This is a genomic window from Paenibacillus andongensis (genome assembly GCF_025369935.1).
Lineage (GTDB): Bacteria > Bacillota > Bacilli > Paenibacillales > NBRC-103111 > Paenibacillus_E > Paenibacillus_E andongensis.
This window is the reverse complement of the sequence record NZ_CP104467.1, coordinates 707,501-765,171: the sequence shown is the minus strand read 5'-3', so window position 1 is coordinate 765,171 and position 57,671 is coordinate 707,501. Positions and strand designations below refer to the sequence as shown.

Sequence of the window (57,671 nt, the reverse complement as noted above, 5' to 3'; positions counted from 1 at the left end):
GCTGTCTCGTGCTCGTGAATCTCCACGGCGCGCTGCGCGATGATCGGCCCGGAGTCGAGTCCGCCGTCCACGAAGTGAACGGTCACGCCGGTTTGCTTCACGCCGTACTCGACGGCCTGCTCGATCGCACGCACGCCGGGAAACGACGGCAGCAACGATGGATGAATATTGATCATGCGCCCAAAATACGGCTCAACGAGCACATTCGTAATGATCCGCATGTAACCGGCCATCACGATCAGATCGACCTGACGATTTTGCAGCTCCTTCAAAATAAGAGCCTCATAGGCCTCGCGATTATCATAATCCCGTGGGCGGAACGTGAAAACAGGCACCTTTGCCTCCATAGCACGCTCCACCACATACGCCCCAGGGCGGTCACAGACAAGAAGCTCGATGCTGACATCAAGCTTCCCCTTCTGTACCTGATCTACGATGGCCTGAAAATTCGAGCCGCTGCCCGAAGCAAAAATCGCAATTCGGTAAGGCTGCATTAAACCTCAGCTCCTTGGAACGTCACGACACGCTCGCCTTCAGTAACAACGCCTAAGCGGTAAGCTTTCTCACCTTGTGCTTCTGCTGCGGCAATAGCTTTCTCCGCATCATCCGCGTCAACGATAACAACCATCCCGATGCCCATGTTGAACGTGCGGAACATATCGTTGTTCGAAATGCCGCCCTCACGCTGCATCAACGAGAAGATCGGCAGAATCGGCCACGATCCATATTGAATCTCGACGTTCACGCCATCAGGCAGAACGCGCGGAATATTTTCGATGAAGCCGCCGCCTGTAATATGTGCCATCCCTTTGATTGCAACGTCTTCAAGCATCGCCAGAACCGGCTTCACATAAAGCTTCGTCGGCTCCAAAAGTACGTTACCAAGCTTATCGCCCAGCTCATCCACATGACCTTGAAGCGTATAACCGCCATCTTCCAGCAAAAGCTTGCGCACAAGAGAGAACCCGTTACTGTGCACACCGCTCGATGCCAGGCCTAGAACCACGTCTCCAGGACGAATAGTTGTACCATCGATGATCTTTTTCTTGTCGACGATTCCAACCGTAAAGCCGGCAATGTCATACTCCCCTGACGCATACATGCCCGGCATTTCCGCCGTTTCGCCACCGATCAGTGAGCAGCCAGACTGCGCACAACCGTCAGCGATCCCTTTAACAATAGCTTCAATTTTCTCTGGAACTACTTTGTCACAAGCGAGATAGTCGAGGAAAAAAAGCGGCTCCGCTCCTTGAACGATTATATCATTCACGCACATCGCGACAGCATCAATCCCAATCGTATCATGCTTATCCATTGCAAAAGCGATCTTCAGCTTCGTGCCCACGCCGTCCGTCCCAGACACAAGCACAGGCTCCTCGTACTTGTCTTTGTTCAAGCTGAACAGCCCGCCGAAGCCGCCGAGGTCAGTTAACACTTCAGGACGGAATGTCCGTTTGACGTGCTTTTTCATCCGTTCTACTGCTTCGTTTCCCGCCGCGATATCCACTCCAGCCTTTTTGTAAGCATCCGACACGTAGCAATCACTCCTTAGTTTGTCTATGTATCGGGAGGTCCTAAGACCATCCCGTTATTTCTAATCGCAAGCACAACCAACCTTAGTAACATCCACAATTTCCGTTGGATAGGTATTATCGAAGCAAGCCGTACAGTAGCCGCTCTCCGACCCTGCCGACCCTTGACCGATTGAATCTAACAGCCCTTCTTTGGTCAGAAAATGCAGGGAATCCGCGTTGATCGCTTTACGAATCTCTTCGATCGAATTCATCGCAGCAATCAGCTCTTTCCGATCCGGTGTATCAATCCCGTAGTAGCATGGGTTCATAAAAGGCGGCGAAGAGATACGCACATGCACTTCTGTTGCGCCGGCTTCCCTAAGCAAATTCACAATCCTTAAAGACGTTGTCCCGCGCACGATGGAGTCATCAATCATGACTACACGCTTGCCTTCGACGACTTTGCGAACGGCGCTCAGCTTCATTTTAACCCCTTGCTCACGAAGCTCTTGGCTTGGAATGATGAACGTCCGGCCTGTGTAGCGGTTCTTGATCAGACCCAGCTCATAAGGGATACCCGTTTGTTCCGCAAAACCAATCGCAGCCGAAATACTCGAATCCGGCACGCCCGTTACCACATCCGCATCGACGAAAGCTTCCATCGCCAGTCTTTTACCCATCCGCTTACGTGCGGAGTGAATGTTCACCGTATCGATGTCGCTGTCCGGACGAGCAAAGTAGATATATTCCATGGCACAAATCGCGCGTCGACCGCTTTCCGTGAACCGCTCTGAGCGGAAGCCGTCACGGTCAATCACAATGATTTCCCCCGGCTGTACATCACGGAAATAAGTAGCTCCCACCGCATCGAAGGCGCAGGACTCGGAGGCGAACAAGTACGCCTCTCCCAGACGGCCGATCATGAAGGGACGAAGTCCGTTCGGATCTAGCGCAGCAATCAATTTATCTTTGGTAGTGATCAGGAAGGCAAAGCCGCCGATGACTTGATTCATCGCATCTTTAACCGCATCGACGATATCATCGTGCTCCGAACGAGCAATCAGATGCGCCATCACTTCGGTGTCGCTTGTCGTTTGGAAAATCGAACCCTTGCGCTCAAGCTCCCTTTTTATAATGTTCGCATTATCAAGGTTACCATTCGTCGCAATCGCAAGATCGCCCTCACGGTATTTGAAAACAAGCGGTTGTGCATTCGCTAGCTTGCTTTCGCCCGCTGTAGAATAGCGGACGTGCGCGACAGCTGTCGCCCCTGAGAGAGGCTCCAAATTTTCATTGGTGAACACCTCTTTGGCAAGCCCCATACCACGGTAGTAGTTAAACTTACCGTCATCCACTGTACAGATGCCGGCACTTTCCTGTCCACGATGCTGCAGCGCATGCAAGCCGTAGTAGCACAGAGAGGAAGCGTCGGGATGACCGTACACCCCGAACACTCCGCACTCTTCATTCAGCTTATCGAACAATCCGCCTTGGCCGCCGACACCTTCGTTGAAATACTCTCCTGTCCAAAGCTCGTGCTGCCCGTCGCCCACTTGGACAACAGGAGCAGCAGGAAGCTTTAGGGCCTCTGATTGTTTCACGCCATTAGACATGGAATCGCATCCTTCCAGACTTTCGCCAGCTCGCTTACCGGAGACTGGAGACGCTGTTCGTTGTTGATTTTAACCGTCAAATCATCAGTACCTGTAACTGTTCCAATTTCTTGATATGGTACGCCTTGTGAAGCAATCCAGTGCTTCAAAGCGTCCGCTTTATCAGGGGAAGCACTCAGCAAAATACGGGATTGTGTTTCACTGAATAGCGTGAAGTCAGGACGTAGGTCAGACGCCACATTAACAGCTGCGCCCAATTTACCGCCGATACAGCTTTCAGCCAAAGCAACGGCCAAGCCGCCTTCGGATAAGTCATGCGCAGAAGCGACAAGACCTTCTTGAATGGCTTTTAGTACAGCATTTTGCAAACGTTTCTCCGTAGCCAAATCCAATTCTGGAGGACGGCCTTCGGTAACACCGTGAATCACATATTGGAATTCGCTGCCGCCGAGCTCCGCTTTCGTCTCGCCGAGCAGGATGATGATGTCGCCTTCTTTTTTGAAGCTTTGCGTCGTGATGTGGTCGATGTCATGAACAAGACCAACCATCCCGATAACCGGAGTTGGGTAGATCGCACCTTTGGCGTTCTCGTTGTAAAGCGAGACGTTACCGCCAATAACCGGCGTATCCAAGAAGCGGCAAGCTTCTGCCATACCGTCAGTGGATTTCTCCAGCTGCCAGAAGATCTCAGGCTTGTCTGGACTACCGAAGTTCAGGTTGTCCGTAACTGCGAGCGGCTCAGCGCCGGAGCAAACAACGTTACGCGCTGCTTCTGATACTGCAATCCGTCCGCCAACTTCCGGATCCAGGAACACGTAGCGTCCGTTGCAGTCGGTTGTCATCGCGAGGCCCTTGCGGGTACCGCGAATGGTCACAACCGCTGCGTCCGAACCCGGACGCACTGCAGTATCCGTACGAACCATGTGGTCATACTGGTTGTACACCCACTCTTTGCTCGCTACCGTCGGAGACGCGAGGACAGCCTTAAGCGCATCCGTCAATTTCGTTACCTCAGGGTAACGAGTCGTGTCGATCGATGCGCTAGCTTCGTAATAAGCCGGCACTTGGCTCGGCTTATTGTACACCGGGCACTCGTCGACGAGTGCGCCGACAGGCATGTTCCCCACGACTTCACCGTGGTGGATCAGCTTCAGGTAACCGTCATCGGTTACCTTGCCAACTTTGGCGCAGTGGAGACCCCAGCGCTCAAAAATGCCCTTAGCTTGCGCCTCATGCTTCGGCTCAACAACGAAGAGCATACGCTCTTGAGACTCAGACAGCATCATTTCATACGCTGTCATGCCTTCTTCGCGCTGCGGAACTTCATCGAGGTAAAGCTCCATGCCGTTGCCCGCTTTACTAGCCATCTCTGCGCTGGAGCAAGTCAGCCCCGCAGCACCCATATCTTGAATTCCGAGCACGATGCCGGAATTAATTAACTCTAAGCACGCTTCCAGCACGAGCTTCTCCATGAACGGATCGCCCACTTGTACCGCTGGGCGCTTCGCTTCGGACTCCGCCGTCAGCTCCTCGGATGCGAACGTCGCACCGTGGATACCGTCGCGGCCCGTTGCCGGACCGACATAGAATACTGGGTTGCCTACACCTTTGGCAACACCGCGTTGAATCATGTTGTGGTCGATAAGACCCACACACATCGCATTAACGAGCGGGTTCCCCTCGTAGCTCTCGTCGAACATGACTTCGCCGCCGACTGTCGGAATCCCGATACAGTTGCCGTATCCTGCGATTCCGGAGACAACGTGCTCGAACAAGTACTTCACGCGGTCATTTTCCAGCTTACCGAAACGCAAGGAATTCAGAAGCGCTACCGGGCGTGCGCCCATGGAGAAAATATCACGAATAATACCGCCCACACCTGTCGCCGCGCCTTGATAAGGCTCGATCGCTGAAGGATGGTTATGACTTTCAATTTTGAAAACAACCGCTTGGTTGTCTCCGATATCTACAATCCCTGCGCCTTCGCCAGGTCCCATCAGAACACGAGGTCCAGTCACTGGGAATTTACGAAGTACAGGTTTGGAATTTTTGTATGAACAGTGCTCGGACCACATAACGCTGAATACACCGATCTCGACATAGTTCGGATTGCGTCCAAGGAAGCCGCAAATTTTGGCAAACTCTTCGTCCGTTACGCCCATTTGCTTGTAAATTTTCTGCTCCGCGATTTGCTCGGCTGTTGGTTCATTAACGGATAGCTGCTGCGTCATGTTTCTCCCTCCAAGCGCTTAGAATTGATGTGAACATTTTCTTACCATCTGCGGAGCCAAGAATCTCATGAACGGCACGCTCCGGATGAGGCATCATACCCACGACATTACCTGCTTTATTGCTGATTCCAGCGATATCATCCAGTGATCCGTTCGGGTTGTTGCCCGCTTCATAACGGAATACGATTTGATTGTTTTCTTGTAATTCCTTGAGTGTAGCTTCATCACAATAGTAATTGCCTTCACCGTGAGCGATCGGGATTTCAATCAGTTCGCCCTCCGCGTAATCACGCGTGAAAGCCGTATTGTTGTTCTCCACTCTGAGAAGCGTTTGGTGGCAGCGGAATTTCATCCCGTTGTTGCGCAGCAAAGCGCCTGGCAGCAATCTTGCTTCTGTTAACACTTGGAATCCGTTACAAATACCTAGAATGTACTTGCCTTCTTCCGCAGCCTTAACCACAGCTTTCATCACGTTCGTAAATTGTGCAATCGCTCCGCAACGCAGGTAATCTCCATAAGAGAATCCACCCGGCACGAGGATGCAGTCGTATTTGGACAAGTCGCCATCTGTATGCCAAACATACTCAACCGGTTGACCAATGGTATCTTCGATTGCTTTGTACATATCGATGTCGCAGTTCGATCCCGGAAATACAAGAACCGCAAAATTCATGACGTTTTCCTCCTCTAACTTAACTTTGATATGTTACGCCAACTCGTAGCGGTAATCTTCGATAACCGTGTTTGCAAGCAGCTTCTCGCACATTGCTTTTACACGTGCTTCCGCTTCTGCTTTATCCGTAGTATCCAGTTCTAACTCCAAATATTTCCCGATGCGAACCTTGCCAACTTCGTCAAAACCCATGGAATGAAGCGCTCCTTGCACCGCAGTTCCTTGAACATCCAGTACGTTCTGCTTAATCGTTACATAGACCGTTGCTTTCATTTCTAATCTCTCCTTAGAGTTAATTTAATCCACCAAACGGTGTAAAATTTCTTTATAACGGTTCGAAGTTTCTTCCACAACGGAAGCTGGAAGCTCATCCGGCTCACTATTTTTATCCCAACCCGATCCCGCTAAATAAGTGCGAACGGGCTCTTTGTCCATCGAATCAATCTCGATATCCAGGGCGTATTTATCTTGGGACCAGTAACGCGAGGAATCCGGTGTGAAAATTTCATCAATAATAATAAGTTCACCCGCATAAAAACCGAATTCAAACTTCGTATCTGCTAAAATAATGCCCTTTTGCTCACAAATCGAATGAGCCAACGTGTAAAGCATAATGCTTCGTTCTTGCAGCTCATAAGTCAGCTTCTCGCCGACTAATTCAATCATTTGTTCCACGGAAATGTCTTCGTCATGACCGACATCATTTTTAGCCGCAGGTGTGAAAATAGGATCTTGCAAGCGCTCGTTTTTGCGCAGGCCTTCAGGCAGTTTGCGACCGTTTATCTCGCCGGTTTTCTCGTACTGTCTCCAGCCGTTGCCTGTGATGTACCCGCGAACCACGCATTCGATAGAGATGCGCTCTGCTTTTTTCGCTACAATAATACGTTCCTTTAGAAGCTCTCTATCATCCGCACTCGGAATAATCGCGTGGAGCTTTTCCACGTCCGTGTGCACAATGTGATTGCTCATGTAACCGCTCGTAATGCCGAACCAGTACTTACTTAGCGCGTTCAGAACGTACCCCTTATCAGGAACACCAGGCTTCAAGATGTAATCAAAAGCCGAAATCCGATCCGTCACCACGATAAGGAAATTTTCGCCCAGATCATACAGTTCACGTACTTTACCCTTATGAACCAGGGGAGCGTTAATCATTTCAGCGGCTGAATCCACGATATTGCTTGCCACGAACCACACATCCTTTCCTGCTAAAAATGTCGTTTTCTATTTCAAACCTAAGCGGTTAAAGATCGTATCAACATGTTTCAAATGCCAGCTTGGATCGAAGCAATCTGCGATCTCTTCTGGGCTTAACACTTCTGTAATCACGGAAGTATTCTCGACGATTTCGCGGAACGAACGCTGTTCTTCCCATGCTTGCATCGCTCTTGGCTGAACTGTATCGTACGCTTGCTCACGAGCAAAGCCTTTGTCGATCAGCTTCGTCATCACGCGGCCAGAGAAAGGAACGTCATAGGTGCTGCGCATGTTGCGTTTCATATTTTCAGGAAACACCGTCAAATTCTTGATGATGTTGCCTAGACGGTTCAGCATGTAGTTCAGCAGCTGCGTCGCATCAGGTAGGATAATACGCTCAACGGAGGAGTGCGAAATGTCGCGCTCATGCCAAAGCGTCACGTTCTCATAAGCAGAAACCATGTGCCCGCGAATGACACGGGACAGACCGGAAATGCTCTCGCAACCAATCGGGTTACGCTTATGCGGCATAGCGGAGGAACCTTTTTGACCTTTTGCAAAAGGCTCTTCAACCTCACGGAACTCACTCTTCTGAAGCGCGCGAATTTCAGTAGCGAATTTATCTAGGGACGTAGCAACTAGCGCCAGCGTCGCCATGTATTCAGCGTGACGGTCACGCTGCAAGGTTTGTGTAGAGATCGGAGCTGCTTTTGTACCCAGCTTGCCGCATACATACTCTTCAACAAAAGGATCGATGTTCGCGTAGGTGCCTACTGCACCTGAGATTTTACCGAATTGTACGCCATCAGCGGCAAAGCGGAAACGCTCCAGGTTACGCTTCATTTCCTCGTACCAAAGGGCCATTTTCAAACCAAACGTCGTCGGCTCTGCATGCACACCATGCGTTCTTCCCATCATGGCCGTATCTTTATGTTCGATCGCTTTATTGCGAAGGATTTCGATGAAATTCTGAATGTCTTTGTCCAAAATCTCGTTAGCCTGTCTCAGCAAGTAGCCCAGTGCCGTATCGACAACGTCAGTTGAAGTTAAACCGTAGTGAACCCATTTGCGCTCAGGTCCCAGCGTTTCGGAAACCGCTCTAGTGAAGGCAATTACGTCATGGCGCGTCTCTTGCTCGATTTCATAAATGCGGTCAATGTTAAAGCTTGCTTTCTCGCGCAGTACTTTCACATCTTCTTTAGGAATAACTCCGAGCTCTGACCATGCTTCGCAAGAAAGAATCTCAACTTCCAACCATGCTTGAAACTTATTTTCTTCAGTCCAAATGCGTGCCATTTCCGGGCGTGTATAACGTTCGATCATTTTGCCGTTCCTCCAATGAGTTTCTTTTACTTACTTTCCCAAATGCTTGTCTGTTCTATCCAAGTCAGTGCTTTCGCTACGTCGCTTGTCAGGAGATTGATGTGTCCCATCTTGCGTTTTTCTTTCGCTTCTTTCTTGCCATATAGATGAACCTTCGCGCTAACGCCTAATTCACTGTGTTCTAGGAAATCTGGTTGGTCGATCTGTTCTTGCAGCGGTTCGATATGCTCACCAAGTAAATTAACCATCACAACCGGTGACAGCAGCTCAGTAGAACCAAGCGGCAGGTTGCAAATCGCGCGAACATGCTGCTCGAACTGTGAAGTCCGGCAGGCTTCCATCGTGTAATGACCTGAATTGTGCGGGCGTGGCGCAAGCTCATTGACGTAAAGCTGTCCATCCTTCGTCAGGAATAACTCCACTGCGATCAAACCAATCACGCCGAGCGATTCTGCGATGCGTACAGCAAGCTCTTCAGCTTCCTTTTGCACCTGAGCAGGGATTCGCGCCGGAACGATCGATTGATGCAGGATGTTATGTACATGTATATTTTCAGCAGCGGGAAAAGCCTTTACCTCGCCGCGTGGACTTCTTGCCGCAATCACGGATAATTCTTTGTCAAAATGGATGAATTGTTCGAGAACCAGCTCGGTTTTAGCACGGCTGAGCGTTTCGTACGCTTCTTCAACCTCGTCCAGTGATCGAAGCACCCACTGGCCTTTGCCATCATAGCCGCCGGTTGCTGTTTTGAGCACGCACGGTGTGCCGAAGCGTTCAGCCGCTTCACGCAACTCAGCTGCGCTGGTGATTTCCGCATATGGAGCTACAGGTACGCCCGCTGCTTCAATTGCTCTCTTTTCACGAAGACGATGCTGAGTCGTGTATAAAAGCTCACTTCCTTGTGGAACATAGGACTCATTCATTAATATGTTGGTCACATGCGCATCGACGTTCTCGAATTCGTACGTGATGACGTCCGACAGGGCTGCGAGTTTTCTCGCCGCTTCAACATCGTCAAAGTCCGCCTGAATTTGCTCATCCGCGACTTGACCACAAGGCGCATCATCCGTCGGGTCGAGTGTCACGAAGCGATACCCCATGTTGCGTCCGGCCAAGGCCAGCATACGGCCTAGCTGCCCACCGCCCAAAATGCCGATGGTGCCGCCTGGCTTAATGACCTTACCGCTTAAGTTTGAGGCTTCGCTCATAACAGGTCACTGCTTTCAATCACGGTCTGAGCAATGCGCTCGCGACGTGCTCTGACTTTCGCTTGCAGCTCCGGCTCGAATGCGCCCAGAATTTGTGCTGCCAAGAGGCCTGCATTCGTTGCACCCGCATGTCCGATTGCCACCGTCGCGACGGGAATGCCGCCAGGCATTTGCACGATCGAAAGCAAGGAATCCAGTCCGTTCAGCGTGGACGTTTTGACTGGAACACCAATAACCGGAAGTTCCGTTTTGGCTGCTACCATCCCTGGTAGGTGCGCCGCTCCGCCCGCTCCGGCAATAATGACTTGAATGCCGCGGCCTGCCGCCGAGGCAGCATATTCGAACATAAGGTCCGGCGTTCTATGCGCAGAAACCACCTTTTTCTCATAAGGAACTCCCAGCTCTTCCAACATGTCGCATGCGTGCTTCATCGTTTCCCAATCCGACTGGCTTCCCATAATGACACCTACACGTGCAGTCATCATAAACCTACTTTCATATTGTAATAAAACTTTCATTTATAGTAATGCCCTTAAACCCAAAAAACGCCCAGAGCTAGAATACATGATTCTATCCGCTGGACAGCAAAAGAACCGAATGCAAAAAGACCATCGTCTTCCTATGGTTTCCCTCATTCGCTTCCTCGTAGTCCAAAAATTCATGGTTTTTGGGTAGAAACTTTCAGGCCTTATCCCTGATTTTATACGAGTTGATTCGACATTTTCAATTAGTGCGGCCTCATTTCCCGCTTCCCTAGTTTACTACCAACTAACGTGCGATGTCAATTTCAAAAAACGAACAATTTTTACTCAATTCTTTCAAAAAGTTCGCTTTTTGGCTACATTTTAAATCTTTCATGCGCTTCGTAACGAAAAATACGTCTTTCACTCTTCTTTATCTCATAATAGCCATATACCAAAGACGTTTATGAGACTATATTTTTTTCGACATGGACATTTCGTCAGCTTTAGATCTGATCATAAAGAAAAGAGCATGAGACAGGAGGTATCTCTGTCGTCATACTCTTACTTTTGTTACATATTGCTTTCTTACCTTATGCACTAAGACTAGCCTTAATTTCAATTGCCTCAACGGGTTCCTTGAATTCTTTTTCCATTTTGGCGATAACTACTGTAGCCACACCGTTACCAATTAGGTTCGTTATCGCACGAGCGGTACTCATGAACCTATCAATGCCAAGGAGAAGTGCGATCCCTTCCACAGGAACACTTGGGAATGCTGCTAAAGTCGCTGCAAGTGTAATAAATCCTGCACCTGTTACCCCTGCTGCTCCCTTAGATGTTAACATTAGAACCCCAAGAAGTGCGATCTCTTGACCTAGAGATAAGTCAACCCCGTATGCTTGTGCAATAAACAGTGCAGCGAATGCGAGGTAGATATTCGTACCATCTAAGTTAAATGAATAACCTGTTGGAATGACAAGACCCACAACCGATTTGGAGCATCCATAGGCCTCAAGTTTCTCCACCATTTTAGGTAAAGCAGACTCAGAAGAAGAAGTTCCAAACACTAGGAAAATTTCATCTTTGATGTAGCTGATAAATTTGAAAACGTTAAAGTTGTAGATCTTGGCAATAACACCTAAAATAACGACTATAAACACTGCCATAGCAAGTAGCGTAAGAGCGAACAACTTTCCAAGGGAAACCAAGGAACCGACTCCAAACTTACCGATGGTGTAGGCTATAGCTCCAAATGCTGCAATCGCAGAGTAATACATAATGATATTAACGATTTTAAAGAATACTTCAGAAACTTTCTCAAAGAAATCAAGAACAACCTTTCCTCTTTCACCCATCCCCGATAGAGAGGCACCAAATAAAATAGCTAGTATAAGAATAGGAAGCAAATCCCCTTTAGCTAATGCACCTACAAAACTGTCAGGAATAATTCCGAGGATATAATTCAAGAATCCATGACTGCCCTCAGCCGCCGCTTTTGTATATTGAGAGATATCTCCTTTAGCCAAATGAGCATTTACGCCAGTACCGGGATGAAACACGTTGGCAAAAAGGATTCCAATCGCAAGAGCGATTGTAGAAACAACTTCAAAATACAGTAAAGTCTTCCCACCTATTCTTCCAACCTTCTTCATATCACCCATTCCAGCAATTCCATTGACAATCGTTAAGAAAATAATAGGAGCAATAACCATTTTAATGGCTTTTACGAAGATGTCCGCCAAAACCTTCATGTTTCCTGCCTGTGCAGGGAAAAATACCCCAAACAAGACACCCAAGATCATGGCAACAATAACTTGCAATGTGAGACTCTTGAAATTAATCTTCATGATTCGCACCCCTTATATTTTTGTTATTTTTGTTTTCGACCGCATTCCTGAGCACAATCGCTAAATTAGGCTTGGACTTTCTCTTTACGTCTTCTGGCGACCCCGTCTTCATAAGCCGCTTCTATCACCGCATCTCTCACTCGTTCAGCGACCGATTGATTAAACACACTTGGAATAATGTAATATTCATTCAACTCATCCTCTTGAACAACCGATGCAATCGCCTTGGCTGCTGCAAGCTTCATATTCTCTGTCACTCTGGACGCCCTGCAATCGAGCAGCCCCCGGAACAAGCCTGGGAAACACAGCACATTGTTGATTTGGTTCGGGTAGTCCGAACGGCCGGTTGCCATAACCCGCACATAAGGCTCTGCCTCTTCGGGGAGAATTTCCGGCGTTGGGTTTGCCATCGCAAAGACGATCGGATTCTCCGCCATTTTGGCGACGTCTTCCCTTTTAAGTACACCGGGACCCGATACGCCGATGAAAATATCCGCTCCTTCAATAACTTCCGAAAGCGAACCTTGAATCTGATTCGGATTCGTATGTTCCGCATACCATTGCCAAAACGGATTATCGTAAACGCCATCACGCGTGATAGCACCCTGCCGATCGACACCAATAATATTTCGGACACCTGCCGCCATCAGCATTTTGGTGCAAGCCGTTCCTGCTGCGCCAACGCCGCAAAGCACGACTTTGCAATCCTCAAGCTTCTTGCCCACGATTTTAACGGCATTAATCAATCCCGCCAAAAGCACTACGGCTGTACCATGTTGATCATCATGAAATACGGGAATATCCAGTTCCTCGATAAGCCGCTGTTCAATTTCAAAGCATCTAGGTGCAGATATATCTTCTAGATTGATTCCGCCGAACGTAGGCGATAGCGCTTTCACGATATTTACAATTTCATCTGTGTCCTGTGTAGCCAGACATATGGGAAAAGCGTCAACGCCTGCTAATTGCTTGAACAGCATCGCCTTTCCTTCCATGACGGGCATCGCTGCTTCAGGTCCAATGTTACCCAGACCAAGTACGGCAGTTCCATCCGATATGACCGCGACCGTGTTGCGTTTGATGGTAAGCGTATGGGAGAGCGAAGGCTTTTCGTGGATCGCCATGCACACCTTGGCAACACCCGGTGTATACACCCTGGAGAGGTCATCCCGATTTTTAATCGGATACTTGGGACTCATTTCAATTTTCCCGCCCAAATGAAGCAGAAACGTTTGATCCGAAACATGAACGATTTTCACTCCTGCCAATGTACGGATGGCCGCGGCAATCAGTTCGGTATGCTTGTTATCGTATACATTAATCGTGATATCCCGAACCGTGATGTTTTTGTCCGTTCTAACGACGTCAATGGCTATAATATCTCCACCTGCATCACTAATGGCCGTAGCCACACTGCCGAACGACGCGGTGTCCTTATCCAATTCTAGTCTCAAAATAATACTTGTATTAACTCCCGATGGGATTGACACGTTCTTCACCTCAAGCGATATCAGAATTTGTTTCATCTGTTTCTGTTTTCATGATATCGCTTTCAAAAGAAGGCGTGAAGAATTTGACCATATTGGTACTTATGGTCTTTTTGATCTTCACTTTGACTTATGATCTTTTATCCTCAGCCATCCAAACATACCTATTAATCGGGCGTCCAATCCCGCCATATTCAAGGTCTAGCTTCACGTGCTTGTTCTTCTCCAAAAATTCCAGATACCGGCGTGCCGTAACTCTTGCCAATCCTACGCCCTCAGCAACTTCTTCGGCGGATAACGATTTGGTCTGCTGCATCAGAAACAGCATAACCTGTTTCATCGTCAGTGCTTGCAGACCTTTGGGCAAATCCATTTGCATGCTAACGGAAGGTGATCCATGAATCGGTTCTCCCCCGTTTCTATGTAATAATTGATCCAGTTCAACCTGCGATAACGTTAATTCTGTCCCTAATCTATTCTTCATCATCCGGTAATTTTCCAGTGCCTCTCGGACCCGTTCAAACTTAAAAGGCTTCATGATATAGTCTACTGCCCCATGATGAAGCATTCGCTGAATCGTTGGAATGTCATTAGCGGCCGTAATGACAATGGCATCTGTCTGTAACTGTTCATTTCGGATCTGCTGCAGCAATTCGGTTCCATTTTGACCCGGCATATAGATATCTAGAATGACGAGGTCAGGCTTCAAATCACGAACTTTCTCGATGCCATCCACACCATTAGAGGATGTCCCTACAATCTCAAAGCCGGGAACCCGTTCAACAAACTGCCTGTTCACTTCAAGAACCATCGGATCATCCTCAATCAGTACGACTCTATGCATGAGTTTCTTCCTCTCTTGAATGCATGGGGAAAGTAAGGATGAAGCTCGTTCCCACACCAAGTGTGGACTCCACTTCTAGATGAGCCCCGCATTTGTTCACAATATTATGGATTAAATACAAACCAATGCCCCTGCCCTCGTCAGCATTTGTGGAGAAGCCTCGCTCAAACATGCGACTTCTGGTTTCCTCACTCATACCTTTCCCATTGTCCTCGACCAAAATAGAAAATACTTCATCATCCTGCTCGATACTGATAATGACCTCTTTACTGCCTTCCTTCTGCTTCAAGGCGTCAAAAGCATTCTCAATCAGATTGCCCAAGATGACCACAACGTCGTGTTGATCCAAATGATCTGGAAAACGCATCAACCTGCTTGCCCTGTCCAAACGAACATCGATGCCCAACTCTCTGCCGCGGCTGATTTTCCCCAATAGTAAACCCGCAGCGCTCTCATTGGCAATCCTGCTCGAGACAAAGCTGCTAAGCTCGGATTGCGCCTCCACCGTTTCGAACAAATAGTCCAGCGCCTTCTGCTTATGATTAAGCTGGATCAAACCACCGATGGTATGCAGCTTATTCATATATTCATGGTTCTGCACACGAAGTGCGTCAACAAATGCCCTTACTCCGGTCAACTCTTCCGCGATTTTGGTCACCTCCGAGCGATCTTGAAAAATAGCTACGGCCCCAACCGTTTGATGACCTACTTTAATAGGAACCCGATTACTCAGAATTTGAGCAGGACCCACTTGCAGCTCTTGGTTGTAAATAGCATGGTTAAACTGCAAAATTTCTGGAAGTCTCGTATCCGGCAGCACTTCACGAATAGGGCGGCCCAGGACATCCCCTTCGATTTGCAGCATTCTTTTGGCTTTATCGTTAAAAACCGTTATGTATTCGCGGCTGTCAATGGCAATTACGCCTTCATGCATCGCATTGAACGTGGCGGTTCGCTCTACGACCAGCTGAGCGATTTCCTCAGGCTCCAAGCGAAACATCTGCTCCTTAATATGCCTTGAAAGCATCCACGAACCCCAAATACCAAATAGCAAAGACAAAAATACCGTCACATAAATTTGCCCCCGCATGTCGAGAATGATCCCCGTTAGTCCCGGCACCAGCTTCCCAACCAATACGACACCTACCTGTTCGTGCAGCTCATTCATGACAGGTACGAAGGCTCTAAGCGCTGTCCCCTGTTCACCTTTTGCCTTGGAAAGATACGTATGCTCCGCAAATGCAGCATGCTCGTCCTCCCCTTGCGAAGGCTCCCCGATCCGGGAAGATGACGGGTGTGACCAACGAATGCCATTCATATCCATGACAACAATATAATCAACGTCATTAATAATGCGTATACGTTCGGTGACCGGATTAATTTCCTGCCTTTTGCTTTGTTCCGATAGTCCGCTGATTATAGATGGCAATTGGGTAACTGTGCGCGCAGTAACAAGCAATCTCTGTCCTAGCTCCTGTTCCTGAAGGTGAATCACACGGCCTATTAAAATGATACCGCCGATACATATCGCAAATAAAACGATGCCGAACGACAGGATTGTAATTTTCCAATTCATGCGAAGACCCTTGATCTTCAAAGCCGATCACCTACTTTCAGCTTACCGTTAATTTCAAACATCATCCTACATTATGTTACACTGAATTTATTATACAGAACAAATGGGGGTCGCTATGAGAACGTTTGTCGGTATCACTATGTTTCTTTTAATCGGCCTCCTGACAGCGTTGGGATTCGGTTTCTCCTGGCAATTTAATAATGGCCCGCTTGTCAATGATGATGAGCAGATCGGACTCGGCCAACAAAAGGTCATCCGATTCAGCTTTAGTGTAGCGGAAAATACACCCAAAGGTTTAGCCGCTCAAGAGTTCGCCCGATTGGTTAAAGAAAAAACAAATGACACCATCAAAGTAGAGTTGTTTCCGAACAGTACTTTATACAATGAAACGGAAGAAGTTGCGGCTTTGCAGGGAGGCAGCATTCAAATGATTGCGCCAAGCTTCTCCAATATATCCGAGGTCGTACCTGAGTGGATGGCGATGGATCTCCCATTTGCTTTCCAAAATGAAGAAGCTGTAGGGAAGGCGTTCCAAGGCAAGATTGGAGAAATCCTAATGGGAAAGCTTGAGGAAAATGGCATTATCGGACTAAGTTTTTGGGCAGGTGGATTTCAGCAGATGACCTCGGGCCGCGGCATGCTCGTCCATCCGGAAGATTTTCGAGATTTAACATTTCGAATTCTTCCAAGCAAGGTTATTGAATCCCAATTTCGTCATCTGAATGCGAAGCCTGTCCCTATTCCTTTTAACCAAGTATACCGCAGCATGGAATCCGGTCTGGTAGACGGTGGAGAGAATACGATTTCGAACATTTACTCTAAAAAGCTGTATCAGGTCCAAAAATATTTGACCATCAGCAATCATGCTTATCTTGGTTATGGCGTGTTAGTGAATAAAGTATTTTGGGAGAAGTTATCCCCCGAGCATCAGAAAGCAATCCATGAGGCCATGCAGGAAACGACGATTTGGGCAAATCAAAATGCCATAGCGATCAACCTCAAACAATGGAATGAGCTGCAGAAGATTGGACAGATGAACATTCACATCCTAACCAAGGAGGAACGTGATGAATGGCAGCATGCGCTTGAGCCTGTATATGAAGAAGCTCGATCCTATATTGGCAAAGAGCTTATGGATGCTGTGAACGAACTTAGACGCGAAAGCTCTTAACAGCAACTAGGGTTATACTAAAAAAGGCGCTGCAGCGTGAGAAGAGGCAATCTTATCTCTTCTCCTGCTGCAGCGCCTTACCTATTTCCAACCATTTACGAGCAAATTGCCGCTTCATATCGTAAAGAGGCACCCGCTACAGGCAACTCATTAACTAAACCAAGCTGTTTAAACACATGCAAGCTGCTGTTAACCGTCATCGCATTCATATGGGGATATTTAACGATCAATGCTTCACAAATATCTTTGACCGTTGTGTAACTGCCCTGGGCATATAGAAACGTAAGTATGGCACACCGCTGCGGTGTTAAAGGTATGTTTTTGGCGCGCATTCGCTGCAGCGCTTGATTCAGATCATGCTTTACCATGATGGGAACCTCCTCTTCGATTTATTGGCATTTATTTATTTTATTTTATTTTATGATGGCCTTTAGCGATTCAAGTGTTGTAAGTAACCCGAAATATCCACGTTCAGGCCTGCTGCCAAGCTTTCTCCCAGTCTGCTATCCGCTCTGTAGAAGTTGCAAATCGCCAATAATTTCGATTTCTCGTGAACAGACGAGAGGTCGCCTACCAGATTCGAAATGAAATTTGCTTGCTCTTGCTCGCTGAAGCTGCGGAATGTGTCTCCGGCTTGTGCGAAATCATTGGTTTTCGCGATTTTTTGTCGACCGGCGGAGCCGTTCAGTGGAGCGCTGCTGTCGCGGAATTCCGGTGCTTCTTTCGGTGCATCGGCATGACGAGTCGGCTCATAATTCACACTGCCAGGCTGCGGCTTCATTTGCATAGCGCCATCACGCTGGTTGTTGCTGACAGTTGCATAAGGGCAGTTCACCGGAATTTGCAGGTAGTTGGCACCGAGACGGTGTCTTTGTGTATCCGGGTAGGAGAAAAGCCGGCCTTGCAGCAGCTTATCTTCCGATGGCTCGATCCCTGATACCAACACACTTGGCGCAAAAGCTGCTTGCTCCACATCAGCAAAAAAGTTTTGCGCGTTGCGGTTTAACGTCATCGTCCCTACTTTTTGCAAGGGAATAAGGTCTTCTGGCCACACTTTGGTTGGGTCCAACGGATCAAAATCGTAAGCATCCAAATCCTCAGGCTGCAGCAGCTGCACATGCAGATCCCATTTCGGGAATTCGCCGCGATCGATGTGGTCGTACAAATCTCTTGTCGCATGGCTGAAATCCTCACCCTGAATGGCTGATGCTTCGGCTTTGCTCAAATTACGAACGCCTTGATGCGGTTTCCAGTGATATTTCACATACACATAATTCCCTACGGAATTGATCCATTTAAACGCATGAACACCGAAACCATTCATTTCACGGTAATTCGCTGGTGTGCCGTAGTCCGAGAATACCCAAGTCAGCATATGCGTCGATTCCGGTGTCAGGGACATGAAATCCCAATAGCGGTCAGGTGTCTGCACATTCGTGTCAGGCGCAGGTTTCAAGGAGTGAACCATGTCAGGGAATTTCATCGCATCGCGGATAAAGAAAACAGGCAGATTATTGCCGACAAGATCGTAATTGCCTTCTTCCGTATAAAATTTAACTGCGAAACCACGCGGATCGCGTGCTGTTTCAGGTGATCCTTGCCCGTGAATAACGGTGGAAAAGCGTACGAATACCGCCGTTTCTTTGCCCACTTCAGCTAGAAAGCCCGCTTTCGTATAACGTTTCATCGAATTTTCAACCGTGAAGGTTCCAAAAGCTCCCGCTCCGCGCGCATGAACCACACGTTCCGGAATACGTTCCCGATCGAAATGAGCAATCTTCTCTAATAAGTGGTAATCCTCTAGTAGTGTCGGTCCATTCTGGCCTGCTGTCCGTGAGTTCTGGTTATCGCCTACAGGCGCACCCTGGTTCGTTGTTAAGTGGTTATGGGACATCTGCATTCTCCTTCATAGGTTAGAGTGTGATAAATAAATGAGTGCGTAACTTTATTTAGAATTATTATTATATAATATCCATTTTATTTTAATTGAGAAGAGTTGTCAATGACCCTTCTTCCAACTCGAGTGTTCGCCCCCTAGTCCGTATCCAGAAAATCTCTGTACGTAATTTCCTTAAATCTTTCTTTCCATGGAGATACGGCTTGCAAATTCTCATAGATCTCCTCGGCCTTTTGAATGCAAACAGATTGAACAATTCGGGCATATTCCATACATCCGGAATCTTGAATCATTTGCAAAAAATTCTCTTTCTCCTCCAACAGAAAGTCGGCGGTAATTTCACCCTCATAATACGCTTTCAATGGGCTGAATGCCGCATCATCAATGGATAGTAAATACAACACAGGAAGCGTTCGTTTCTTACCGATCACATCGTTTTTCACATCAAGCCGAGTAAGATCTCTCATATCATTTTGAATTTGATGAATAAGTCCAATACAGTCAGCTAATTGATGAATCTGTTCAATGGTTTCCTCCGTGCATTCCAATGAGGAATAGCCCATGAAACAGGCAAGCCGGAATAAGGAACCGGATTTCTCTTGCGTCATCATCAGATAGTCATCTACGGTTGATATCGCATTCGTTACATCTTTTTGTTGGCCATTAATCGATCTCGAAATGATTTTACTTACCTCAACCAGCATCTTATCTTTAACCTGCAAGTGCCCCAATTCTCCTACAAATCCCATGAACAGTGCCATAACAGCATTCAAGGTAACAGCTTGTGGACATTGCATCCACGGCTTACCAACCTGATCTTGATCCTGCAAATCATCCATAATGTCCAAAGTTAGAATAAGCAGCTCTGTCACCGCAGCAAATCGATGAATGTCAGGCGAGTCTCCTCCTAGCATCTTGTGCGTGCAAAACGTGACCTTAGACCATGTACAATTTTCCTTTTCTTGGTCATCTACAAAAGATTTGAGCAGAGTATTTAAATCTTCGACATAAATATAGTCATCAATAACACGATGCATATGCTGCTGGATGTCCTGCATCATTTCCTCCTTATGCCTGGGTGTAATATTTGCTTTTAATAAACTTCTCGAGTGCTTCTGTTCTTGATTTTGCCCCCCACTTATCGTAAATCTTGCGTAAATAATTATCGACAGTTCGCTTGCTCATAAAGATACGTTCCGCAATTTGTTCATGAGTCGCTCCCTTGACCAACATATTCATCATGAGTACTTCTTCTTCTAGTAACACACAGTCATCCTTGGTAGATTCCCCACTTAATTGCATCTGGTGAAAGAAGGATAACGGCAGCATCGTATGACCATCCAACATACAATTCACCATATTTTTAATCGTTCGTTCGCTCGACTCCTTCGATAGAACGCCACTTACTTTGATCTCGATTAATTTATTTAAAATGCCCGTCACATCGATTCCCGTAAAAATAACAATATGCATATTCGGATACCTATTCTTTAACTGGGCCGCAACTTCTGTACCGGGTAGATCAGGGAGTTGATAATCTAGAAATACGAGAGCAGGCTGATGCAGCTCCACTTGTTCCAAGCATTGTTTGGCATTAGCGACAACACCGACAACTTCAATACCATCAATCTCTTCTAATAACGTTTTGGTCGCACGCGCAAATAATGGATGATCATCGACAACAAGTGTCTTGACGACTTCAATCATGCTGAAATTACCTCCTTGGTGGGAATCGTGATGATAATTTTCGTTCCATTACCGTTTCGTGCGTTAAGCTCAAAACGTCCACCCACGTGCAAAACTCTGCTCCTCATTTGTTCAAGCCCCATGCCTGATGCGCCAATTTCCAGGTGAACTTCGTCTCTGTCATGAAATCCTACCCCGTCATCTTCATAAATTAAACAAAAAGAATTGTCTTTCTCCGCGATCTGGAAAGTAACTTTGGAAGCCTGAGAATGCTTTTTGGCATTATTGAGTAGCTCTTGGACGATTCGGAATATATGCCGTTTCGTAAGCAAATCTTTGGTTTCGATGACAGCAGCATGTCCTGCTTGAAATTCAAGCTCAAATGGCGTTGAATATGACTCCTTCTCCAAGTACATCTTGAGCGTTTGAATCAGACCTACCTCTTTTAGCAAATGGGGATTTAGCTCAAAGCAGCTTTGGCGCAGACTAGCATTAATCATTTCCACAAAATTATTCATATTTTTCAACTGCACCTGATCTTCGCGATGCATCGTTGGCTTATCTGCCAGGGAGGATATTCTTCTTTTGAGAAAGAACAGATCTTGCATTGTCGTATCATGAAGATCGTTAGCAATTCGAATTCTTTCTTCTTCCTGAAGCTCAAACATCACCTTACGAAACCATAAAATATCATTCGCACCCGTTTCATGAGGAAGCTCGGAAGCTAATTGCTGCAGCCTGGCTGTTAACTTGCGGATCAAATGGACATTTTCCAAGCTAACTTCCAAATAGGTTGTAATCAGCTGCAGCCATTGCCTCTCTTCCTTCGCAAGCATCGTATTCGTCTTTTTGCGTGTCATAATCAAATAACTCTTATACTCTTCATGGCTATTCATCTCCATGCATGTAAAAAGTGGATGATCGAGCAAGGATGACGAATTGACAAGCTTCTGAACTTCTGAAGTATCTATTTCCCCTTCATAAATGATCTCGGTATCGTTTTTATACTGGAACACAATGGCTCCACCCATCACCTGAAGTGTGCCAACAATATCCACGAGTATGATCTCTTTCAACTCACGGAAACTGGAAATGGTCCCAAGGTTTCTGGAAATTTTCTTCAAAGCAGATTGCAGAATGAATTTTCTTGGGAACAAAAACGGTTCAAGCCGCGTCGTCAAATATTCGGCTGCATACAACACTGCGGAAACTAGAATCATCGACCCGACGAAAATGAATAGAATTTGCTTTCCGTCTGCTGTTTGGTGAAATAAGAAAGCATATGTCCCTGTAAATAGGCTGACCGGAACGATTGCCAGAAGGCCAGCGAACGCAAATCGCCTGACAACAAGTCCGATATCATACAACTGATTTGAAGCAATCAAGTACGCAAAAGAGATAGGGAAAATTAATATAGACCAACTTGTATACATAGGGTCATAGATCCAATTCCCCAAAATTAATTGTGGTAGAAAAGAGAGACAAATGATGGGTAAAAATGAAATTAACAATGAATAAAACACACTTTTTATAATGCTTGATACATACGAATGCTCTTTCCGAACTTTCATATAAAGAGATGATAGAACAGTTATATTAAGAATAATGATAAAAACGAAAAAGCCTATCGTAAAAGTTCCATCATAACGATACAGGGTTTTCGCTGCCGGTATAAAATATAAACCTCTTAAACCAAATACTATGATTACGATTGCATACAAGTATTTTAAAATCCGCATTCGCAAGTTCATTTCGCCCTTTTCCTTGAAAAAGACGACCAAGAAGTGCAAAAATACGATTGGAAGTATCATCATAAAACTACCGATTAACACCTTTCCAATTGCATCTCCACGTATCGAAGCTCCAAGGCTCATATAAATAATGGCCATACTCAGAAAAACAGCCGCGAGAAGCCTAGCTGACGGAGAAGAGCGCATTTTAGTAAAAAGTAATATTGCCATGAATAGACATACAAATTCTTCTACTAGCGGAATCATATCAAAATTAGTCGTATTATTGAGACTTATCAAAATTTCTTTCTCATATCCATCTCTTGAAATTAACAAGGTATGAACTTGCTCAATTACTCCCCATCTCTGAACATATGGAAATTCATCAGGAAGCTTGCCATCCATTTGTTTAACGATGTCCCCTACCTTGATGTCAAGTTTACTACTGGCATCACCCTTAATATCCAAATCCTTAATGACCCATTGTTGCTGTGGATTATTTTCAAGAAAAATCCCGATGTAGGGGTATTGGAAGGTAATGGATGAACACCAAATTTGTAAACCAATGAAAAGTGATACAAATAACCCTATTAATAGTTTACTTTTCATGCTTGAATTGCCTCCATTATGCTATAATACTTTTGTATTCTTATCATTTGTGAAGGAAGTGATCTAGGTGCCAATTATCCAACTAAACCCGCAATTGCAGAATTCCGTTTACAAGCTGAAGCACGACGAAGGCCATAAAATTGCAAACCCTTTCTTATCTAAGGAAGAATCCTCCGCACTGACTAGCATCTTTAATTACACGAAAGAAGCTAAGCAGAAAAAACCGAAGGAACCCGTTTACTATTGGATTTAATCTCTAGTAGTATTTTACCAAATTAAAAAAGGATTGCATAATTAGCCACCCGCTAATCATGCAATCCTTTTTTCGTCTTCACGCAATTGTTTTTGCATGTTTTGCACAAGTATGAAAAATAGGTAGAAATCAGTGAAATGATTTATGTGATGCCCTTAACACAAGTTAACTTTATGATAATAAGTATATATATGGAAAAATACACTTGGTTCTTTATTTGGATGAGAAGAAAGGAGTTCAAGGTATGAAAGATAAAATAATGAGTCGATGGAGTACCTATGACCCCTTCTATATCGAACTCGCTGATAAAAAGATCGTCGATATTGTCATCACCCATCATGCCCATAGTCGATGGATCACTCGTGTGGAAGGTGAACAAACAAAGCTCGAGGATATATGTACGTATTTGTGGGATAAACTTAAAAGTGGCAGCATAGCGTCCTACTACCGCAAGGAAGAAGAAGTATACGTTATCGATGATGATTTACTAATGGTTGTACAATTTAATTTGGCAGAGAATGAAACCGATCTGCTAGGCAAGCCCTTACATAGAATGATTGTCATCACCTTCCTCGGATTTATGTCCAAAACCATGGAATTGCGTGACTTACGCGCCTACTATTCTTGGCTGCGCCATTCTAGGAGAATGACGCTAATGAAGAATAGCAGGAAAAAAAGATAACAGAAAGTTAAACGTTGATAATTTGTCTTCCTATCATTTTGAATCCGAAAAAATGGCTGACGAACTTATTGAATAAAAGTTCTAACTCCATTGAAATAAAAAATGCTGCGGCGCATGAGAGAAGAACCACTCCGGTTATTCCCCCATGCGCCGCAGCTTTCTGTTTAACCCCTAAGCCGTCCCGAAAGTGACGCCCAGTTCCCGAAGCCGTTTGCGGTACGCGATACTCAATCGATCTGTATTCAGGTGCAGCTCCGCTTGAAGATCGAGCGGGAGCAGCTCCGGCTTCTGGTTTTCGACCATCTCACGATCCTGCTCAATGAGCAGATCTTGGAACTGAACGAACACCTCGTCAGGTTCCTCATAAGCATAGTTCCTCTGCTTCAACATGAACGCTTTGCTCGTCTGCTCCGTTTCCGGCAGCACCATCAAAAACAACCGGAAGATATGATCCGTATCGCGATCTCTTTTGGTAAAAGCGACACAGAGCGGACCGAACACTTCGTAGACGTATCGGCTATGTACGCCGCGCCCCGTTCCATCCGGATCGGGTTGAAAGATGACGATTTCCTCTGAAGTAAGGACACCGTCCTCCTCATAAACCTGATAATCCCCAATTTCGGCAAATTCACTATCACCTAGCAGACCCTCATGCACAAACATCAAGTGGGATACGTCGAGGAAGTTCTCTATGATACGAGGTCCTGCAGCTTGCAGCGTGTATGGTCCCATGATGACTTCTTTGAAGCCTTCGGGAATATACTTGCTTACGTTCGGCTGCAGACTAGCCGGTTTACCTAGACAAACCCAGATCAATCCGTGTGCCTCTACACATCCGTAGACGAACGCTTTCGCCTTGGAGGGAATCGCCCGATCTGCCGGCAGAGACGGAATTCGCGTACAAGTACCGCAGCCGTTATAGGACCAACCGTGGTAAGCACAGACAAGCTCATCCCCCTTCACTTTGCCCAGCGATAGTGGTACTCCCCGATGAATACATAAGTCCTTGAAGGCGTGGACGCCTTGCGAAGTGCGGAATACAGCCACTTTTTCACCTAACACGATGACAGGTATAGGCTTATTTAACAGTTCTGACGACAACAACACCGGATGCCACTCGTCAATCAAAGCAATATCTTGTATCGTCATCGCCCTTACGTCCTCTCATACTTATTTAGGAATGACACCTTTAATGCCCTTAACAAACCAGGTTGTGCCCAAAATCTCTTCGTCAGTCATCTTTTTACCCTGTTCAAAACGCGTCTTGCCATCTTGATCCACGATAGGTCCTTGGAATACGTCGAAGGTACCATTCAAGATATCCTGCTTCTTCTTCTCGACAAGAGCTTTAACATCGGCTGGCACATTTTTACCAAGTGGAGCTATATCTGTAATGCCTTCTTTCATGCTGCCGAAATATGCGCTGGATTTCCAAGTCCCATCCATGACACTTTTAACCGTCTGCACATAGTAAGGTCCCCAGTTCCATTTCGGGTTCGAAATGTACGTCTCCGGCGCAAATCGGCCCATATCCGAATCGTTTCCGATCCCCCACACTTTGCGTTCCGCTGCCGCTTGAATACTTGCAGGTGAATCTTGATAAGCAGCCAAAACGTCCACGCCTTTGTCCAGCAAAGAAATCGCAGCTTGCTTCTCTGTCGCCGGATCGAACCACGTATTGCTCCAAACCACTGATACATCAATGTCCGGGTTAACACTTTGAGCTCCAAGAGTAAAAGCATTAATGGTATAAATAACTTCCGGAATCGGGAATGCACCGACATAACCCAAGTGATTGTTCTTGGTCATTTTACCGGCCGCCATACCTACGAGGTAAGCACTTTGGTATTCGCGCCCCATGTATGTCCCGAGGTTAGGCAGTGTTTTATAGCCAGTTGCGTGTAGGAATGTGACCTTCGGGTGCTTTTGAGCTACATTGTACATTGGGTCCATATAACCGAAGGAAGTTCCGAAAATGATATCGTTCTTCTGTGCTAATTCTTCAAAAACTCGCTCCGCATCAGGACCTTCAGGAATATTTTCAACCGTTGTCGCTTTGATGCCAAGCTCTTTTTCCAACATTAAACGGCCTTGATCATGCTCGTAGGTCCAGCCTCCATCACCGGGAACTCCGATATAGACAAAGGCAACTCTAGGCAGCTTTTTCTCAACTGATGACGGTGTTGTACTGCCAGCTGGGGTTGAAGCAGGGGACGCATTAGGTGCGGTCGTGGTGCTAGTCGTAGTTGATTGTCCAGAGCAAGCGGTTAAGATCATAAGTAAGATAGCTGTTAAGGAAAACATCCATTTTTTTGTCATAATGGTTCTACCCCTCTCTTTTTATCGACAAACCACATCTTTCTACCGCTCTGAAAATGCCTTCATAGCCCGTGCATCGGCATATATTGCCGCAGAGTGCCTCTTCGGCCTCCGCCCTAGTCGGGGTAGGATTCTCTTCCCATAAAGCCGTAAGCGTAACGACCATACCAGCGGTACAATAACCGCACTGCAGCCCTCCTTCCTCTAACATAGCTTGCTGAACGGGATGCAGCTCTTCCCCTGCCGATATCCCCTCAATGGTTGTCACTTCCTTACCCGCCGCTTGATAAGCCATAAGCAAACAAGAATTAACGGGTTTACCATCAAGCAGTACCATGCAGGCGCCGCAGCGTCCTATTTCACAAGAAACTTTGGTTCCTGTTAAAAGCAAGTCATCACGCAGGATATCCGACATCCGTTTGGAAGCTGGGACAGGTACCGTGACTCCCTTACCATTAATCGAACATTCAAGCACATAGTTTGTATTAATCAATGGCCTCCACCCCTTCTAACCAGTCGATGGACTGCACGATGTTTTCCGGTGAAATCGGGAGTCGATTTACCCAAATCCCCGTTGCTTGACGGACCGCTGCGGTAATGGCCGGGGCCAAACCGACGGAACCAATTTCGCCAACCCCGCGCGGGCCAAAAGTATCACCCTCGGGCAAATCTTCGATCGCTTCTACCCGAATGGTATGGGGGCTATCCTTGAAGGTTGGGACCAAGTATGTGTCCAAATTATGCCTTAGGTAGTTACTCCCCTGCATGACAGCATCCTCAGTCAACGTAAATCCCAGAGCCATCACACTGCCCCCCTCGATCTGTCCGAGGAACCCCATCGGATTAATAACAGGGCCGGCTGCTATGACGTGATCGGTTTGCAGCACCTTCACTCGCCCCGTCAGCATGTTCACTTCCACTTCCACGATGACGGATGCGTAGGAGTATAAATAATGAGCGCCGATCAGCCCTTCCGGCGTCGTCGGGTAGTCGAACTCCGTATGCGCGATGATCGGCTTGGCTGCTGCCTCAGCAGCCTCCGCCAACTGCGCATACGTCACAACCGGCATGCCCGATTCATCGCCCTTGCGATGAATCCCGCCTGCGCCGGTTGCCAGCTCTTCGGCTGCGAGGCCGGCGAGCGCAGACGCCTGCTGAAGCAGCGCCTGCACGAACGGCGGCTTCAGCCGCTGCAGGGCGCGCCACATCATCGTGGTGGCGCGTGAGGCCGTGCTGGATCCGCTGCTCGGCACGCGATCCGTATCGCCGATGACGATGCGGATGTCTTCGGCGGTGCAGCCGAAAAAGTCCTGCAGCATCAACGTGAGCGCTGCATAAAGCCCTTGCCCGAACTCCTCGAAGCCGAAGGAGGCCTGGATCTTGCCCTCCGGCGTGAGCTCGATGCGGCCGCCGGAGTGATCCGGGATGCCTAGGCCGAGCCCGGCGCCGTGCATCACCATCGCTGCGCCGACGCCTCGGCGGATCCACAGGGCTTGAACTTCGCTCTTGTCATCCCGCTCTATACCCCGCAGCTTCTCCACTTGATCTTGCTGCTTCTCGCCATCGGCTTGCTGTACCGCTCCCTCGCCTTCCCGCGCCAACTTCGCGCGTTTCGCCCAGAGCGGCGACTCCTTCACCTTGCTCCACACTTGTTCCGCGCCATCGGTTTGCACAATCTGCTGCCCCATCGGCCCCGGGTCACCCGGAGCACGCAAGTTCAGCTTGCGCAGCTCCCAAGCGTCCATACCGAGCTTCTCGGCTAACCGCTCGATCTGGCTCTCAACGGCAAAAATCACCTGATTGCCGCCAAAGCCCCGAAACTCACCGGATACGCCGTTATTCGTATATACACTCGTCCCCTGAACATCTACATTCGGAATGTTATAAGGTCCTATCGCATGTTCCGTAGCAAAATTCAAGACCTCACAACCCAAAGTTGCATAGGCTCCTGTATCAGCAAGGATGCTCACTTGATGCGCGACGAGACGGCCCTCTTGATCCACGCCAGTCTTCATCTTAATCCGCATCGGATGCCGTTTGATACCAGATATGATGGATTCACGACGCGAATTGTGCATCTTGATCGGGGATCCCGTCTTTAATGCCATCAAGGCACCGAAGGGCTGCACATTGAGCTCATCCTTCCCGCCGAATGATCCGCCGATGGGACTGGATACAACGCGAATTTGCTCCTCAGCCATCCCTAGAATCCTGGACAGCTGCATCCGATCCTTATAGCCATGCTGCGTAGGCGAATATACCGTTAATCGGCCGTCATCTTCTGGGATAAATAAGCCGCCCTCGGTTTCCATGTAGGTGTGCATTTGACGAGGCGTAAAGTACGTCTCCTGGGCAATATGCGCACACCCCTCGAATGCCGTTTCTGCGTCCCCATGCTTCAAGCTAGTTCGGTGCAGTAAATTGCCATCGGGATGCAGCCTAATAACGCCAGCGTCTAGCGCCGTTTCTGGATCATCTACAACAGGTAATGGTTCATAAACAACCTCGATCAGACTAAGCGCATATTCAGCGATCTCTTCCGTATCCGCAGCTACTGCCGCCAAAGCGTCCCCCATGTAACGAACGCGATCATGACAGAACACAGGCTGATGAGGGAAAGCAATGCCGAATAAATTCAACCCAGGCACATCCTCTGCCGTTACCACGACGCGCACACCCGGAGTCATGATCGCCTTGCTTGTATCGATGGAAAGAATCCATGCATGGGGGTAACGACTGCGAAGCACCTTCCCATGCAGCATACCCGGTGCGGTTAAATCCGTGAGATATCGGAGCTTTCCGGTTACCTTCTCTTCACCGTCAGGCCGGATAATCCACTTTTTTACATACGTATCACGACCTAGGAGCATCCGCTCCGCCCCCCTTTTGCCACGCTTTATAGCATTCAGATACGATGAGATTGGCCGCAGTCTGCTTGCGATAAGTCACACCGGCATAATCATCAGCCACCGCATCAAATTCCGCGAACACACCCTTATGCAGATACTTCAGAAGCTCCTTGGATAAAGGCTGACCAATAGCTGCGGCCTCCAGATATTTAAACCTTGCCGGAACAGCACTTCCTCCACCTGCAGCTAACGCAAATCTTGTGAGTGTTCCATCTGTACCTAGCTCTAGCCTTCCAGCTACCGTTACAACCGATGGGGTGAACGCTTCTCTGCGTCCCACCTTTAGATAAAACTCGTAGCTACTTCCCTCTTCCGCTTTCATCAGAGCTGCCGTTGGCACCACGATCCCAGTCATTACCTCGTTCTGGCTCGAAATCGGACTCTCCAGCCACTCCATCAGCGCCAGTGAACGTTCATTCTGCCCATCCGAGCAAATGATTTGGGCATCCATGACAAGCAATACAGGAATGAGGTCACCCGTTCGTGACATCACGTTGCCTCCGATAGAGGCTAAATTCCGAACAGAGGGCGCTGCGATCTCCGAGCAGGCTTGCACAAGGAGCCCGCATCGTTGCCTAACCAGTTCATTTTTCATCAAATCAGCTAAACAAAGGGCTGGCCCTATATGAATTCGCCCTTGAGAATCGACCGTTAATCCCGAGAGAGATGAAATACTTCCAAGGCTAATCAGATGCTGTGGGATCGGTGCATGACCGTTTTCCCAGCGAGTACGCAGCCAGGTTCCCCCAGCAATGAGTACCGAATCATCTCCCCATTTATGCTTCAAACGCATAGCTTCCTCTACACTCGTAGGCTGCCATACTGAAGGCTGCTGCTCTGGCAGCTGATACAAAGGAACTGACATGAACACCCCTCCTTTATCATGACAACTATCCCATCTTCATTCCTCAAACTAGCCTTCGAATCACCAAATCCAGAATAACCAGCATCAACTTTTACACTCCAACCGTTTTTCAAAAAGCCATCCGCATATAAATTAGATATACTATAAACAATTTTCAAAAACTGCGTCAACTTATTTGACATCACTTTGTGTTTTTGTATAAAAAAATAGCGCATTATTAGTAATAATGCACTCATCTCTTCTTTTATGTTATTTAAGTTCACATACATTGGTGCATAAATATATTTTTCGCCTGTTCATAGCGATCCATAGTGTCAACATCCATAAATTTCAACTGGTTTTCCTCTTCCACAATTTGACCACGGTACGCAGGCAATTGAAACAAGGACCGCGCCCCAGCATCCCCTTCCAAAGCAACAGCCGCTGGCCACATCCCTCGCCCCAAAATAACAGGAGGCTTCGGCATCCCCTTATCCCCGCTGGCGATATAATCGTAGCCCGCTTCCTCACGAAAGGCAGTCGTAAGCCGAAGCAGCATGGGACCATCTATGAACAGCTGATCCGCCAGCAAGACTAAGATACCATCAGCGCCCATCTCTTCTGCTGCCTGGATCCCCGTGCGCAGCGAGTGCGCCATTCCGCTTCCAGCGTCCGCACATATCTCAACACGACATCTGCCTAATAACCTATGCATATGAGCTTCTTTTGGCAACCAATCCAAGGAGTCACCTTCACGCACGACAACAACCACACTATGCAGCTCGGCATGAAGAGCTTGCAGAAGGGCAATCCCGCCAAGCCGCACGCCTTCGGCGATTTCTAATGACTGCTTCGCTGTCCCCATCCGTCTGCTGCTGCCTGCCGCCAAGTATACGCCAACAACTTTCCTCTTCACAGCGCTCACCATAGACGGCAGCTTTGGATATCTCGCCCCATGGTAACAGAGGAGCCCCACTCTCCAGTCGAGCGAACGCCACGCTTTATACGTATTAGCTCAGCTGCTATGCTGATAGCATTTTCAACCGGGCCTTCCGAGCCAATGTTAAGACCAACGGGATAATGCAGCCAATCCGGCCGCTCTAATCCTTCAAGCATCTTCTCCGTTCGATCCCTCGAACCCATGATACCGAGGTAGCGCAGGCTTGATTCCATAGCTCCTCGTACGAATGCTGAATCCTTCTCAAACTGGTGACTCATGACGATGACATAATCCTGCGCATTCAGCTTTAGTTGTTCCACCAATTGCTCTGGGAAAGCCACGACAGTCTCAGCCCCGGGAAAACGCTCCACATTGCAGATAGCCTCCCGCCAGTCCGCTACCACCACGCGAAACCCAACACTTGCCGCCATTTGGGCAAGCGGCATCGCATCGGGATTCGCCCCAAACACAATGACCCTCGGCTTCGGCGTAAATAATGAGGCGTACACCGCTTGTCGGTCTGAAGGCGCTCCCTCATCAGGATCGCATAACGTATACGTTATATTCGAATACCCATCCGAGAATGTGCGCAGCAGCTGTACGACCTCCCCGCGATCCAAGCTAGCTTTCACCACCAGCAAGTTAACAAGCAGTTCCCCGGTAACAGGCTCCAACAGGATACGAATCAATCCGCCGCACCCAATCGTTTCACCCCAGCCGAAATCATCTGCCGGTCTCATGTCGTACTCCACCATTTGCGGTTTTTGCGACTCCCATACAGCAGGTACGTATGCAGATAGATCCGCTTCCAAACAGCCGGGAGAGATACTGCCTAGCGAGCTTCCATCCGCCATCAGCAGCATAACTGCTCCTTGCTTGCGATAAGCATGGCCTTCCACATGAATAACTGTCGCTAATACACGCGCCTGCGCATTGCTCTCCACCGCTTGCAAAATGTCATAAGCCTCCATCACTCATCGCACCTCGCCTTATGGATTTATCGTTCTACCAGCCGATCGCTAAACCATCACCGCGAGGATCCGCAGCACCGCTCATGAAACCTTTCTCATCAATCACAATGCCCTGCGCTTGCCCCATAATCCCATCCCAAGGATTCACGGGTTCAACGCGATGTCCCCATCTTTTCAAACGTGCATATACCTCGCCATCGAGACGGTGCTCGAGCTTCAGCGCATCGCCATCTTCCCCCCACGTACGGCCGTATACCCAACGCGGAAGAGATATAGCTTCTTGAATGGACAAACCATAATCCAGCACGCCTGTCAGTATGGAAAGCTGTGTTTGCGGCTGACCCTCTCCCCCCTGTGTACCGAATAGCATGTAAGGTTTCCCGGCTTTGCTCACCATGGCAGGCATTAACGTATGAAATGACCTTTTGTTAGGCTCTAGAACGTTCGCGCACGCAGGGTCAAGTGAGAAAAAAGAGCCCCGATTTTGCATAATAATGCCCGTATCGCCTGGTACATAAGCGCTACCAAAGTCGAAATACAAGCTTTGTATAAATGAAACCGAATTCCCTTCATCATCAACGACAGCCGCATAGGCCGTATCCTGCCCGATCGCTGGTGACAAGTGTTCGCTCACCTTGAGAGGTTCTGCCTGAATCTCATGCCAGAGCTCCGCCGCATAGGCTTTTGAAAGCAGACGCTCCAGCGGAATTTCCCGAAAACGGGGATCCGTCAAGTAAAGATCACGGTCTTTGAACGCCTTTTTAATCACTTCTGACATGATATGATAAAAGTTCGCGGAGGCTCGCGGAACGCTGCTTACCTCTATATTTTCCAGCATATTCATCATCATGAGCGCTGTGAATCCCTGTGAATTCGGCGGCATTTGATAAATGTCATACCCACGGTAGGTTGTCGAAAGCAGTTCCACCCATTCTCCCGAATAAGTACGGAAATCATCTTCCAGCAGTAAACCGCCGTCCCGCTGAATGCTATCAACCACGGTTTGCATCAAGGAGCCTTTATAAAAGGCATCTCTACCTTCACGTTGAACTATACGTAACGTTTGGGCCATATCTTTCTGGACCAGACGATCCCCTTCCTTCAAAAGCTCGCCATTCGCCATATATAAGGCACTCAACTGCTCAGAAGCCCGAATGAAAGCCTCATCCTTGCGCATCCAAAAAAGCAAATTGCGCGAGATAGGAAAACCGTTTTCCGCATAAGCAATGGCTGGATCCAGCAGCTTCTCCCACGGCAGCTTTCCGTACTTCTCCCATACTTGCCACCAGGCATCAACCATCCCCGGAACGGTTATTGCACTTAGAATTCCTCTTTGCGGAATCGTATGCAGCCCTTTAGCTTTGTAAAAATCAGGCGTCGCCTGCGCAGCTGACTTCCCGCTTCCATTAAAGCCCGTAAAGCTGCCCGTCGAGGCATCGTGCATGAGGAAAAAGGCATCCCCGCCAAGCCCCGTCATATGCGGGTAGACGACCCCTAGCGTCGCACTGATCGCAATCGCGCTATCGAATGCATTGCCTCCCTGCTGCAAAATGGCACTCCCCACACTGCTAGCTAAATAATGAGGCGTAGCAATCATGGCACGCTCGGCTCGCGGCATGATGTTTAACATGGCAGCTCCTCCTCTTTACGAGCATATAACGTTAACGCTGCTTGCAATGCCTTGCCGACCGTAATATCGGCGCCGTGCCATAGAAGAACTGCCTCCAGTGCACCGAGCACGTGGAGCACGTTTTTTTGATTACAGCTAAAGCCCATCGTACCGATTCGCCAAATTTGACCCTTCAGAGGTCCGAAAGAACTGGCGATTTCAATCCCGAAGCTGTTTAACAGCATCGAACGCACAGATTCTCCAGCGATTCCGTCTGGAATACAGATGCAAGTCACAACGGTTAGCTTACAGTCAGGATTCCCGTATAGCGCTAAGCCCATTGCCCGGAGGCCAGCAACTAACGCAGCCTCATGACGCCGATGACGATAAAATCGTTCCTCTAAGCCCTCTTGCAGGACAAGACGCAGACCCTCACGCAAAGCGTACAGCATCGAAGTTGCCTCTGTATGATGATTGAGTCTTTTCGGACTCCAGTAGTCCTGGAGCTGGCCGAGGTCGAAATAGTTGCTCGCAACTGGCTTCCCAGCCGACACCGCCGAGCCTTTTTCACGCAGTCCCCGTTCAATGGTTTTGCGCCGCAGCACCTTGGCTTCAACTCGCTCGTTATACGTAATCGGCGACATCCCGGATGGGACGGATAAACACTTTTGCGTTCCACCGATCACAGCATCCAGCTGCCACTCGTCCGTCTTAACCAGGACTCCGCCAATCGTAGCGACGGCATCAACAACAAGCAGGGCATCCACTTCACGGCAGGCTGCTCCGATGCCATCAAACGGTTGGATACAACCCGTGGATGTTTCGCCGTGGACGATCGCAACAATGCTCGGTTTTTCCCGGTGTATGGCAGCGATAATTTCCTCTGGGTCGAACACCGTGCCCCATTCTCTCTCCAGCAGGACAACCTCCGCACCGCAGCGCTCCGAGATTTCGACTAGCAGATTGCCAAAGCGGCCATAGATCGGAACAAGCACCTTGTCCCCCGGTTCAATCACACTCACTAGAACAGCCTCAATACCTGAACGCGAGGTACCATCTATCGGAAAAGCCCATTGATTTTTTGTTTGAAATACATCGCGAAGCATTTCCATTGTTTCATTCATCAGTTCAGTGAATTCAGGATCGAACTGTCCAAGAATCGGATAAGACATCGCCCGCAGTACCCGAGGGTCGACCTCAACGGGTCCTGGGGTCATGATCGTTCGCAGCGAGGGCGACAAGTCTCTATAAGATTTCATCTACTTTCCCCCCATAACCATATTGATATAACACATGCACTAGTGCTTGGAAGCCTGCGACCAGATCGGCCGGTTCCGTAAACTCATTAGGACTGTGGCTAATGCCTGCCCGACTTGGAACGAAGATCATCGCTGTCGGACACATCGGCCCGAACAGCTGAGCATCATGCCCTGCCCCGCTAGGCAGCCGCATGCTCTCGAATCCGTGGGCACCACAGGCAGCTTCCATTTCTGCCGAAATCCCTTCATGCATCGCCACAGGCGAAGCGTGCAAATTTTCTATCGTATCTATTTGAAGATCTCTTCGTTTCGCAATTACTTCGAACTCAGCCAGCAATCTCGTACGAAAAGCATCCATCTCCCACTCGTCAGTATGCCGAATATCCAGCGTAAATTCAACTTCCCCCGGTACCACATTCGATGTTCCCCGCTTCACTTCCAAACGCCCAACGGTAGCTACAAGCGGTTCCCCCTTCTCCAGTGCCATCCGCTCTGTCAGAGATACCATTTCCGCAGCTCCTGCAAGTGCATCTCTTCGCATCCTCATTGGGGTCGTCCCGGCATGATTCGAGGTGCCCGTTACCACTACGGTCAACCTTATTTGACCAACGATCGCTGTAACAACGCCAATTTGTTTCTCGTTACACTCAAGGACAGAACCTTGCTCGATATGAATTTCGATATACGCTCCGATATCTTCGCGCTTCGCAGGGTGTTCACCTACACTTGTCGTGTCGAAGCCAGCTTGCTGCATCGCCTCAAGCAGCGTCACACCTTCAAGATCAGCAATCTCCGAAGCCCCAGTCATCGACCTCACACCGGTCACATGTCCAGAGCCCCAGTAAGCTAGCGGGAAGCGACTTCCCTCTTCTTCACAAAATGAAACCACTTCAAGCGTTCGTTTCGGCGTCCCATAAGCCGCCTTCAAATAACCAAGTGCCATCATGGAGGCAACTACGCCGTATGCCCCATCGTATTTACCGCCGTTTTTCACCGTGTCTACATGAGAACCTGTAAGAACCGACTTCATCACAAGGTTATTTCCTTGCAGTTTTCCAAAAACATTACCAACGGCATCGAAGCCTGTTTCAAGCCCCAGCTCTTGCATTTTCCGGGTAAGAGCCTGCTGCGCCTGCAGCCATGGCTGCGTATACAACAAACGGGAGACTCCCCCCGCTGGGTCAGCCCCATAGGAGGAAAGCCACTCCAGTACATCGAGCATCTGGTCAGCGTATTTTGACAGCAAATCCAGCGAGTTCGGTGTCATTTTAGCCACCTTCCTCACCTCCAATCACGGCTGCGTGGCGCAACCAAATCCCGTCTGCTTTCTCCACTAGCCCTTCACCAAGCTCATACACCTTAGTGCCTCGTAAGAATGTCGCCTTTACCCGGCATCCGAACGCTCTCCCTACATAGGGACTATGTTTATGGCGGTAAAATAGATCACTCTCCTGAAGTGAGTAGCTCAGCTTCATATCCACAAGAGCTAGATCAGCATCCGCACCTATAGCAATTTCACCTTTGCGGGGATGCAGCCCAAACCGCTTAGCCGGCTCGAAAGAGAGCATCCGCGACAACAAATGCAGCGGCATCCCTCTATGTAGGTAGCCTTCGTCCAACATAAGCTCCAGTGAGCTTTGCGCACCGGATATCCCGCCCCACGCCTCGAAGAAATCCCCTTGCTTCATATGCGTAGGGCAAGGAGAGTGGTCCGAGGCGAGGATATCCAACTGCTCAGCTGCCAGCGCCGCCCATAGCTGAGCTTGATCTTCCGTTTTGCGCAGCGGAGGCGCACATTTACCTACCGGACCTAGCCGCTCCAAATCAGCGCTAGTCAGCACTAAATAATGCGGACACGTTTCCACCGTGACGTCCAGCCCTTTGGCCTTCGCCTCCGTGATGGCCTGCACAGCTTCCGCGCTGCTTATATGCACGAAGTGCAGCTTGCAGCCCGTCTCCTCGGCGTAGACCAGTGCGCGTTTCACCGCTTCCAGCTCCGCTGCGATCGGTCTCGTCGCGACGAAGTCGAGCGCCCCGCGCTTGCCTTCCGCAAGTGCCTGCGCAGCCAGCTTGGATACGATCTCCTCGCTTTCTGCATGAAGCGCTAACACCAGCCCCAAGCGGGCAATTTCTTTCATTCCTTCGTAGAGGGTCAGATCGTCCACCTCAGCGAATATATCTTCCCCCTCTCCGCCAGGACAAGACATGAACGCCTTAAATCCAATGACGCCAGCTTCCGCGAGCTCTTGAAGATTGCCCACATTGCCGGGAACAAGTCCGCCCCACAGCGCATAATCGACCAAGGAATGTCCTTCAGCCGCTTCCAGCTTCCGCTCAAGCGCACTTAGCCGAACCGTAGGCGGCACGCCATTCAACGGCATGTCGATATACGTCGTGCATCCGCCAGCCGCTAGAGCAGCTGATCCGGTAGCAAACCCTTCCCAGTGACCGAGGGCCGGTTCATTGAAATGAACATGCGCATCAACCATCCCCGGCATAATGTGCAAATGCTCCGCATCATAGACAGGTGTATCCTCCGAGTACACGAGGTTTTCGCCAAGCGCAGCAATTTTGCCACCTTGAATCCCAATGTCAAACTGGCGTACTTCCTCTCTCAGGACTACGGTGCCCTTCCGAATTACGAGGTCAAATTGGTTAGTCATACGAAACCCTCCCTCGGAGTCTTTTATGCTGCAGCCATCCTGCCTGCGTTAACTTCCTCGATATGTGTTATAACCCCATGGCGCGATGAGCAGCGGCACGTGATAATGAACATCTTTGGCCGAAATGCCAAACCTCACCGGTACTTGATCCAGAAACGCAGGCTCTGCAAGATTAATAGAGATTCCTCTGAAATAATCGCCTATATGAAAGACCAGCTCATAAATTCCCGGTATTAAATCATCCCCGCTAAGCATCGGCTCTTGAAGGCGGCCATCCGCATTCGTCACTTCCGAGCGAAGCAGATTTGAGTGCCCATCTTGGAGACGAAACAAATCAATCCTCACCCCACTAGCCGGTCGTCCACTGCTAATATCCAGTACGTGCGATGTTAAACCAGCGCTCATAGGCCCTCCAGGTCACTCTTTGTCATGGAAAAACCTTGGAAACCATACGGCGGTCTAGGCTCTGTAAACACCTTACCTTCACCAACGGAAGCTTGCTCCAGAATCGTTTCCCACGTGCGATTGTTAGATTCAAAGCGAATTTCTTTTAATTGAGGAAAACGAGTGAGCGCGCGCTGTCCGATTCGATAAATAAGATTTTGGATCGACGGTGAATGCTGCTCATGGAATACCGTATGCGCAATATCCCGAATTTGCTCAGCAGCCACATAACGTCCGAGATCTGAATCTAGGGCATCCGCCACCTCTTCATAACTCCAAGCAATGTCTAAGAAAATAAATAAAGGACGGTCGAACGATTCCGGAAGCGTCGTATACTCATCTCGAACGAACCCCGCGAAGGAACTTCCTTTTACTTTAATCAGCTTCAAGTCAGCGACGCCGCCGGCATGTTCCTCTATAGCTATACCCTCATCCGTGCGCACAACTTCAACCAGCGCGGTCGGGTGTTCATTTTGCGAATAACGGTATACGAGCTCACTGCCTTCAAATCCTTTTGCGCTAGGAACCGGCAGCACTTCAAAAGATACTTGATCTGCTGTCATTTTCACACCTGTCATCTGTGGGTACGTCTCTAGAAAATGGCGGCCGGCGAACTCCAGGAACCCTTCAGCTGTAGCGCCTTCATATTCTCCAGCTTTTCTCAGGATGAAATTTTTCATCGAGTCCGTGGCAACAACCATCGAATTGTCCCCCTCCGTGAAGGAGGTAAAGAACTTCTCTCCGCTAACCGCCACCTTGATATTCATTCCAAACAGCACATTATCTCGTCCAGTAAAGCCAGACTCCGGTATTAACGTCAGATTCGTCAGCGGCTTTGCATAAGAACGATACACCCATACATCACCTTTGCCGTAATACATGATTCTCTCCGATCCGTTCGCTTGCTTCATCGCTTTCGCCTCCGCTTCATTGACTAACAGTGCCTCTAGGCGGAACCGCCCAATTTTGCAAACCTCCTGCAAAGCTTTCCCGAACTCATCTTCCTTATCTCTGTGTATCCGAGTGCGAATCGCTTCTCGAATGATCTCTTTGGTCTGGCCCTTGACCGCCATAATAAAAGGGAACTCAAAGGCAGCCGTATACTGCTTGTTATAAGCTAGGAACAGTTTATATTCTTCAGCTGTTAACTGGTTCAGACCGGCACCGGACTGCTCCTGTACCGAATGATCTGTCATCCGCACTCGCGTACCTAAGTCTGGATGCGCTCTAAGCAGCGCCAACTGCTCCACCCGATCAGCAAGCCAAACCTCGCGTTCGAATGCACTGTTCAATTCCAGCTCCGTTGCAAAAGGCCGCGAGCTCCAAGCGCGCTCTGCCACCCAAGGTGAGTGCTCAAATAGAGGGCCGAACCTATCGATGAAATCTTCCTGATTCAACTCATTTACTTGCTGCAGCGTCAACTTCACTACCCGTCACCTCTATTTCTATGAAATTCCAACCATTCTTGATCAAGATTTGTTTCATTGTAAATCCGCTGTGTATCATGGTCAATTTATATGAAAGAAGTTTGTAAACTTTCATAACATCGGCAACTTTTTTTGTATGATTGCACCTTCGCGTATCATTATGCAAAAATACACCTCAGCTCTTTGGTTCATAGGGCAGCTTAACGCTTCCATTTGACCATTTTCAGCTGAGGTGTATGTTTGTTATCATGACTCGTCGATTACGACTGCATGGTTCCTTCTTTGCGGTACTGATTTGGCGCTATGCCTACTACTTTTTTAAAGGCTGTACTGAAGTAATGCTGGGAGTCATAGCCTACTTTTTCGGAAATCTCAATAATCGTCATATCCGTTGTGCTCAAGTAATGAATCGCGTGTTTAATCCGCGTATGAGTAAGCAAATTCACAAAAGGGATACCTAATTCTTGTTTAAAAATTCTTCCCAAATACACAGGGGAAACCTTCATTTCATTGGCGATCATTTCCAGTGTTATTTCCGGGTTGCTATATCTCTGCGCAATAAAATCCTTCGCCAAACGAACAAAAGGAGACAGATGGGCTTCTTTATATAAGGAAGTTCTCGCTTGCTGGTACACGTTAGAAACACCTGTAACACCTTCTATGCCCGTCAGGAACTGAGAAGCTATGGTTATTTTCAAATACGTTTGCACAGCTGCATCCATGTTCTCGATCGCATCGGCCGGTACTGGTTCCCATAATAGTACAACCAGCATCCCCAAATGGTCTCGAAATTTGACCAGCGTGTAGGGAGATAGCAGCTCTTCAACGATATTCTCAATCGCAAACAAGATCAACTGACGGTCTCTTTCTGATAAAAGCTCCTTGCCTTTTGAATTCCCGGACCATTGAATAACGCCTAGCGTACTCGGCGCTCGATCGGGCATCTTAAGAAACGCAAGCTGCTCTCGAATCTCAACCTCACTAAGTACCCCATCCATCCATTCCAGACAGAAACGTTCTCTTAATAGCGAGAAGTTCCTTTCAATCTGTTTAGAAGCCATTTGCAAATGCTCTTCTTTCTCCAAAGAAGATGCCATTTGCTTGGTTATTTTCGTTAAAACATCGGCAAGCTGCGCGGGATTCACCGGTTTGAGGATATAATCATCGACATCCAAGCGAATGGCTGCTTGTGCATAGGTAAACTCATCATGTCCGGTTATGATGATGATCTTGCAATCCGGCAGCTCCTCACGCACATGTTTGATCAATGACATACCGTTCATGATGGGCATATTGAGATCAACAAGCAGGATATGAACACTATGCTTACGTGCCAGCTCTAAGGCCTCTTCACCGTCTTCAGCCTCTGCCACAACCTCCAGACCAAGCTGCTGCCAATTCACTGAACTTAGTATACCTTCGCGAATGATCGATTCATCATCTGCAATCAATACTTTCCAGGGCGAACCTACGATCATACGGGCACCTCTCTTTTTAACACAGGATGTGTAATCGTTACGGTTGTTCCCTCTCCTTTTTTGCTTTCTATGGATACACCGTAAGCATCTCCGAAGCTAATCACAATTCGTTCATGTACATTCGTTAATCCATACCCCTCACCCGATGGAGGATTTGTTACTATAAAGGACGATTCCTGCTCGCTTACAGGAGGCGCATCCTGCTTATATTCATTTACAACCGGATTCGATTTAGAAGCAGCCGCTTCTAACGTTCGTCTTAAACGTTCCAGCTTTTCATCGGACATACCAGCTCCATTGTCGCTAATGGTAATGACCACTTTTTCATTCTCATTCCAAGCGTTTATGTCGATATTACCAGGTCCGCGGCGCTCTTTAATCCCATGATAGATGGCATTCTCGACAATCGGTTGAAGAATTAACTTAAGCACATAAAGCTGATGGAGCGAAGGGTCAACGTTAATGGAATAATTCAATTTTTCCTTGTACCTTGTTTTTTGAATGATGAGATAGCTCTTCACGTGCTCGAATTCTTCCATAAGCGTAATGACTTCATTCCCCTTGCTAAGACCTATGCGAAAAAGCCTAGATAGGGAATCGACTACTTCTGTCACTTCGTGCGCGCCGCTTTTACGAGCTAACCATAGAATCGTATCGAGTGTGTTGTATAAAAAATGCGGTTTAATTTGCGCTTGCAGACTTCGCAGTTCCGCTTCCCTCTTTTGCCGCTGCTCCTTTTCGACCAAACCGATCAGTTTCGTAATTTGCATCAGCATATGATTGAAGCTTCGTCCCAGCATGCCGACTTCATCCGTTCTTTCATCCTTGAAGCGAATAGACAGATTGCCGTCTTCTGCTCTCCTCATGAATGACGTTAGCTGCCAAATGGGGAAAGAGATGGTATAGGATAAATAATAGGAAGCCGCAATCCCGAGCAAGCATACAACGAAAACAAACATGATTAAATATAAGCGGATTTCTCTGACCTCTCGGACCGTCTCTTGCGTTGAAAATACACCCACCGTCGTCCAATTCGTAAAGGCCGATTTCCGATATATGAACTGCATATAAGTGCCATCGATCGTTTTAGAAAAAGTGCCCGAAGGATTCTCGTCCATCCAACTTCGCTGAAACTTGCTCACAAGAGGATGCTCTGGTGTATAGATGCTTTCGCCTTTATCGTCGATAACCATCAAGTAGCCCGATTTCCCTAGGCTTACGTCCTGTACGGTTTCTGCGATGACTCTAAGCTTTAAATCAATTAGGATGACACCTTTGACTGCTTGGGTTTCGGGATCCAGAATCGCTCTGACCACGGAGACAATATCCTCATCCTTGTAGTCAACGTGTGTGGTGACATTTCTTCCCGAGGGATGACCAACGATGCTGAATATCCCCTTTTGATCCACGGCTTCCTTGTACCAACTTTCTTCGGTTAGGCTCCGAGAAGTTCGGGCATACATTTCGTTACTGATGTAATCCCCCTTCGCATTCACCACCAGGATACCCGCCACTTCCGAGTATAGGGTTGTAAATCCTTGAAGGAATATCCGCATATCGTAGGCTTCCGATGGTTGAATGGCTGGCTCCCCACTTAGAAACCTCTTAACTTGTGGGTTAAAGGAAGTGAAATAGGTAATATTCTGCAAATTCCCCGCATACGCTTCAAGCGATTTATTCACATTGCCGATTAGTTGAGACGTATGCTCATTAACCTGTTTGTCAATAATGCGATCGGTCGCTAACGCGATCAGAATACCCAGACAAATAGCAGGCAAAATGCTAATTAGTAAGAAGTGCATGATTAACTTATAACGGATTGGCCAGTTATTTAGTGTAATCCATTTGAACATCTTCATGCGCTTCACCTCATCATTTGCCTCTAAGCTGTCATTTGGCATAATAGATATCGACATTTTCTTTCGTCACGATTGTAATTCCTGTATCCACATAGGTGGGAACAAGCGGTTCCTTGGCATTCTGCAGGGGTAAATGCGATTTCTGAGCTTCCTTTTGAAGATGGAGTAAATGCATAAGCGACCAATACCCCATATTCCAGGTACCCTGTGCAAGCGTTGCTGAAATCGTCTCGTTCTTCACCATATCGAGTGTCCCTTTATCCGTATCAAACCCAATAATTTTCACTTGTGAAAGCAATTTCAAGCTTTTCACCGCATTACCTACACCCACACCGCCATTGGCCTCTGTAGCAAATATACCGTTCAAATCCGGATGATCCTTGAGAACTTTAGCCGCAATCCGTTCGGATGCCAATTGATCCCCCTTACCATCCTCTATCGCTATAATTTGTAGATTTGGGTAGCTGCTTCGGATTGTATCTTGAAATCCAGCCATTCGATCCTGATGATTTAGTTGATTAGGCAGCGTAATAATCGCAAGCTTTCCATTGGTCCCGGTCAACTCAGCCATTTTGTGAGCCGCGCTTACGCCAGCGTTATAATTATTCGTTCCCAGAAAAGAGTAAGCTTTACTCTTAGGTGCGCCAGAATCGAATAATACGACAGGGATGCCCGCTTCAACGGCTTTATTAATGGTCACAACGAGTGCGTTCGGATTGATCGCCGAGACTGCAATTCCTGCCGGCTTCTTGGCGATTACTTGCTCCAAAACCGTTATCTCTTCGTACACATCGTACTGTGTAGCACCTCGATACTCGACGGAAACATTCAATGCCTTCGCGGCATCCTCGAAGCCTTTTAGACAACTTTTCCAATAATCAATGCCGGACTGGAAGTTGACCATGACATACTTCTCTTCGATGTTTCCTTGGAGACCGCGATTCATTTGCTTAAGCGACTGATCCGTAGACTCGCGGTATTGATAAAAATAAAGGAAAAGCAAAAAAGTTGCGATCAGTATCGCATACACCATCAACAGCTTTTTCATACTTGTTCCTCCTATAACCTTTTGCACGAACGTAGATGGGCTCTATATGTCATTCGATCTTAATTGAAATTTACCGATTAATTCATCTAGTTCTTCCGCCATCCCGCTTAAAACGTTGGCTGAAGAAACGATTTCTTCCATGCTCGCATATTGCTCTTCCATGTTTACGGACACTTCTTTCGTTCCCGAAGCCGTATGCTTGGCCACTCCTTCTATCGAACGAAGAACTTCTAGAGCTGTTTGCGATTTCTCAGAAATGTCAGAGGATTGCAGGGATACTTGACTTATTTGCGCGCTAACCTCTTCGATTTCTTTTTTTATTCGTTCAAACGCCACGTTCGCTTCATTGACAACTGAAATCCCTGTGTTCACTTCTTGTGAACCCGCCTCACAGGAATGTGCGACCTCACTCATTTCCTCTTGAATCGCATTCACCAATCTCGCTACTCCATCTGCAGCTTCTGTTGTTTGCTTAGATAAATGACGAACTTCTTGAGCAACAACCGCAAAGCCCTTACCCGCTGCACCTGCTCTAGCCGCTTCAATCGAAGCATTAAGCGCTAGTAAATTGGTTTGCCTGGAAATATTAGCAATAAGATCATTCGCTGCTAGGACATGCATGACGTGCGTTCCTAAACGCCCTACCGATTCCGAAAGCACTTTCATTTTATAATAAATGGCGTTCATTTGGCTAATGGATAATTCGATAGAATCCGTCCCTCTACTTACAGCTGCCAGCGCGTTAGACGACGTTTCGTTCGTTAATCCCGTAATTGAGGCAATTTGCTGTACGGAATGATCCATCTGCGCAAGGAAAGAGACCCCCGTCATCATATGCTCTACCTGAGATTCGGAGCCTGCGGAAATCTCTTGCACAACCGTCGTAATTTGCTCCGACGCTTTGCTCAAATGCTCGGTGTTGCCGCTAAGCTCTTCTGCCGCTGCAGATACATGCTTCGCATGATAATCAACCTGGCTAATGATTTGAGACAAATTGCCTTTCATTTGATTGAAAGCCTCCGCCAAATCATGAAGCTCATCGCGGCTGCGGACTCTGATATCTCGTCCCGTTAAATCACAAGAAGCTATATCTCTCGCCGCTTTAACAATCATCCGGAGAGGGACGATAATCATTCTGGACACCATCCATCCTATGGCTAAAGCGATCACTAAAGTCGTGATGCTTATCGCTATGAGTTTTTGGATGGTTTGATCTGTCATATTTCCATTTTCCACTTTCTTCAGTTCCATGATGTTCTTTTGCTTTTTCTGAATCTTTTCAGCAAGCTTGGTTAAATTTTGTGTAAGGGGGACGCTTCTTTGATAGCTGGATTTCGCCTTATCCAGATCATGCACCAATCCGGCAATCGTCTCGATCGACTCACTCATTACCTTATAATAAGTCTGATCTTCGGCATTCTCATCGATGCCCTTAACGTCCTGCACCAAAGTCGAAAGCTTCTGATTGCTTTCGAGAATAGCTTGTACTTTCTCTGGAGAAGGTTCAATGACATAGCTGGACATAAGGCTGTACTGCAATTGGGTTTGGTACTGGATATCAGAAACAAGCTGAAGAATCACCGCATGATGACTTAACAAATTCATATAGGATTGATTGATTTTTTTCAGAAAATAGTAGGATAATCCGCTCGTTACTGCGACCGATAAAGCGATAACCACGAAGGCTATCATAAGTTTTGAACGCAAGGAAAGAGAGAGCACCATGAAGGGCTTACTTCTTGGCCATGTCATACGTTTACTCATTCGTTAATCCCCCAATCCGTATGTGTAAGCCGCAAATAAGACCCTCCCATTCAGGAAAGTCTTATTGGATCCTTTATTACTCATTTTACCTAGTCATCATCTGACTAAGCAGTTTTAGATTTGTTGTAAATATCAAAACCTACCGCAAATAACAGCACCAATCCCTTGATACCCTGCTGCCAGTCAATACCTAGACCGACTAAGGACATCCCATTGTTCATAACACCCATCACAAGTCCGCCGATGATAGCACCAATAACCGTACCAATACCACCAGTCGCGGAAGCACCGCCAATGAAGCACGCAGCGATGGCATCCAGCTCAAAGTTTACACCTGCTTTAGGTGTAGCCGCATTTAACCTTGCCGCAAATACGAGACCGGATAGCGCCGCCATGACTCCCATATTTACGAACACCCAGAAGGTCACATGCTTCGTTTTGATGCCTGATAATTTGGCCGCTTTTTCACTGCCGCCAAGCGCATAAATATGGCGTCCCATGACCGTTTTATTCATAACAAAAGAGTAAATAACAACGAGCACAAACAAAAGAATCAAAATGTTAGGAATACCCTCATAAGTAGCCAGCACATACGTGAAAACGTTAATGATCAGGACCATGACGGCAATTTTAGCAATCAACCATCCCATCGGCATAACATCAAAGTCATATTTGACTTGGTTCTTTCTTTTTCGAAGTTCACTCCACACCAAAATAAGGGATAATACAACTCCGATGATCAGTGTAGTGTTATGCATTGCACTTCCATTTAATACATCAGGAATAAAGCCAGAGCTGATTTTCTGAAAAGCCTTCGGGAATGGCGCGATCGACATCCCTTTCAAGACGATCATCGTCAACCCTCGGAAGAGGAGCATTCCCGCCAGCGTAACGATAAAAGATGGAATTCGCACATAAGCGACCCAAAATCCCTGCCACGCCCCTACCAATGCTCCAATAAGCAAAGAAATGATAATCGCTAAGACAAAAGGCATTTTCATATCGACCATCAGAACGGCTGACACAGCCCCTACAAAAGCAGCTACAGATCCTACAGATAAGTCAATATTTCCAGTAATAATGACCAATAACATGCCTATCGCCAACACCAAAATGTAACTGTTTTGCAAAATCAAGTTCGTTACATTCAGAGATTTTAACAGAACCCCATCCGTCATAATTTGAAAAAATACCGTAATTAAGACTAGTGCAATAATCATGCCGTATTGACGGATGTTGCTTTTAAACATTTTACTCAGTGTTTCCATGCATGTGTCCCCCTGCCCTCGTTATGCACTTCATGATTGCTTCCTGTGAAGCTTCCTCTTTACTTAATTCGCCAACCATTTTCCCCTCATTCATCACGTAAACACGGTCACACATACCCAGAATTTCAGGAAGCTCCGAGGAAATAAGCAGGATGCCTTTGCCCTCCATTGCTAATTGATTGATGATCGTATAAATTTCATATTTAGCCCCTACATCAATACCCCGTGTTGGCTCATCAAGAATGAGAATATCCGGCTCTGAAAAGATCCATTTGCTTAAAACAACCTTCTGCTGATTACCGCCGCTTAAATTCCCTGTTTTCTGTAAAATGCTCGGCGTTTTAATATTCATCTTTTTGCGGAAGCTTTCCGCATGGACAATCTCTTCATTCTCATTGACGACCTTATTTTTCGAAATCTTATCCAATCTGGCCATCGTTATGTTTCTTTTAATATCGTCAATTAAGATTAATCCATAGTTCTTGCGGTCTTCCGTCACATAAGCAACACCATGATGAATGGCCTTATCAATCGTCGGCAGGTGAATTTCCTTGCCATCTTTATATAAATGACCGCTGATTTTCTTCCCATAGGATTTGCCGAAAATGCTCATCGCCAGTTCCGTTCTACCTGCTCCCATTAACCCGGCAATACCAACAATTTCACCTTTACGAATGTTCAAATTGACTTGATCGATGACTTTACGATTGTCTTGCAGCGGGTGATAGACATTCCAATCCTTTACTTCAAACAGCGTCTGGCCGATTCGCGGCTCCCTGATGGGATAACGATGTGTTAAATCCCGGCCTACCATGCCTTTAATAATGCGGTCTTCGGTAATTTGGTCTTTTCTCATATCCAACGTTTCTATGGTTTGACCATCCCTAAGAATGGTAATGGAATCCGCCACCTTAGAAATTTCATTTAATTTGTGGGAAATCAGAATCGAAGAGATTCCTTGTTTTTTAAATTCCAACAATAAATTCAGCAAATTATCGCTATCCTCTTCGTTCAAGGCCGCTGTAGGTTCATCCAAGATCAGCAGTTTCACCTTTTTAGATAGCGCTTTTGCGATTTCCACCAACTGCTGCTTGCCGACACCAATATTGATCGTCAGTGTCGTAGGCTGCTCGCTTAATCCAACCTTTTGCAGTAATTCTCTTGTCTTCACAATCGTATCGTTCCAATTGATAATCCCTCGCGAAGCTTGTTCATTTCCCAAAAAGATATTCTCTGCAATCGATAAATAGGGAATCAGCGCTAATTCTTGGTGAATGATGACGATCCCCAGATTTTCACTTTGTTTGATATCCTTGAATTCACAAACTTGACCCTTGAATAGAATGTCGCCGTCATAAGATCCGTGTGGATATACGCCGCTTAAAACTTTCATAAGCGTGGACTTGCCTGCGCCATTCTCACCAAGCAGAGCGTGAATCTCACCTTCTTGAACGCGTAAATTCACATTACTGAGCGCTTTTACACCCGGAAATGTTTTCGTAATATTTTTCATTTCCAATATGGCATCCGACATGCGATCACCAAGCCTTCCATGTAATAAATGATCTAGCGATAGTCTTACTCAGCTATCACTAGATCATTTAGGCAGTTCCTAGGTTGATAATTATTTACCTAATTTATCTTTTGTGTAGTAGCCGCTGCCTACCAAAATCGATTCATAGTTGGATACATCTACGGATACTGGCTCAAGCAGGTAAGAAGGAACAACTTTAACGCCATTGTTATATGTTTTTGTATCGTTCACTTCAGGTTTAGTTCCTTTTAGAACACTGTCTGCAATTGCAACCGCTTTTTTAGCTAACTCACGAGTATCCTTAAATACCGTTTGTGTTTGTTCCCCAGAAATGATCGATTTGACGGACGCTAGCTCTGCATCTTGCCCCGTAATAACTGGCAGCGCCTTGCCTGCAGTCCCATAACCTACACCTTTTAAGGAAGATAGGATTCCGATACTGATGCCATCATAAGGAGACAATACCGCATCCACTTTGTCAGAAGCATAGTTTTTGCTTAACAGATTATCCATTCTGGATTGGGCAACCGAACCATCCCATCTTAATGTAGCTACTTGCTCGAACCCTGTTTGCTTGCTCTTCACCACTAATTTACCGGAATCCAGGTAAGGCTTCAGCACAGAAATAGCTCCATCAAAGAAGAAATGCGCATTGTTATCATCAGGTGATCCAGCGAAAAGCTCAATATTGAATGGGCCTTTGCCATCTTTCAAACCTAGCTTTTTCTCGATATAGGAAGCTTGCAGTACGCCTACCTTGAAATTATCGAAAGTCGCATAGTAGCTGACAAACTCACTCTTTTTAATCAAACGATCGTACGCGATAACTTCAATCTTGGCATCATGCGCTTTCTTCAGAACGTCTGTCAAAGATTCTCCGTCAATTGGTGCGATAACGAGGAGATTAACACCTTTGGTAATCATATTTTCAATTTGAGCCACTTGGTTCTCAATCACGTCTTCCGCATATTGCAGGTCAGTTTTATAACCTAACTTTTCAAATTCCTTCACCATGTTAGCTCCGTCGCTCACCCATCTTTCGGATGATTTCGTCGGCATCGAGATACCTACTTTACCTCCAGCTTTCGCATCCGTTTTGGCTGCTGCTGTCGGCGCCGCTGTGCTGGCCGCATCTTTTTGTTCTGTCGTTGCGGTTTTAGCCCCGCAAGCGGAAATCACCAACATCAAAGATAATAAAACAAAAGATAACATTTTTTTCATCTAAACTACCCCTCTCTTTGCCTCAGGTTCGTGTTTCATAGTCCTAAGTATAGGGCTGGAGTCACTCATCGTCTTTTCAAAAAAACAACTCATTTTTATAAATATTAAACATATTTAAACGCTTTCATCTTTGTGCCATACATAGAAAAGCCGCCAGGATATCATCCTGACGGCTTCCTTTACACGTTTTAAGACCAATATCCAGCATGTGCAGCTGCAGCTTCTATTTCTACCTCTGGGAAAGGACCGAGCACTTGAATCGGCTTATTCCCCCTGGCAAATACCTCACGACACGGTAGATCGAGTGTAGGATTTTGTTCATCATCACCCGTCAAAATAGCTAGCTGTTTTTCCGATATACCGTAGACGACACGCCCAACGTTCCCCCAATAAATCGATCCGGCACACATCGCGCAAGGTTCTGCGGACGTATACAAGGTGCACTCCCACAATTCTTTCTTGCTATATCGTTTGGAGGCTGCCTCCATCAAAGTTGTCTCCGCATGACCGGTGCAGTTCGACTCCGTTATCTCGATATTCCCCTGCTCCAGCAGAATCTCTCCATGAGGTCCAACCAATAGCGCGCCAAACGGGGTATTCCCCGATTCTCTGGCTAGCACAGATAGCTCTATACTTCTTCTCAAAAATGGAATATGCCTATCACGGTCCATTACCATGTACCTCCGCTCCTTGCGCTCAACATTAAAATCTTTGCTCCCGAATGTAGGGAACGCCTAGTGCTTCCGGTGCGCCCGAAGGCTTATTGCGATTACGCCAACCGAGGAACATCAGAACCAGAATGGTCACGATGTACGGTATCATTTTCAGAAAATAAGAAGGGATATGACTGCCAATAAGCTGCACACGGAACCCCAATGTATCCAACACCCCGAAGAAATAAGCGCACACCAAAGCACGAACCGGATTCCATCTCGCGAAAATAATGAGAGCCACCGCAATCCAACCGCGTCCAGAGGTCATGCCTTCATTCCACGTTGGCGTGTAAACAAGCAGCAAATCAGCCCCTCCAATTCCAATCAACATGGAACCGATAATGATACAAACATAGCGGATGGCAATAACGGGAATCCCCATTACGTCAGCTGTTGCCGGGTTATCCCCCACCGCTCTAAGATGCAGCCCCCATGATGTGCGATGAATGAATAGATGCATGACAATCACCAACAGAAAGCTAAACCAAGTGAAAAGATCCAAGTGCGCAAAAACCCTCCCAACAAACGGCACATTCTCCAGCCATGGCAAATCTAACTTCGGTACCGCTCCGGGTAATGGGATGCCGCTAACACGCTTTCCCAGGTAAGCGCTAAGACCTGCGCCGAATATCGTCATCGCCAAACCACTTACGACCTGATTAGCATGCAGGGTTACACAAAGAAATCCATGAAGCATACCCAAAAGACCACCCACTGCAAGTACACAGAGAAGGGTCAACGCCAAGCTTCCGGTTTGAATGAAGACAAGACAGGATGTCACTGCCCCCATCAACATAAGTCCTTCCGCACCTAGTTGCGTGATGCCGGATCTTTCGATAAGAATTCCACCCAATACAGCTAACAACAGCGGTGTACCGGAAGAGATAGCGGAAACCATTAATTGTGTGACGATATCCAAGACATTCCCTCCCTTTTCAGCATGATTCCAACCAAAGCTTACCCATCAGCTCACCTATCACCGATTGCGGCGAAGGCGGATTTTCCCAGCCATACCGCCTGCAATGAGAAAAAATAGGATAGCCCCTTGAATCATAGAAGAAGTCGATGAAGGAAGACCGATCGTCTGCACACTGTATCCTCCCACTATGAGCCCTCCGAACAGTACCGATGATATCACTAGCCCTAACGGATTCAGCTTTGCAAGCCAAGCCACAATAATAGCTGTGTACCCATATCCCGGCGAAATGCCATACATCAGTCGGTGCGCCACACCGGAAACTTCGCTCATTCCCGCTAGTCCAGCCACTCCGCCGCTAATGATCATAACTACGAGAACATGTCTGGAAATTCGAATTCCTGCGTTCCGCGCAGCTTCCGCATTCGCACCAATGAGTCGCAGCTCATAACCCCAACGCGTATATCGCATCAAAAAGGCATAGAGGAGCACGGCAATGATAGCAAAAACAATCCCGAAATGAAGTCGGGTAGCCCCAAAAGTAGGCAATGACTGCGCCGCGGTGAACATCGGAGTTCCTGGGAAGTTAAAGCCTTTCGGATCTTTCCAGGGACCGAATACCGCATAATTTAAAGCAAGAAGAGCCACATAATTCAACATTAAAGATGTAATTAGTTCATTAACTTGAAAATAGTTCCTAGGAATCGCCGTCAGCAATCCCCAGACCCCACCGGCTGCGATGCTCGCCACCACCATAGATGGAATCGAAATGTACATGGGCAGCTGCGGAAAATAAACCGTAACCGCGGTAGCCGCCATCGCTCCAGCCACGAACTGCCCCTCGGCACCGATATTCCATACCGAAATCCGGTACGCGATTGACACGCCAAGACCGCAAAGCAGCAGTGGAATTGCCTTCACCAGGGTCTCTGTAATGCCAAAGGAAGAACCAAAAGCACCTTTCAGCATTTTGGCATAGACCATAATCGGATTCATGCCATTCAAAGCAATAAAAATACCGCAGGCCACAAGCGCCAAGACGATGGATACGATCGTCACCCACCACGGACTCGCTGGCCCCGCAGGATCAATCTCAAAACGGTAAGGCAATCGGAAGCCAGCTTCTCGCTTAGGCGCTTTATTTTCTATCGGAATGATTCCCGCCGTTTGTTGTTCGCTCACCCTGCATCCTCCTCAGACCCAGCCATCAACATTCCGATATATTCACGGCTCGCTTCCTCTCGGGGAATATTACCCACGATGCGTCCGTCGTACATGACCAGTATTCGGTCAGCTAGCTGCAGCACCTCATCCAAATCTTCCGATATTAGGAGTACAGAACTTCCCTTGCTGCGCAATTCCTCTAGCAATTGGTGCACCCCCTCCGTGGCGCCCACATCAAGCCCCTGCGTTGGATGCACAGCTACCATCAGCTTCGGATCTTGATCAATTTCCCTGGCCAAAAGCAGCTTCTGCTGATTACCCCCAGACATATACTGAACAGGTGCATCAATCCCCGATGTCCTCACATCAAAGAGCTCAACAAGCTTCTGCGACCAGCTGCGATTCCTCCCATTACGAAGTAAACCGAATCGAGATCGCTCCGGAGAACGATACGTTTTGAAAAGCAGATTATCTACGGTGCCCAAACTACCCGCTAGACCGCTCTTCATGCGGTTTTCCGGCACATGGGCAATCCCCAGCTCAATAGCCGCTCGCACCGAACCGTTACGCAGGGCCTTTCCGCCAAAATGGACATCGCCTTGTTTCCAGGCACGAAGCCCTGTTAACACCTCGGCAAGTTCCTTTTGCCCGTTTCCGGATACCCCGGCAACACCAACAATTTCGCCTTCACACACTTGAAAATGAAGCCCATCCAGCACCTTGCGTCCATGATCCGCAACCACATTCAAACCACCCACGACAAGCATAGGCTTTCCTTTCGGTTTCTCTCTAACAACCGCACGGCTCTCTAGGCTCATCTTGCCGACCATCAGCTGCGCCAGGTCCCTCTCACTCGTTTCGGACTTCGCCATCGTTGCGATCATCTCGCCTTTGCGCATGACCGATATGCGATCCGCAGCAAACATGACCTCCTTGAGTTTATGCGTCGTCATAATGACGGTCTTCCCTTCATTCTTCATGCGATTCAGCGTCTCCAACAACTGATCGACCTCACCTGGCGTCAACACCGAGGTAGGTTCATCCAAAATAATGAAATCCGCTCCACGGTAGAGCGTCTTCACAATTTCAACACGCTGCTGTTCGCCGACCGACAGCTGCCAAATAGGCCGGTCCACCGGAAACGGTAGACCAAAGTGTTTCGAAATCGCCTCGATCTCCTCGGACTTTTTAGCGAGCCATCGTGGACCGCGCCAGAACGAAGACGACTCCCCAAGCACAATATTCTCCGCGGCCGTTAACGTTTGAACTAGTCGGAAATTTTGAAAGACCATACCCACACCTAGATTCATCGCATCCTTCGGCGAACGAATTCGCACCTTCTCACCATGGATGAGAATCTCTCCGCTTGATGGGCGATATACACCTGAGAGCATGCACATCATTGTGCTTTTACCGGCGCCGTTTTCACCTAACAACGCATGAATTTCTCCAGCTTTTGCCCGGAAATCAACATGATTATTAGCCACAACAGAACCAAACTGCTTGACGATCTGGTTCATCTCAACTGAATAACCCTCCGTTTTATGCAATGAGCCCCCTCCTTCTCGTCCTCTACACCCCTATATATTCAAAACAGCATCTCCCACTGCGGGATCTGCTGTTCCTTGAAACAATATGTTGGATATCGCATACTTTTAGAAGTCAATTGCTATGTATCTTTCCTCACTATACTGTCGAGCTAACTTGCACGTCAATTAACATGACATCAAATTTGGGTATCTAACGAAAATTGAACATTTATTTGTGCTCGTTGCCAAAGTTAGCGTTAAATTAACTTACATAAAATTCAAAAAGGAGCACTTGTTTTACGAAGTTGCCCCTTTAGCTATGCTATTCCTTTTAAATTACAAATAAATTACGAAAGAAATATACCACCATAAACGAAACCAGCCACAATCACAAACGCAGGGTGAATCTTCCTCTTTTGAATGAGATAGAAAGCTACTGCGGCAATACCAATAAACTGCAAATATCCTATCGTTTTCGTTGATTCCACCATGCTGCTCCAAGTGACCAACACCATCATGATCGCAATAACAGGTTGAACAAGCAGCGTCATTCCTTTGATAACCGGAGATTGTTTATACTTCTGCAAGATATTCAGCAAAATGATGAGTGCAATAATGGAAGGAACTACCGTTGCAGCCACGGCAATTAGAACACCGACCCAACCACCGATTTGAAAGCCCACATACGCGGCGATTTTAGTAGCAATCGGGCCAGGCAGCGCATTCCCAAGCGCTAACATGTTCGAGAATCCACTGCTGGTCATCCAAGCATGATTCGAAACAATCTCTTGATACATCAGCGGGATCGACGAAGGCCCCCCACCGTATCCGAACACATTAGCTAAAAAGAAGCTAACAAGTAAATGCCACCACTCACTCATACGCCCTCACCTTTACCAAGCTGCTTCTTGCTCTTACTCCACTTGTCCTTTAGCTTATGATGAAAAGCACCATATAGTAAAAACATAAAAATAACGATAGCCGGATGCACAGAAAAAGTCTGCAGCAGCAGGAATGAAATAACAAAAAATGTGAGACCTGCCGCCCAACCCAAGCCTTTAACCGCCTTCTCCCCGAACTCATACGCCATCACGCCTAACATCACCGCAACAATAGGCACAACCGCTGCAATCATGCCTTTAATCACTTGAGAGGTACTAAAGAAATTAATAAACGAATACAACCCCACCATGGCTACACAGGTAGGAACAATGTGAGCTAAAACACCAATCGCCGCTCCCCATCCCCCTTTGAGCCGATATCCTAAATAGCCCGCGAGCTTCGTCGCTATCGGTCCTGGAAGGGTATTAGCTATCGCCAGTACTTCCATGAATTCCTCATCCTTCATCCACTGAAATCGCGTCACCGCCTCGTACCGTATCAACGGCACAATCGACGGCCCACCACCATATCCCAATATCCCCGTCCGGAACATCGCCATACCTATCTGAACATAGGCATTCCCCACTATGTATCACTCCTGTCTCTGTAACACCATTTATAGGGAGCTTTGATCGTAGACCAAAGTCTCTCTACACAAAGTAAACTAAGCCTTATTGTAATATAAGTTGAAAGGAATCATTCGATTCTTTTCTCATCTTTGTAAAAATGACAAAGTTTCTTTAGTTTCTTGGGCCTTGGCTTGAATATTAGATAAAAGCGATAAGAGCCACGCTTTGATCTGGCATAGCACTTGTGCATTTGCTCGAAGAAACAGAAAAAAACCTTACTAGGATTTCTCCTTGTAAGGTTTTATTGTGCTTGGCAACGTTCTACTCTCCCAGAACCCTGCGGTTCAAGTACCATCGACGCTGGAGGGCTTAACGGTCGTGTTCGAGATGGGAACGCGTGGGTCCCCTCCGCCATCATCACCAAACAGTCAAAGCGTGGTTTGCGCCTTGAAAACTAGATACGAAACTTGCGTAAAGTAACACTCAGGGTTTGTGGTTAAGCCCTCGACCGATTAGTATTCGTCAGCTGCATGCATTGCTGCACTTCCACCTCGAACCTATCAACCTCGTCGTCTACAAGGGGTCTTACATACTGGGAAATCTCATCTTGAGGGGGGCTTCGCGCTTAGATGCTTTCAGCGCTTATCCCCTCCGTACATAGCTACCCAGCGATGCCTCTGGCGAGACAACTGGTACACCAGCGGTACGTCCATCCCGGTCCTCTCGTACTAAGGACAGCTCCTCTCAAATTTCCTACGCCCGCGACAGATAGGGACCGAACTGTCTCACGACGTTCTGAACCCAGCTCGCGTACCGCTTTAATGGGCGAACAGCCCAACCCTTGGGACCTACTTCAGCCCCAGGATGCGATGAGCCGACATCGAGGTGCCAAACCTCCCCGTCGATGTGGACTCTTGGGGGAGATAAGCCTGTTATCCCCAGGGTAGCTTTTATCCGTTGAGCGATGGCCCTTCCATTCGGTACCACCGGATCACTAAGTCCGACTTTCGTCCCTGCTCGACTTGTAGGTCTCGCAGTCAAGCTCCCTTATGCCTTTGCACTCTGCGAATGATTTCCAACCATTCTGAGGGAACCTTTAAACGCCTCCGTTACATTTTAGGAGGCGACCGCCCCAGTCAAACTGCCCACCTGACACTGTCCCCATACCGGATTACGGTACCAGGTTAGAACTCCGATACGATCAGGGTGGTATCCCAACGGCGCCTCCACCCAAGCTGGCGCTCAGGCTTCAAAGGCTCCCACCTATCCTGTACAGATCGTACCAAAGTCCAATATCAAGCTGCAGTAAAGCTCCATGGGGTCTTTCCGTCTTGTCGCGGGTAACCTGCATCTTCACAGGTATTAAAATTTCACCGGATCTCTCGTTGAGACAGCGCCCAAGTCGTTACGCCATTCGTGCGGGTCAGAATTTACCTGACAAGGAATTTCGCTACCTTAGGACCGTTATAGTTACGGCCGCCGTTTACTGGGGCTTCAATTCATAGCTTCGGGTTGCCCCTAACCACTCCTCTTAACCTTCCAGCACCGGGCAGGCGTCAGCCCGTATACTTCGCCTTGCGGCTTCGCACAGACCTGTGTTTTTGCTAAACAGTCGCTTGGGCCTTTTCACTGCGGCCCCCTCGGGCTATTCACCCTACCGAGGCACCCCTTCTCCCGAAGTTACGGGGTCATTTTGCCGAGTTCCTTAACGAGAGTTCTTCCGCGCGCCTTAGAATTCTCTTCTCACCCACCTGTGTCGGTTTGCGGTACGGGCACCTTCGCCTGGCTAGAAGCTTTTCTTGGCAGTGTGAACTCATGACCTTCGGTACTTAAAGTTTCCCTCCCCATCACAGCCCAGCCTTACGGTTAGCGGATTTGCCTACTAACCAGCCTCACTGCTTGGACGAGCATCCATCAGCTCGCGTCACTATCCTTCTGCGTCACTCCATCGCTCATAACGGCTACGGTGGTACAGGAATTTCCACCTGTTGTCCATCGACTACGCCTTTCGGCCTCGCCTTAGGTCCCGACTTACCCTGAGCGGACGAGCCTTCCTCAGGAACCCTTAGGTTTTCGGCGGATCAGATTCTCACTGATCTTTTCGTTACTTATACCGGCATTCTCACTTGTATGCGCTCCACCTGTCCTTACGGTCAGAATTCAACGTACATACAACGCTCCCCTACCCATGCACATACGTGCAAGCCATAGCTTCGGTGGCGTGTTTAGCCCCGTTACATTTTCGGCGCAGAGTCACTCGACCAGTGAGCTATTACGCACTCTTTCAATGGTGGCTGCTTCTAAGCCAACATCCTGGTTGTCTGTGCAACTCCACA

The 57,671-nt window shown here is 47.6% G+C and carries 48 protein-coding genes, 2 rRNA genes and 1 riboswitch (2 of these 51 running past the window's edge); of the genes, 3 read left to right on the top strand and 47 right to left on the bottom strand.

Annotated elements, in window-relative coordinates; genetic code table 11:
- The 14 genes from purN to NYR53_RS03440 form a co-directional block, all read right to left on the bottom strand.
- Positions 1-494: the 5' portion of a phosphoribosylglycinamide formyltransferase gene (gene purN, locus NYR53_RS03505; protein WP_261303945.1), read on the bottom strand. Its footprint begins 118 nt before the window's first position; the window shows 494 of its 612 coding nt (coding positions 1-494); the start codon lies at positions 492-494; its stop codon lies beyond the left edge, outside the window.
- Positions 494-1,534: a phosphoribosylformylglycinamidine cyclo-ligase gene (gene purM / locus NYR53_RS03500; RefSeq protein ID WP_261303944.1), complete on the bottom strand. Its 1,041-nt coding sequence runs from the start codon at positions 1,532-1,534 to the stop codon at positions 494-496. The genes purN and purM overlap by 1 nt, the downstream gene beginning before the upstream one ends.
- 60 nt (positions 1,535-1,594) lie before the next feature.
- Complete coding sequence (gene purF, locus NYR53_RS03495; RefSeq protein ID WP_261303943.1) at positions 1,595-3,127, bottom strand: amidophosphoribosyltransferase; 1,533 nt, start codon at positions 3,125-3,127, stop codon at positions 1,595-1,597.
- Complete coding sequence (gene purL, locus NYR53_RS03490; protein WP_261303942.1) at positions 3,112-5,358, bottom strand: phosphoribosylformylglycinamidine synthase subunit PurL; 2,247 nt, start codon at positions 5,356-5,358, stop codon at positions 3,112-3,114. Before purL ends, purF begins: the two co-directional genes overlap by 16 nt.
- Positions 5,336-6,031, bottom strand: coding sequence for a phosphoribosylformylglycinamidine synthase subunit PurQ (purQ, locus tag NYR53_RS03485; RefSeq protein ID WP_173189580.1), 696 nt, complete (start codon positions 6,029-6,031; stop codon positions 5,336-5,338). Before purQ ends, purL begins: the two co-directional genes overlap by 23 nt.
- Before the next feature lie 33 nt (positions 6,032-6,064).
- On the bottom strand, positions 6,065-6,304 hold the full coding sequence (purS, locus tag NYR53_RS03480) for a phosphoribosylformylglycinamidine synthase subunit PurS (protein ID WP_029198287.1): 240 nt from the start codon (positions 6,302-6,304) through the stop codon (positions 6,065-6,067).
- Between the two features lie 24 nt (positions 6,305-6,328).
- Positions 6,329-7,186, bottom strand: a complete 858-nt coding sequence (locus NYR53_RS03475) for a phosphoribosylaminoimidazolesuccinocarboxamide synthase (RefSeq protein WP_261306271.1) — start codon at positions 7,184-7,186, stop codon at positions 6,329-6,331.
- Positions 7,187-7,255: 69 nt separating this feature from the next.
- A complete protein-coding gene (gene purB, locus NYR53_RS03470) occupies positions 7,256-8,551 on the bottom strand; it encodes an adenylosuccinate lyase (RefSeq protein WP_261303941.1) in 1,296 nt (431 codons plus the stop codon).
- Positions 8,552-8,577: 26 nt separating this feature from the next.
- Positions 8,578-9,759, bottom strand: coding sequence for a 5-(carboxyamino)imidazole ribonucleotide synthase (gene purK, locus NYR53_RS03465; protein WP_261303940.1), 1,182 nt, complete (start codon positions 9,757-9,759; stop codon positions 8,578-8,580).
- A complete protein-coding gene (gene purE, locus NYR53_RS03460; RefSeq protein ID WP_261306270.1) occupies positions 9,756-10,241 on the bottom strand; it encodes a 5-(carboxyamino)imidazole ribonucleotide mutase in 486 nt (161 codons plus the stop codon). Before purE ends, purK begins: the two co-directional genes overlap by 4 nt.
- A gap of 144 nt (positions 10,242-10,385) precedes the next feature.
- Positions 10,386-10,487, bottom strand: a riboswitch (purine riboswitch).
- 326 nt (positions 10,488-10,813) lie between these two features.
- Positions 10,814-12,070: a C4-dicarboxylate transporter DctA gene (gene dctA / locus NYR53_RS03455; protein WP_261303939.1), complete on the bottom strand. Its 1,257-nt coding sequence runs from the start codon at positions 12,068-12,070 to the stop codon at positions 10,814-10,816.
- Between the two features lie 65 nt (positions 12,071-12,135).
- The gene (locus NYR53_RS03450) at positions 12,136-13,560 is read right to left on the bottom strand and encodes an NAD-dependent malic enzyme (RefSeq protein ID WP_261306269.1); all 1,425 of its coding nucleotides are present in this window, start codon (positions 13,558-13,560) and stop codon (positions 12,136-12,138) included.
- 127 nt (positions 13,561-13,687) lie between these two features.
- Positions 13,688-14,401 (bottom strand): response regulator, encoded by a 714-nt coding sequence (locus NYR53_RS03445; protein ID WP_261303938.1) that lies wholly within the window; start codon positions 14,399-14,401, stop codon positions 13,688-13,690.
- Positions 14,394-15,977 (bottom strand): ATP-binding protein, encoded by a 1,584-nt coding sequence (locus NYR53_RS03440; RefSeq protein ID WP_290428986.1) that lies wholly within the window; start codon positions 15,975-15,977, stop codon positions 14,394-14,396. The genes NYR53_RS03445 and NYR53_RS03440 overlap by 8 nt, the downstream gene beginning before the upstream one ends.
- Before the next feature lie 115 nt (positions 15,978-16,092).
- On the opposite strand from NYR53_RS03440, the gene NYR53_RS03435 reads away from it, so the two are divergent.
- Positions 16,093-17,148, top strand: a complete 1,056-nt coding sequence (locus tag NYR53_RS03435; RefSeq protein ID WP_261303936.1) for a DctP family TRAP transporter solute-binding subunit — start codon at positions 16,093-16,095, stop codon at positions 17,146-17,148.
- A gap of 95 nt (positions 17,149-17,243) precedes the next feature.
- Here the strand turns inward: NYR53_RS03435 and NYR53_RS03430 are convergent, their stop codons facing one another.
- The 5 genes from NYR53_RS03430 to NYR53_RS03410 all read right to left on the bottom strand — a co-directional run bounded on the left by NYR53_RS03430 (position 17,244) and on the right by NYR53_RS03410 (position 23,070).
- The gene (locus tag NYR53_RS03430; RefSeq protein WP_261303935.1) at positions 17,244-17,516 is read right to left on the bottom strand and encodes a Fur family transcriptional regulator; all 273 of its coding nucleotides are present in this window, start codon (positions 17,514-17,516) and stop codon (positions 17,244-17,246) included.
- 62 nt (positions 17,517-17,578) lie between these two features.
- Positions 17,579-19,042, bottom strand: a complete 1,464-nt coding sequence (locus NYR53_RS03425; protein ID WP_261303934.1) for a catalase — start codon at positions 19,040-19,042, stop codon at positions 17,579-17,581.
- Positions 19,043-19,182: 140 nt separating this feature from the next.
- On the bottom strand, positions 19,183-20,106 hold the full coding sequence (locus NYR53_RS03420; RefSeq protein WP_261303933.1) for a polyprenyl synthetase family protein: 924 nt from the start codon (positions 20,104-20,106) through the stop codon (positions 19,183-19,185).
- Positions 20,107-20,113: 7 nt separating this feature from the next.
- Complete coding sequence (locus tag NYR53_RS03415; protein WP_261303932.1) at positions 20,114-20,752, bottom strand: response regulator transcription factor; 639 nt, start codon at positions 20,750-20,752, stop codon at positions 20,114-20,116.
- Positions 20,749-23,070 carry a sensor histidine kinase gene (locus NYR53_RS03410; protein WP_261303931.1) on the bottom strand — a complete coding sequence of 774 codons (2,322 nt, stop codon included), beginning with the start codon at positions 23,068-23,070 and terminating at the stop codon, positions 20,749-20,751. The genes NYR53_RS03415 and NYR53_RS03410 overlap by 4 nt, the downstream gene beginning before the upstream one ends.
- A gap of 67 nt (positions 23,071-23,137) precedes the next feature.
- Between NYR53_RS03410 and NYR53_RS03405 the strand changes: the two genes are divergently transcribed.
- Both NYR53_RS03405 and NYR53_RS03400 read left to right on the top strand, forming a co-directional pair.
- Entirely contained in the window at positions 23,138-23,323 is a 186-nt protein-coding gene (locus NYR53_RS03405) for a hypothetical protein (protein WP_261303930.1), read from the top strand.
- A 244-nt stretch (positions 23,324-23,567) separates the two neighbouring features.
- On the top strand, positions 23,568-24,005 hold the full coding sequence (locus tag NYR53_RS03400) for a hypothetical protein (protein ID WP_261303929.1): 438 nt from the start codon (positions 23,568-23,570) through the stop codon (positions 24,003-24,005).
- Positions 24,006-24,176: 171 nt separating this feature from the next.
- Here the strand turns inward: NYR53_RS03400 and NYR53_RS03395 are convergent, their stop codons facing one another.
- The 28 genes from NYR53_RS03395 to NYR53_RS03260 form a co-directional block, all read right to left on the bottom strand.
- On the bottom strand, positions 24,177-25,154 hold the full coding sequence (locus NYR53_RS03395) for an aromatic ring-hydroxylating dioxygenase subunit alpha (protein WP_261303928.1): 978 nt from the start codon (positions 25,152-25,154) through the stop codon (positions 24,177-24,179).
- Between the two features lie 21 nt (positions 25,155-25,175).
- The gene (locus NYR53_RS03390) at positions 25,176-26,324 is read right to left on the bottom strand and encodes a BMP family ABC transporter substrate-binding protein (protein ID WP_261303927.1); all 1,149 of its coding nucleotides are present in this window, start codon (positions 26,322-26,324) and stop codon (positions 25,176-25,178) included.
- 7 nt (positions 26,325-26,331) lie between these two features.
- Positions 26,332-26,817 carry a (2Fe-2S)-binding protein gene (locus tag NYR53_RS03385; protein ID WP_261303926.1) on the bottom strand — a complete coding sequence of 162 codons (486 nt, stop codon included), beginning with the start codon at positions 26,815-26,817 and terminating at the stop codon, positions 26,332-26,334.
- A complete protein-coding gene (pucD, locus tag NYR53_RS03380; RefSeq protein ID WP_261303925.1) occupies positions 26,810-29,194 on the bottom strand; it encodes a xanthine dehydrogenase subunit D in 2,385 nt (794 codons plus the stop codon). Before pucD ends, NYR53_RS03385 begins: the two co-directional genes overlap by 8 nt.
- A complete protein-coding gene (locus NYR53_RS03375) occupies positions 29,178-30,098 on the bottom strand; it encodes an FAD binding domain-containing protein (protein ID WP_261303924.1) in 921 nt (306 codons plus the stop codon). Before NYR53_RS03375 ends, pucD begins: the two co-directional genes overlap by 17 nt.
- Positions 30,099-30,357: 259 nt before the next feature.
- Positions 30,358-30,993 (bottom strand): nucleotidyltransferase family protein, encoded by a 636-nt coding sequence (locus NYR53_RS03370; RefSeq protein WP_261303923.1) that lies wholly within the window; start codon positions 30,991-30,993, stop codon positions 30,358-30,360.
- 5 nt (positions 30,994-30,998) lie between these two features.
- Positions 30,999-31,988 (bottom strand): XdhC family protein, encoded by a 990-nt coding sequence (locus NYR53_RS03365; protein ID WP_261303922.1) that lies wholly within the window; start codon positions 31,986-31,988, stop codon positions 30,999-31,001.
- A gap of 34 nt (positions 31,989-32,022) precedes the next feature.
- Positions 32,023-33,618: a gamma-glutamyltransferase gene (gene ggt / locus NYR53_RS03360; RefSeq protein ID WP_261303921.1), complete on the bottom strand. Its 1,596-nt coding sequence runs from the start codon at positions 33,616-33,618 to the stop codon at positions 32,023-32,025.
- Complete coding sequence (locus NYR53_RS03355) at positions 33,612-34,856, bottom strand: pyridoxal-phosphate-dependent aminotransferase family protein (protein WP_261303920.1); 1,245 nt, start codon at positions 34,854-34,856, stop codon at positions 33,612-33,614. The genes ggt and NYR53_RS03355 overlap by 7 nt, the downstream gene beginning before the upstream one ends.
- Positions 34,843-36,123: a M20 family metallo-hydrolase gene (locus NYR53_RS03350; protein WP_261306268.1), complete on the bottom strand. Its 1,281-nt coding sequence runs from the start codon at positions 36,121-36,123 to the stop codon at positions 34,843-34,845. The genes NYR53_RS03355 and NYR53_RS03350 overlap by 14 nt, the downstream gene beginning before the upstream one ends.
- A 1-nt stretch (position 36,124) precedes the next feature.
- The gene (locus NYR53_RS03345) at positions 36,125-37,519 is read right to left on the bottom strand and encodes an allantoinase (RefSeq protein ID WP_261303919.1); all 1,395 of its coding nucleotides are present in this window, start codon (positions 37,517-37,519) and stop codon (positions 36,125-36,127) included.
- Positions 37,520-37,567: 48 nt separating this feature from the next.
- Complete coding sequence (gene uraH / locus NYR53_RS03340; RefSeq protein WP_261303918.1) at positions 37,568-37,924, bottom strand: hydroxyisourate hydrolase; 357 nt, start codon at positions 37,922-37,924, stop codon at positions 37,568-37,570.
- Positions 37,921-39,390, bottom strand: a complete 1,470-nt coding sequence (gene pucL, locus NYR53_RS03335) for a factor-independent urate hydroxylase (RefSeq protein ID WP_261303917.1) — start codon at positions 39,388-39,390, stop codon at positions 37,921-37,923. Before pucL ends, uraH begins: the two co-directional genes overlap by 4 nt.
- Positions 39,391-39,650: 260 nt before the next feature.
- Positions 39,651-40,868: a response regulator transcription factor gene (locus NYR53_RS03330; protein ID WP_261303916.1), complete on the bottom strand. Its 1,218-nt coding sequence runs from the start codon at positions 40,866-40,868 to the stop codon at positions 39,651-39,653.
- Positions 40,865-42,769, bottom strand: a complete 1,905-nt coding sequence (locus NYR53_RS03325) for a cache domain-containing sensor histidine kinase (RefSeq protein WP_437180127.1) — start codon at positions 42,767-42,769, stop codon at positions 40,865-40,867. The genes NYR53_RS03330 and NYR53_RS03325 overlap by 4 nt, the downstream gene beginning before the upstream one ends.
- Positions 42,759-43,775: a substrate-binding domain-containing protein gene (locus tag NYR53_RS03320; protein ID WP_261303915.1), complete on the bottom strand. Its 1,017-nt coding sequence runs from the start codon at positions 43,773-43,775 to the stop codon at positions 42,759-42,761. The genes NYR53_RS03325 and NYR53_RS03320 overlap by 11 nt, the downstream gene beginning before the upstream one ends.
- A gap of 42 nt (positions 43,776-43,817) precedes the next feature.
- Entirely contained in the window at positions 43,818-45,539 is a 1,722-nt protein-coding gene (locus NYR53_RS03315) for a methyl-accepting chemotaxis protein (protein WP_261303914.1), read from the bottom strand.
- 104 nt (positions 45,540-45,643) lie between these two features.
- Positions 45,644-46,807: a multiple monosaccharide ABC transporter permease gene (gene mmsB / locus NYR53_RS03310; protein ID WP_261303913.1), complete on the bottom strand. Its 1,164-nt coding sequence runs from the start codon at positions 46,805-46,807 to the stop codon at positions 45,644-45,646.
- Complete coding sequence (gene mmsA, locus NYR53_RS03305) at positions 46,791-48,341, bottom strand: multiple monosaccharide ABC transporter ATP-binding protein (RefSeq protein WP_261303912.1); 1,551 nt, start codon at positions 48,339-48,341, stop codon at positions 46,791-46,793. Before mmsA ends, mmsB begins: the two co-directional genes overlap by 17 nt.
- 90 nt (positions 48,342-48,431) lie before the next feature.
- Positions 48,432-49,562, bottom strand: coding sequence for a multiple monosaccharide ABC transporter substrate-binding protein (chvE, locus tag NYR53_RS03300; RefSeq protein WP_261303911.1), 1,131 nt, complete (start codon positions 49,560-49,562; stop codon positions 48,432-48,434).
- A 188-nt stretch (positions 49,563-49,750) separates the two neighbouring features.
- On the bottom strand, positions 49,751-50,239 hold the full coding sequence (locus NYR53_RS03295) for a nucleoside deaminase (RefSeq protein WP_261303910.1): 489 nt from the start codon (positions 50,237-50,239) through the stop codon (positions 49,751-49,753).
- A 25-nt stretch (positions 50,240-50,264) separates the two neighbouring features.
- A complete protein-coding gene (locus NYR53_RS03290; protein ID WP_437180159.1) occupies positions 50,265-51,173 on the bottom strand; it encodes an ABC transporter permease in 909 nt (302 codons plus the stop codon).
- A 78-nt stretch (positions 51,174-51,251) separates the two neighbouring features.
- Positions 51,252-52,373, bottom strand: a complete 1,122-nt coding sequence (locus NYR53_RS03285) for an ABC transporter permease (protein ID WP_261303908.1) — start codon at positions 52,371-52,373, stop codon at positions 51,252-51,254.
- Positions 52,370-53,875 carry an ABC transporter ATP-binding protein gene (locus tag NYR53_RS03280; RefSeq protein WP_261306266.1) on the bottom strand — a complete coding sequence of 502 codons (1,506 nt, stop codon included), beginning with the start codon at positions 53,873-53,875 and terminating at the stop codon, positions 52,370-52,372. The genes NYR53_RS03285 and NYR53_RS03280 overlap by 4 nt, the downstream gene beginning before the upstream one ends.
- 356 nt (positions 53,876-54,231) lie before the next feature.
- Entirely contained in the window at positions 54,232-54,765 is a 534-nt protein-coding gene (gene chrA / locus NYR53_RS03275) for a chromate efflux transporter ChrA (RefSeq protein WP_261303907.1), read from the bottom strand.
- Complete coding sequence (gene chrB, locus NYR53_RS03270) at positions 54,762-55,355, bottom strand: chromate efflux transporter ChrB (RefSeq protein ID WP_437180158.1); 594 nt, start codon at positions 55,353-55,355, stop codon at positions 54,762-54,764. Before chrB ends, chrA begins: the two co-directional genes overlap by 4 nt.
- 288 nt (positions 55,356-55,643) lie before the next feature.
- Positions 55,644-55,760 (bottom strand): 5S ribosomal RNA (gene rrf / locus NYR53_RS03265).
- A 67-nt stretch (positions 55,761-55,827) separates the two neighbouring features.
- Positions 55,828-57,671 (bottom strand): 23S ribosomal RNA (locus NYR53_RS03260) (it continues 1,072 nt past the right edge of the window).

Bases quoted from the DNA above. Each gene is read 5' to 3' on its own strand.
- NYR53_RS03345 (WP_261303919.1), bottom strand. From the start codon at position 37,519: ATGACTAACCAATTTGACCTCGTAATTCGGAAGGGCACCGTAGTCCTG.
- NYR53_RS03395 (WP_261303928.1), bottom strand. From the start codon at position 25,154: ATGACGATACAAGATATTGCTTTGATTGACGAGTGGCATCCGGTGTTG.
- NYR53_RS03355 (WP_261303920.1), bottom strand. From the start codon at position 34,856: ATGAAATCTTATAGAGACTTGTCGCCCTCGCTGCGAACGATCATGACC.
- purK (WP_261303940.1), bottom strand. From the start codon at position 9,759: ATGAGCGAAGCCTCAAACTTAAGCGGTAAGGTCATTAAGCCAGGCGGC.
- purF (WP_261303943.1), bottom strand. From the start codon at position 3,127: ATGTCTAATGGCGTGAAACAATCAGAGGCCCTAAAGCTTCCTGCTGCT.
- ggt (WP_261303921.1), bottom strand. From the start codon at position 33,618: ATGTTAAACATCATGCCGCGAGCCGAGCGTGCCATGATTGCTACGCCT.
- mmsB (WP_261303913.1), bottom strand. From the start codon at position 46,807: ATGGAAACACTGAGTAAAATGTTTAAAAGCAACATCCGTCAATACGGC.
- NYR53_RS03390 (WP_261303927.1), bottom strand. From the start codon at position 26,324: ATGACAAAAAAATGGATGTTTTCCTTAACAGCTATCTTACTTATGATC.
- NYR53_RS03330 (WP_261303916.1), bottom strand. From the start codon at position 40,868: ATGATCGTAGGTTCGCCCTGGAAAGTATTGATTGCAGATGATGAATCG.
- NYR53_RS03410 (WP_261303931.1), bottom strand. From the start codon at position 23,070: ATGAAAAGTAAACTATTAATAGGGTTATTTGTATCACTTTTCATTGGT.
- chvE (WP_261303911.1), bottom strand. From the start codon at position 49,562: ATGAAAAAAATGTTATCTTTTGTTTTATTATCTTTGATGTTGGTGATT.
- NYR53_RS03295 (WP_261303910.1), bottom strand. From the start codon at position 50,239: ATGGTAATGGACCGTGATAGGCATATTCCATTTTTGAGAAGAAGTATA.
- NYR53_RS03475 (WP_261306271.1), bottom strand. From the start codon at position 7,186: ATGATTAACGCTCCCCTGGTTCATAAGGGTAAAGTACGTGAACTGTAT.
- NYR53_RS03415 (WP_261303932.1), bottom strand. From the start codon at position 20,752: ATGATTGAAGTCGTCAAGACACTTGTTGTCGATGATCATCCATTATTT.
- NYR53_RS03430 (WP_261303935.1), bottom strand. From the start codon at position 17,516: ATGGTAAAGCATGATCTGAATCAAGCGCTGCAGCGAATGCGCGCCAAA.
- NYR53_RS03425 (WP_261303934.1), bottom strand. From the start codon at position 19,042: ATGTCCCATAACCACTTAACAACGAACCAGGGTGCGCCTGTAGGCGAT.
- NYR53_RS03445 (WP_261303938.1), bottom strand. From the start codon at position 14,401: ATGCATAGAGTCGTACTGATTGAGGATGATCCGATGGTTCTTGAAGTG.
- NYR53_RS03320 (WP_261303915.1), bottom strand. From the start codon at position 43,775: ATGAAAAAGCTGTTGATGGTGTATGCGATACTGATCGCAACTTTTTTG.
- mmsA (WP_261303912.1), bottom strand. From the start codon at position 48,341: ATGTCGGATGCCATATTGGAAATGAAAAATATTACGAAAACATTTCCG.
- NYR53_RS03350 (WP_261306268.1), bottom strand. From the start codon at position 36,123: ATGACACCGAACTCGCTGGATTTGCTGTCAAAATACGCTGACCAGATG.
- NYR53_RS03435 (WP_261303936.1), top strand. From the start codon at position 16,093: ATGAGAACGTTTGTCGGTATCACTATGTTTCTTTTAATCGGCCTCCTG.
- pucD (WP_261303925.1), bottom strand. From the start codon at position 29,194: ATGCTCCTAGGTCGTGATACGTATGTAAAAAAGTGGATTATCCGGCCT.
- NYR53_RS03280 (WP_261306266.1), bottom strand. From the start codon at position 53,875: ATGAACCAGATCGTCAAGCAGTTTGGTTCTGTTGTGGCTAATAATCAT.
- NYR53_RS03440 (WP_290428986.1), bottom strand. From the start codon at position 15,977: ATGAATTGGAAAATTACAATCCTGTCGTTCGGCATCGTTTTATTTGCG.
- purQ (WP_173189580.1), bottom strand. From the start codon at position 6,031: ATGAATTTTGCGGTTCTTGTATTTCCGGGATCGAACTGCGACATCGAT.
- chrA (WP_261303907.1), bottom strand. From the start codon at position 54,765: ATGAGTGAGTGGTGGCATTTACTTGTTAGCTTCTTTTTAGCTAATGTG.
- NYR53_RS03420 (WP_261303933.1), bottom strand. From the start codon at position 20,106: ATGATGCAGGACATCCAGCAGCATATGCATCGTGTTATTGATGACTAT.
- purE (WP_261306270.1), bottom strand. From the start codon at position 10,241: ATGACTGCACGTGTAGGTGTCATTATGGGAAGCCAGTCGGATTGGGAA.
- NYR53_RS03290 (WP_437180159.1), bottom strand. From the start codon at position 51,173: ATGGTTTCCGCTATCTCTTCCGGTACACCGCTGTTGTTAGCTGTATTG.
- NYR53_RS03325 (WP_437180127.1), bottom strand. From the start codon at position 42,769: ATGCCAAATGACAGCTTAGAGGCAAATGATGAGGTGAAGCGCATGAAG.
- NYR53_RS03375 (WP_261303924.1), bottom strand. From the start codon at position 30,098: ATGTCAGTTCCTTTGTATCAGCTGCCAGAGCAGCAGCCTTCAGTATGG.
- NYR53_RS03315 (WP_261303914.1), bottom strand. From the start codon at position 45,539: ATGAGTAAACGTATGACATGGCCAAGAAGTAAGCCCTTCATGGTGCTC.
- purS (WP_029198287.1), bottom strand. From the start codon at position 6,304: ATGAAAGCAACGGTCTATGTAACGATTAAGCAGAACGTACTGGATGTT.
- purB (WP_261303941.1), bottom strand. From the start codon at position 8,551: ATGATCGAACGTTATACACGCCCGGAAATGGCACGCATTTGGACTGAA.
- NYR53_RS03400 (WP_261303929.1), top strand. From the start codon at position 23,568: ATGAAAGATAAAATAATGAGTCGATGGAGTACCTATGACCCCTTCTAT.
- uraH (WP_261303918.1), bottom strand. From the start codon at position 37,924: ATGAGCGCTGGTTTAACATCGCACGTACTGGATATTAGCAGTGGACGA.
- NYR53_RS03365 (WP_261303922.1), bottom strand. From the start codon at position 31,988: ATGGAGGCTTATGACATTTTGCAAGCGGTGGAGAGCAATGCGCAGGCG.
- dctA (WP_261303939.1), bottom strand. From the start codon at position 12,070: ATGAAGATTAATTTCAAGAGTCTCACATTGCAAGTTATTGTTGCCATG.
- purL (WP_261303942.1), bottom strand. From the start codon at position 5,358: ATGACGCAGCAGCTATCCGTTAATGAACCAACAGCCGAGCAAATCGCG.